46 protein-coding genes and 2 tRNA genes (1 of these 48 running past the window's edge) are annotated in these 57,671 nt (G+C 34.5%); 22 read left to right on the top strand and 26 right to left on the bottom strand.

The genetic code is table 11. The features are described from left to right. From ACZOVS_RS07360 to rlmH, 4 genes are all read right to left on the bottom strand, one after another. A protein-coding gene (locus ACZOVS_RS07360; protein ID WP_483996591.1) for a RecQ family ATP-dependent DNA helicase crosses the window boundary here: on the bottom strand, positions 1-3,281 show its 5' portion. Its footprint begins 1,594 nt before the window's first position; the window shows 3,281 of its 4,875 coding nt (coding positions 1-3,281); its start codon is at positions 3,279-3,281; its stop codon lies beyond the left edge, outside the window. Positions 3,282-4,198: 917 nt separating this feature from the next. Further along, positions 4,199-4,849 carry a nitroreductase family protein gene (locus ACZOVS_RS07355; RefSeq protein ID WP_483996590.1) on the bottom strand — a complete coding sequence of 217 codons (651 nt, stop codon included), beginning with the start codon at positions 4,847-4,849 and terminating at the stop codon, positions 4,199-4,201. A gap of 7 nt (positions 4,850-4,856) precedes the next feature. Continuing rightward, on the bottom strand, positions 4,857-5,081 hold the full coding sequence (locus ACZOVS_RS07350) for a hypothetical protein (protein WP_483996589.1): 225 nt from the start codon (positions 5,079-5,081) through the stop codon (positions 4,857-4,859). 103 nt (positions 5,082-5,184) lie between these two features. Beyond that, on the bottom strand, positions 5,185-5,658 hold the full coding sequence (gene rlmH, locus ACZOVS_RS07345) for a 23S rRNA (pseudouridine(1915)-N(3))-methyltransferase RlmH (protein WP_483996588.1): 474 nt from the start codon (positions 5,656-5,658) through the stop codon (positions 5,185-5,187). A 163-nt stretch (positions 5,659-5,821) separates the two neighbouring features. Between rlmH and ACZOVS_RS07340 the strand changes: the two genes are divergently transcribed. Beyond that, entirely contained in the window at positions 5,822-6,988 is a 1,167-nt protein-coding gene (locus tag ACZOVS_RS07340; protein ID WP_483996587.1) for a formimidoylglutamase, read from the top strand. A 55-nt stretch (positions 6,989-7,043) separates the two neighbouring features. On the opposite strand, the gene ruvC is transcribed toward ACZOVS_RS07340, so the two are convergent. Continuing rightward, positions 7,044-7,625 (bottom strand): crossover junction endodeoxyribonuclease RuvC, encoded by a 582-nt coding sequence (gene ruvC, locus ACZOVS_RS07335; protein ID WP_483996586.1) that lies wholly within the window; start codon positions 7,623-7,625, stop codon positions 7,044-7,046. 93 nt (positions 7,626-7,718) lie between these two features. On the opposite strand from ruvC, the gene ACZOVS_RS07330 reads away from it, so the two are divergent. Then, the gene (locus ACZOVS_RS07330) at positions 7,719-8,666 is read left to right on the top strand and encodes a lysylphosphatidylglycerol synthase domain-containing protein (RefSeq protein WP_483996585.1); all 948 of its coding nucleotides are present in this window, start codon (positions 7,719-7,721) and stop codon (positions 8,664-8,666) included. Then, on the top strand, positions 8,663-9,790 hold the full coding sequence (locus ACZOVS_RS07325) for a glycosyltransferase (protein WP_483996584.1): 1,128 nt from the start codon (positions 8,663-8,665) through the stop codon (positions 9,788-9,790). The genes ACZOVS_RS07330 and ACZOVS_RS07325 overlap by 4 nt, the downstream gene beginning before the upstream one ends. A gap of 133 nt (positions 9,791-9,923) precedes the next feature. Here the strand turns inward: ACZOVS_RS07325 and ACZOVS_RS07320 are convergent, their stop codons facing one another. The 3 genes from ACZOVS_RS07320 to ACZOVS_RS07310 form a co-directional block, all read right to left on the bottom strand. After that, entirely contained in the window at positions 9,924-10,526 is a 603-nt protein-coding gene (locus tag ACZOVS_RS07320; RefSeq protein WP_483996583.1) for a uracil-DNA glycosylase family protein, read from the bottom strand. A 196-nt stretch (positions 10,527-10,722) separates the two neighbouring features. Then, positions 10,723-12,858: an elongation factor G gene (locus ACZOVS_RS07315; RefSeq protein ID WP_483996582.1), complete on the bottom strand. Its 2,136-nt coding sequence runs from the start codon at positions 12,856-12,858 to the stop codon at positions 10,723-10,725. 118 nt (positions 12,859-12,976) lie between these two features. After that, positions 12,977-13,951: an adenosine kinase gene (locus ACZOVS_RS07310; RefSeq protein WP_483996581.1), complete on the bottom strand. Its 975-nt coding sequence runs from the start codon at positions 13,949-13,951 to the stop codon at positions 12,977-12,979. A 336-nt stretch (positions 13,952-14,287) separates the two neighbouring features. Here ACZOVS_RS07310 and ACZOVS_RS07305 point away from each other — a divergent pair. Then, positions 14,288-14,361: transfer RNA gene (locus ACZOVS_RS07305), tRNA-Asn, on the top strand. A gap of 345 nt (positions 14,362-14,706) precedes the next feature. Here ACZOVS_RS07305 and ACZOVS_RS07300 read toward each other — a convergent pair. The 8 genes from ACZOVS_RS07300 to ACZOVS_RS07265 all read right to left on the bottom strand — a co-directional run bounded on the left by ACZOVS_RS07300 (position 14,707) and on the right by ACZOVS_RS07265 (position 23,941). After that, a complete protein-coding gene (locus tag ACZOVS_RS07300) occupies positions 14,707-15,309 on the bottom strand; it encodes a sugar transferase (RefSeq protein ID WP_483996580.1) in 603 nt (200 codons plus the stop codon). A gap of 1 nt (position 15,310) precedes the next feature. Further along, entirely contained in the window at positions 15,311-16,069 is a 759-nt protein-coding gene (locus tag ACZOVS_RS07295; RefSeq protein ID WP_483996579.1) for a DNA alkylation repair protein, read from the bottom strand. Then, positions 16,066-16,914: a hypothetical protein gene (locus tag ACZOVS_RS07290; protein WP_483996578.1), complete on the bottom strand. Its 849-nt coding sequence runs from the start codon at positions 16,912-16,914 to the stop codon at positions 16,066-16,068. The genes ACZOVS_RS07295 and ACZOVS_RS07290 overlap by 4 nt, the downstream gene beginning before the upstream one ends. Before the next feature lie 5 nt (positions 16,915-16,919). After that, a complete protein-coding gene (locus ACZOVS_RS07285) occupies positions 16,920-18,539 on the bottom strand; it encodes a hypothetical protein (protein WP_483996577.1) in 1,620 nt (539 codons plus the stop codon). Positions 18,540-18,558: 19 nt separating this feature from the next. Beyond that, complete coding sequence (locus ACZOVS_RS07280; RefSeq protein WP_483996576.1) at positions 18,559-18,960, bottom strand: WbuC family cupin fold metalloprotein; 402 nt, start codon at positions 18,958-18,960, stop codon at positions 18,559-18,561. Beyond that, positions 18,936-20,402: an O-antigen ligase family protein gene (locus tag ACZOVS_RS07275; protein WP_483996575.1), complete on the bottom strand. Its 1,467-nt coding sequence runs from the start codon at positions 20,400-20,402 to the stop codon at positions 18,936-18,938. Before ACZOVS_RS07275 ends, ACZOVS_RS07280 begins: the two co-directional genes overlap by 25 nt. Positions 20,403-20,679: 277 nt before the next feature. Further along, on the bottom strand, positions 20,680-22,605 hold the full coding sequence (locus tag ACZOVS_RS07270; protein ID WP_483996574.1) for a polysaccharide biosynthesis protein: 1,926 nt from the start codon (positions 22,603-22,605) through the stop codon (positions 20,680-20,682). A 52-nt stretch (positions 22,606-22,657) separates the two neighbouring features. After that, the gene (locus tag ACZOVS_RS07265) at positions 22,658-23,941 is read right to left on the bottom strand and encodes a 1-acyl-sn-glycerol-3-phosphate acyltransferase (protein WP_483996573.1); all 1,284 of its coding nucleotides are present in this window, start codon (positions 23,939-23,941) and stop codon (positions 22,658-22,660) included. 93 nt (positions 23,942-24,034) lie between these two features. Between ACZOVS_RS07265 and ACZOVS_RS07260 the strand changes: the two genes are divergently transcribed. After that, entirely contained in the window at positions 24,035-24,649 is a 615-nt protein-coding gene (locus ACZOVS_RS07260) for an FMN-binding protein (protein ID WP_483996572.1), read from the top strand. Positions 24,650-24,741: 92 nt separating this feature from the next. On the opposite strand, the gene ACZOVS_RS07255 is transcribed toward ACZOVS_RS07260, so the two are convergent. Together ACZOVS_RS07255 and ACZOVS_RS07250 are read right to left on the bottom strand one after the other, a co-directional pair. Continuing rightward, the gene (locus ACZOVS_RS07255; RefSeq protein WP_483996571.1) at positions 24,742-25,434 is read right to left on the bottom strand and encodes a ComF family protein; all 693 of its coding nucleotides are present in this window, start codon (positions 25,432-25,434) and stop codon (positions 24,742-24,744) included. A gap of 259 nt (positions 25,435-25,693) precedes the next feature. Then, positions 25,694-26,263, bottom strand: coding sequence for a DUF3109 family protein (locus ACZOVS_RS07250; protein ID WP_483996570.1), 570 nt, complete (start codon positions 26,261-26,263; stop codon positions 25,694-25,696). Between the two features lie 338 nt (positions 26,264-26,601). Between ACZOVS_RS07250 and ACZOVS_RS07245 the strand changes: the two genes are divergently transcribed. Together ACZOVS_RS07245 and ACZOVS_RS07240 are read left to right on the top strand one after the other, a co-directional pair. Continuing rightward, complete coding sequence (locus tag ACZOVS_RS07245; RefSeq protein WP_483996569.1) at positions 26,602-26,748, top strand: hypothetical protein; 147 nt, start codon at positions 26,602-26,604, stop codon at positions 26,746-26,748. A gap of 80 nt (positions 26,749-26,828) precedes the next feature. Next, positions 26,829-26,901: transfer RNA gene (locus ACZOVS_RS07240), tRNA-Thr, on the top strand. A gap of 152 nt (positions 26,902-27,053) precedes the next feature. On the opposite strand, the gene ACZOVS_RS07235 is transcribed toward ACZOVS_RS07240, so the two are convergent. From ACZOVS_RS07235 to ACZOVS_RS07210, 6 genes are all read right to left on the bottom strand, one after another. Beyond that, positions 27,054-30,635 (bottom strand): ATP-binding protein, encoded by a 3,582-nt coding sequence (locus tag ACZOVS_RS07235; protein WP_483996568.1) that lies wholly within the window; start codon positions 30,633-30,635, stop codon positions 27,054-27,056. Positions 30,636-30,917: 282 nt separating this feature from the next. Further along, complete coding sequence (locus ACZOVS_RS07230; RefSeq protein ID WP_483996567.1) at positions 30,918-31,796, bottom strand: class I SAM-dependent methyltransferase; 879 nt, start codon at positions 31,794-31,796, stop codon at positions 30,918-30,920. Positions 31,797-31,846: 50 nt separating this feature from the next. After that, complete coding sequence (gene mnmG, locus ACZOVS_RS07225; protein WP_483996566.1) at positions 31,847-33,721, bottom strand: tRNA uridine-5-carboxymethylaminomethyl(34) synthesis enzyme MnmG; 1,875 nt, start codon at positions 33,719-33,721, stop codon at positions 31,847-31,849. Between the two features lie 74 nt (positions 33,722-33,795). Beyond that, a complete protein-coding gene (gene ybeY, locus ACZOVS_RS07220; RefSeq protein ID WP_483996565.1) occupies positions 33,796-34,224 on the bottom strand; it encodes an rRNA maturation RNase YbeY in 429 nt (142 codons plus the stop codon). A gap of 1 nt (position 34,225) precedes the next feature. Further along, positions 34,226-37,519, bottom strand: coding sequence for a hypothetical protein (locus ACZOVS_RS07215; RefSeq protein ID WP_483996564.1), 3,294 nt, complete (start codon positions 37,517-37,519; stop codon positions 34,226-34,228). 310 nt (positions 37,520-37,829) lie between these two features. Continuing rightward, the gene (locus tag ACZOVS_RS07210; protein WP_483996563.1) at positions 37,830-39,020 is read right to left on the bottom strand and encodes an MFS transporter; all 1,191 of its coding nucleotides are present in this window, start codon (positions 39,018-39,020) and stop codon (positions 37,830-37,832) included. Between the two features lie 1,011 nt (positions 39,021-40,031). Here ACZOVS_RS07210 and gltX point away from each other — a divergent pair. From gltX to ACZOVS_RS07170, 8 genes are all read left to right on the top strand, one after another. Next, positions 40,032-41,552, top strand: a complete 1,521-nt coding sequence (gene gltX / locus ACZOVS_RS07205) for a glutamate--tRNA ligase (RefSeq protein ID WP_483996562.1) — start codon at positions 40,032-40,034, stop codon at positions 41,550-41,552. 5 nt (positions 41,553-41,557) lie between these two features. Continuing rightward, the gene (folB, locus tag ACZOVS_RS07200; RefSeq protein WP_483996561.1) at positions 41,558-41,911 is read left to right on the top strand and encodes a dihydroneopterin aldolase; all 354 of its coding nucleotides are present in this window, start codon (positions 41,558-41,560) and stop codon (positions 41,909-41,911) included. Between the two features lie 258 nt (positions 41,912-42,169). Continuing rightward, the gene (locus ACZOVS_RS07195) at positions 42,170-42,742 is read left to right on the top strand and encodes a hypothetical protein (protein WP_483996560.1); all 573 of its coding nucleotides are present in this window, start codon (positions 42,170-42,172) and stop codon (positions 42,740-42,742) included. Position 42,743: 1 nt separating this feature from the next. Then, positions 42,744-43,982, top strand: coding sequence for an MFS transporter (locus ACZOVS_RS07190; protein ID WP_483996559.1), 1,239 nt, complete (start codon positions 42,744-42,746; stop codon positions 43,980-43,982). Between the two features lie 139 nt (positions 43,983-44,121). Next, on the top strand, positions 44,122-44,892 hold the full coding sequence (locus ACZOVS_RS07185) for a glycosyltransferase family 2 protein (protein ID WP_483996558.1): 771 nt from the start codon (positions 44,122-44,124) through the stop codon (positions 44,890-44,892). A 45-nt stretch (positions 44,893-44,937) separates the two neighbouring features. After that, positions 44,938-46,188 (top strand): phosphoglycerate kinase, encoded by a 1,251-nt coding sequence (locus ACZOVS_RS07180; RefSeq protein WP_483996557.1) that lies wholly within the window; start codon positions 44,938-44,940, stop codon positions 46,186-46,188. A gap of 73 nt (positions 46,189-46,261) precedes the next feature. Next, on the top strand, positions 46,262-46,771 hold the full coding sequence (locus tag ACZOVS_RS07175; RefSeq protein WP_483996556.1) for an ECF transporter S component: 510 nt from the start codon (positions 46,262-46,264) through the stop codon (positions 46,769-46,771). Positions 46,772-46,843: 72 nt separating this feature from the next. Further along, positions 46,844-47,272, top strand: coding sequence for a DUF1893 domain-containing protein (locus ACZOVS_RS07170; protein WP_483996555.1), 429 nt, complete (start codon positions 46,844-46,846; stop codon positions 47,270-47,272). 3 nt (positions 47,273-47,275) lie between these two features. Here ACZOVS_RS07170 and ACZOVS_RS07165 read toward each other — a convergent pair whose 3' ends face one another. Further along, on the bottom strand, positions 47,276-48,655 hold the full coding sequence (locus ACZOVS_RS07165) for an LUD domain-containing protein (RefSeq protein ID WP_483996554.1): 1,380 nt from the start codon (positions 48,653-48,655) through the stop codon (positions 47,276-47,278). A gap of 2 nt (positions 48,656-48,657) precedes the next feature. Beyond that, positions 48,658-49,095: a ribose 5-phosphate isomerase B gene (gene rpiB / locus ACZOVS_RS07160; protein ID WP_483996553.1), complete on the bottom strand. Its 438-nt coding sequence runs from the start codon at positions 49,093-49,095 to the stop codon at positions 48,658-48,660. 531 nt (positions 49,096-49,626) lie between these two features. Here rpiB and ACZOVS_RS07155 point away from each other — a divergent pair. The 7 genes from ACZOVS_RS07155 to ACZOVS_RS07125 all read left to right on the top strand — a co-directional run bounded on the left by ACZOVS_RS07155 (position 49,627) and on the right by ACZOVS_RS07125 (position 57,434). After that, on the top strand, positions 49,627-50,109 hold the full coding sequence (locus tag ACZOVS_RS07155) for a low molecular weight protein-tyrosine-phosphatase (protein ID WP_483996552.1): 483 nt from the start codon (positions 49,627-49,629) through the stop codon (positions 50,107-50,109). Positions 50,110-50,130: 21 nt separating this feature from the next. Next, a complete protein-coding gene (locus ACZOVS_RS07150; RefSeq protein ID WP_483996551.1) occupies positions 50,131-50,814 on the top strand; it encodes a DUF2461 domain-containing protein in 684 nt (227 codons plus the stop codon). A gap of 320 nt (positions 50,815-51,134) precedes the next feature. Beyond that, on the top strand, positions 51,135-51,686 hold the full coding sequence (locus ACZOVS_RS07145) for an RNA polymerase sigma factor (RefSeq protein ID WP_483996550.1): 552 nt from the start codon (positions 51,135-51,137) through the stop codon (positions 51,684-51,686). Next, on the top strand, positions 51,670-52,185 hold the full coding sequence (locus tag ACZOVS_RS07140) for a hypothetical protein (protein ID WP_483996549.1): 516 nt from the start codon (positions 51,670-51,672) through the stop codon (positions 52,183-52,185). Before ACZOVS_RS07145 ends, ACZOVS_RS07140 begins: the two co-directional genes overlap by 17 nt. Before the next feature lies 1 nt (position 52,186). After that, positions 52,187-53,503, top strand: coding sequence for a hypothetical protein (locus tag ACZOVS_RS07135; RefSeq protein ID WP_483996548.1), 1,317 nt, complete (start codon positions 52,187-52,189; stop codon positions 53,501-53,503). Positions 53,504-53,844: 341 nt separating this feature from the next. Beyond that, complete coding sequence (locus ACZOVS_RS07130) at positions 53,845-56,298, top strand: TonB-dependent receptor (RefSeq protein WP_483996547.1); 2,454 nt, start codon at positions 53,845-53,847, stop codon at positions 56,296-56,298. A 143-nt stretch (positions 56,299-56,441) separates the two neighbouring features. Then, a complete protein-coding gene (locus ACZOVS_RS07125; protein WP_483996546.1) occupies positions 56,442-57,434 on the top strand; it encodes a M28 family peptidase in 993 nt (330 codons plus the stop codon). Positions 57,435-57,671 lie beyond the last annotated feature (237 nt).

The following is a 57,671-nucleotide window of genomic DNA, read 5'->3' as shown; positions in this document are numbered from 1 at the left end:
CCGGCAGCTACAACAATACAACGAGAATCCTTGTCGGAAACAATTTCCTTCTGACGTTCAGACAACTGACCGAACAACTGTTTGTATTTCTCCGGTGTCAGATTGCGTTGTATCTCCTTTATCCTTTCACCTTTGAAATACTTGGCTATAAACTTCTTATAGTCCATCTGAAAATAATCCTGTACGTATTGCAACGCTGCATTATAATTACGCACCATCAGATTGGCATATTCCCCTACAATATGTACTTGTTGGATTTTCTGTTTGTAAAACTCATTCAACATTTTGTAGTCTTCCAACTTATATCTCAACTTACTATCCTTTATTCTTCGTATATCCATGGCATTATAAAGAACCAAGAATCCACCTTCAAGTTTAAGAGCGCCTATCTTAGACAGATACAAAAGAGTTTCTTCCACATCCTCAATCTGAAAGTCATAGGGTTCATTGAAAATAGAATGAGATGCTGCCTTGACATGATTCAGAAGTTCCAATATAGAAAACTGTATCATTCTTTTCTCCTTATCCTCATTAGAAGCTGTATTCTCCATTCCAAAGAGCCATTTTATGGTTAAACGGCTTATTTCTAATCGTCTCTCAAAACGATTTATAGTTGATTTCATATCTGAACGGAGAGTGATTTCCATATTATGGAGCGGATCTTCTTTTTTACGTATATAACCTTTTATAGTAAGAAAATAAAGCAGGGTACGAATATCTTTCTCTTTAGAAGTATTGATACCATCGTTTATTACATTATCATTCAATTGTTTACAAGAGATGCGCAAAGATTCGTCAGGGATATGGCTTAGTATATATTTCTCCAATTTGGCAAAACGCTCAAGCAAAGCCCTTGACTTTCGTTCCGAGTCGCCGACATCCATGATATAGGCGGAAATATCCTTGCTATCTGCCAAAATACCTTCCTGACGCATACGCTCCACAACAGAAATGACCACACTTTTATTAAGTCCGAGAACATCCGCCAAATAGTCTATCCTCGACTCTGCCTCTGAATCCTGTGATTTTGTAATATATTTTTTAGATATTAGTGATTTGATAATCCTTGAAACATTTTCTATCTCCTCTTCAGCAAAAAGCACCGATTCCGAAATGCGTTTCATGGCTTCATTCATATTCTTTACCGTAATACCGGTGGCATATACATGAGGTATATTGTTTCCCCTTTCTATGAAACCGCTTTGTTCCAAAGCAGATAAAGCAGTCCTTACACGAGTCTCAATGTCAGATACGGTATCATCCCAACCTGCCTGACGAGCTATTTCCAAAGCAGAACAACAAACTCTATTACGTTGTTTTGTAAGATCTTTTATAGCTTTCCAAACCTGTTGTATCTCGCTTATGCTGAGTTTTGTCTGGTTTAACAGTATGAAATGTTTGTCCAAATCACTATCACAATAAAGCACATAACAAAGAGCATCGATATGAGGGTCGCGTCCGGCTCTGCCAGCCTCCTGCACATAATTCTCCAATGAATCGGAAATATCATAATGCACCACGAGACCGACATTTTTCTTATCTACTCCCATACCAAAAGCCGAAGTTGCCACTATTATGCGCACATCATCATTCATGAAACTATCCTGATTGACAATTTTTTCATCAGAATCCATCTTGCCATTGTAAGGTAAAGCTTTATAACCGTCACGAGTCAGTTTGGCTGCAAGTTCTATTGTACGTCTGGTACGAGAAACATAAATGATAGTCGGACAATCGGACTCTGCAATCAATCCTCTCAGTATAGAATATTTCTCATCATCAGTATCAGCATGTATGACAGAATAATGCAGATTGGTTCTGGATGCCGTAGAAGCAAACAACTCTAAATCCAATTTCAAAGTATTTTTGAAATAGTCTCTGATATCCTGTATCACTTTCTGTTTGGCCGTAGCTGTGAAACAAGACACGGGTATGGGTTTTCTACAACCCTTTTTTTGCTGATATTCCTTAATAAACTTGCCGATATACAGATAATCCACCCTGAAATCATGTCCCCATGAAGAAAAACAGTGTGCTTCGTCTATCACGAATCTCACAACATGACGTATCATCAGAATCCTTTCTATGGTCTTAGAGCGGAGCATTTCAGGAGCAATATACAACAACGAGACTTCACCTTCGATAACCCTATTAATTGCCAAAGCTCTTGTAATAGGATCCAAAAGGCCGTTAATGGTTACGGCATCAGTAATACCTCTGTCAGCGAGGTTGTCCACCTGGTCTTTCATCAATGATTGCAAAGGAGAAATTACCACAGTAAGTCCATGCACGGAACGACCTTCCATCAGTGCCGGCAACTGAAAGGTAAGCGATTTACCGCCTCCGGTAGGAAATATAGCTATCAACGATTTGCCTTCCACGGCAGCTTTAGCAGCTTTTTCCTGTAACGGCTCTCCTTCATAAGTACGAAACTCCTCGTATCCAAAAAATGACTTCAGGTTAATTAACACATTCATCCGGGTACTGCAATAAGCACAATCTTTATGACAAGGAGTTTGTCGCAGAAGTTTTATCACAAACTCGACTTCAGGATAATTACGCAACACCCATCCTGGAGTTATGGAACGATGATCAGTGGTATCGACAAGAGCCAATGCGTATGCCAATTCGCATGGATATTGTTTTATGATCCAATCCATATCGGCATGTTCACAAATTTTTCCTTTATAAAGTTCAAATATAACTTGAGACAATCCATCATGGATATAATCAGCACCAACCATGCTGAGAAATCCTTCAAATTCCTCCTGTCCTTGTAATAATGAGGCAAACAAATTGCGTTTTCTTTCCGGAAGAGAATTCCAGCGTGCAATCTCATCCAACAACAAATCCTTGGCTTTCACACAATCATTCACAGGATTATTAATATCGTCGCTGATCAACTTATCGTCTTTTACAAGTCTGTGATATGGACGATCAGGAAACATCAAAGGCGACATATAAAGCGTATCGACCAAAAGCCAACGGCATTTTCTGTCAGCGAACAAATACTTGGCATCATGATGAATGATATTATGTCCACAGATAAAGTCAATATCATGAAGAAAATCAAATAATTTCTCTTTTGATGCCTTATGATAGACGGCTCCGTCATAACGGATGGCACCTATATCATGTATTTTTTTATCATTAAATCCTATCTCTAAATCAATAATAGCATAATGCGAAGCATCATACGACACAGATGATACCTTCCTACTGAAATTCTTTTTTATATCTTCAATATTTCTGATGCCGATCAGTCTGTTCCATATTGACATACTCCCTAAATTAACGTTTTAAAATATTTCGTTCATTAAAAATATATTGCACCGTTTATTAAGTCAATAGTCTTTATTATTTCAGCATTTCGAATCACATTGATTATAATTCATTCTAAAAACAAGTAATTATCATCAATATCGACAAAGGCCGAAATCATTTATGTTCAAAAATATTTTTAAATTCAACACCTGAGTCCATATACAATACAACCCTATATTTTCCGCAAAAATACAAATATTAAAACAATATTCGCTACATATATCTAATTATTTCGATTTTAAGTGTGTTTTTGTTCTTCTCATAAAACATACTCATATTAAATCATCAGTATTAAAAGACTTCCAAAAAAAATTTTAACAAATTACTTCCGAATATCATGTTGTTATTTGAATTATTAGTCTTTCATGAAACTTTTTTTTCAGTAAACACACTGCATATTCTCCACAAACAAGGATACATTCAGGATACATATCACTGATTTCAGGATACATTCAGGATACATTTGTCTGTTTTTTCAACATTTCATACATTTCATTCTTAAAATAAAAAAAGTTAAAATACAACAGTAAGTACTGAAATTCCATTATTTTTCAAGATTCAAAAACATAGTTTCAAGAAGAAGTGGGAAGCAATGAAACGATACAAAACCGTCATTTATAATACCATTTACATTATTAAAATAAAGATTGACAAAAACATCTCAGAAAAATTTTTTATCCTTATCCAACATTGAGCTAAATAATTAAAAGAAAAATATTGTAGAAACAAAATCTTCTACAAATCCAAATAAATATAGGCTGCAACATTATCTGAAACAGCCTATACAGAAGATTATATTGTCTAAAAAATTATAACGGTATCATGTTATTATATCGAACAGAATTTCTCAATAACACTTTCTTATTCCGAATTTTCAATCTTCAAAAAGATATTGTATTTTAGAATTATCTCTTGGTTTGGCATCCGGAGACTCATCTGGATAGCCGAATCCAATAGCCATAAGCAATTCATATCCGTCAGAGAATCCAAGTTTATCAACATAAGGTTTAGCCACATCCGTTTTCATGAAACGAATAGGTCCCATCTGTATGCAGCTACCAATGCCGTAGGCCCAGGCGGTGTTAACCATATTGCCGGCAAGAAGACCGCAATCCACCTGCGAACACATACCAGAATCCGTTGCTATGAATACTACTGTAGGGGCATTACGAAAGATATTGCGGAAACCGGGCTCATTGAACGGATTATGAGGACTATTCGGGTCCATATTTTCTTTCTGCAAATCAGAGATACCTTTAAGATATTCTTCATTGCTAACCACTCTTATCTCCCATGGCTGTTTGTTCATTCCATTAGGAGCGTTAATGCCACAATTCAATATCACATCCATAATTTCTTTAGGCACAGGAGTTTCCTTATATGCACGTATGCTTCGGCGACCCAGCATATTATCGACTACAACCTGTTTCTCATCGACTACGGTGGCAGAATCGGTTTTGGTGCAACAACTCGTGACGAGTCCGACAAGACCCATCATAAAAATCAGTATTGATACCTTTCTCATAAAAAACTTATTTCTTAAATTCGTCAAAATATATGTCATGAAGTTCGTGATCACTATATTTGAAAATATCTTTATAACTAAGGTTTTTATTTACAATAAGCCATTCGAAGAACTCATCAATAAACGAATCTATTCCAGATGCATGTGCTTTAACATAAAAAAGACTCAATTTCTTCTGAGCCTTGAGATCATCATAATTCTCTCTCTCTTTTAAAAGTTCTATTAAGTCCATCTTAAAAACGTGTTTTTTTATTTCAATTACGCAAATTTACGACTTTTTGAAAAAATTGTCAAGAGCGCAAAAGAAATATTTTCTACATTTTTACAGTCTATTGTTAATCATGATGATATGATTCACCTTTTATTATAGTAAAAGCCCTATATAATTGTTCCACAAAAACGAGGCGTACCATTTGATGAGAGAAAGTCATCTCCGACAAACTGATTTTATGTTTTGCTTTATCGTAAACATCATCCGAGAAGCCGTAAGGACCTCCAATCACGAATACAACACGTTTATAATTAGCATTTGCAAGACGTTCCACCCATTGTGAAAATGCCCGCGAAGTAAAAGTCTTTCCCTTTTCATCAAGGAGAATGACTTCATCACCGGGTGAAAGTTGTGAAAGGATCATTATTCCTTCCTGCCTCTTCTGTTCCTGTACAGTAAGCGTTTTCCTGTTTCTCAAATCAGGTATGACTTTCATTTCGAATGAAACATAATGTTCCAACCTTCCCACATATTTCATTATGCCGGTTTCCAAATAACCATCATCAGTCTTACCTATCACCAATAACATTATCTTCATGATGCAAAAATAAAAATTTATCATCATAATAATCCTCATCTTACCAAAATGTAAAACTACATTTCTTAAAAGTTATTTAGATTTCTCAAAAAAAACAGAATACACAATTATCATAACAAGATATTTCATATCTTTGAATGATTTTTTAAAACTCTGCATTATAATGGATATCAGCATATTTCTCAATCCGGTAAACAAAGATCTTTTAGACAGCAACACTTTATACTTAGCAAAACAAATCGGCAACAGTATAGATTTCTACAACAACGACGACATAAATATAGAAGATTATGACATTGCCATCATAGGAATCAATGAAGATCGCAACTCGGTTGACAATGCCGGCTGCAAAGATGCCCCGGATGTAATCAGGCAGGCTCTGTATCCATTGTATAATCACTGGAAAAATGTCAAAATCATAGATTTAGGAAATATAAAAACCGGGTTTAACATAGAAGACACTTATTATGCAATAAATCAAGTGTTTTTGACTCTTCTAAAAAATCATGTCATTCCTATAGTATTAGGTGGAAGTCAGGATTTGACATTTCCACTCTATCAGGCATACGAAAATACCGGTAAATTAGTCAATATAACTGCTATCGACTCTTGTTTCGACATCGGGCATGACAAAGAAGAGATCAACTCGAAATCATACCTCAGTTATATAGTACTTCATCAGCCAAATTACCTGTTTAACTTCACCAACATAGGATATCAGACATATTTCAATGACGATGAAGTTATCTCACTGATGAAAAAACTTTTTTTTGACGCCTGTCGCTTAGGCAATGCACACAACAACATCACATTGACAGAGCCATTGTTGAGAAATGCCGATATTGTTAGCATTGACATATCTGCTTTTAAGGCTTCCGATGCACCCGGTATCAAAAGATGCTCTCCTAACGGTTTTCTCGGTGAAGAAGGCTGTCAAATGACACGATATGCAGGTTTAAGCAACAAATTATCATCTATAGGCTTCTTTGAATATAATCCAAACTATGATATCAACAATATGACTGCCAAAATGATATCGCAAATGATATGGTATTTCATAGAAGGTTTTTCTAACCGTATTGACGATATACCGACACCGGAAAGCGAAGATTTTATAAAATATATAGTGCAAATAGAAGAGCAGGAAGAAATGGTGTTTTTATGCCATAAACTTACTGAAAAATGGTGGATAGACTTGTCTTTCAAGAGCAAAGACAATGAGATGTATCAACGTCATCATTACATTCCATGTTCAAAGCAGGATTATGACCAGGCAATGCATAACGAAGTACCGGATCGGTGGTGGCAATACTATCAAAAACTTATGTGAAAACAATAATGTTTTTCAAAAAATTTAAGATTATGGCAATATGTTTAAGACTTTGTCATAATTTTTTATCAGGATTATTCTCGAGAAAAGAAGCCCAACTGTTGTATGACTTCTTACCTCTTGGAATTTTGACCTTGTGAGTATCGACATCGCCAAAATCATGTTGAAAGCTATGACACACAGCTGCTGCGATAGCGTCGGTGGCATCGAGATAATCAGGAATCTCAGCAAATCTTACTATTTTTTGCAACATGAGGTAAACCTGTTCTTTAGATGCAGCACCATTGCCGGTTATAGACTGTTTTATCTTTCTCGGCGAATATTCAAAAATGGGAATGCCTCTGTATAAAGCCGCCGCCATTGCAACGCCCTGAGCTCTTCCAAGTTTCAGCATAGACTGCACATTTTTTCCATAAAACGGCGCTTCAATGGCTAATTCGTCAGGATGATATTCTTCTATTATCTCCAACACCCTTTCAAAAATCCTTTTTAATTTAAGTGCTTGATTATCAAACATATTAAGTTTTAACACACCCATACGTATCATATCGAGGTCCTTATTCTTCTGTAAAATAAGACCATAACCCATAATCATCGTTCCGGGATCGATTCCCAATATTATTTTTTCTGTACTCAATATTTTGTATTTTTGTAGTGAAAAATCAGGAAGTTAAAAGCTATGCAGATTTCAACAATCCATAAAGCAAAATTAATAAAATTTGCAGAAACTTTGATAAAAATTATCATTGTACTGTTGGGTTGTTGGTTTTTATATAAAAAAATCATCTGTAATCCCAATATTGCAGACCTTAAAGATACCATTACCGAATCTTTTACCGGAAGAAGAGAGATTATTATCATGATATTTTCATTGGCAATGATGCCGTTTAATTTACTTTTGGAAGCTTTTAAATGGAAAACTTTGATAAAACCATTAGAGAATCTTTCGATAAAACGTTCATATCAAGCCATTTTCACCGGTATTACGGCAGGAATGTTCTTTCCAAACAGAACAGGTGATTTTCTCGGAAGAATATTCACTCTTGAACAAAGCAACAGAATCAAAGCCGCCATGCTGTCTTTTGTAGGTAACATAGCGCAATCAGTCGCCACAATATCATTCGGCTGTATTGCTTTGATATCTTTTATACCTTCAAATTACAAAATCATTTCAATAATACTGACAGTCGCAATAATTGTCTTACTGTTGCTGATATTTTATAACATTCACATATTAAGATATTTACAATTTTTAGTACCAAAAAAATACAAAGATAAGACAGAAGAATATATGAATGTATTCGTAAACTACAACCGCAAGGAGTTATCAATAATACTTGCGTTGTCAATAATACGGTACATATTGTATTGTTCACAATTTGTATTATTGTCATGGGCTTTTAACATCCCGCTTTCGTATTTCAACATCATGATACCTGTATCATTAACATATCTTGCCATGATGATGGTACCATTCATCTCCATGATGGAAATTGCGGTAAGGGGTTCAGTCTGTATCATGGTTTTCGACAGATGGTTTGAAATTCTCGGCATTAGCACTACATACAGCATGATGGCATTTTCCGCAAGTACCATGCTATGGATTATCAATATAGCAATACCTGCTGTAACAGGTCTGTTTCTAATAAACAAACTTAAATTTTTCAGAAAGTCATGAACATAGAAATGATACATATCATATTGATTGTCATCATGGTTACTGCTGCATTATACATGATATGCATTTTTGCTTTCACTTATGGAATTATCACATTAAAAGAAACATACGAAAGATGCTCCATACATGACATCAAGGTTTCCATACTTGTGGCTGCCAAAAATGAAGAAAACGTCATCATCACATTGCTGAAATCATTTATAAATCAAACATACAGTAAAGACATGTTTGAAATAATCCTTATAGATGACCATTCAACAGACAATACGCACAAGTTGGCAGAAGATTTCATAAAAGAACATAGCGAACTGAATATCAGGCTATTGACAGCAACCGGACAAGGCAAGAAAGCTGCAATCTCACAAGCCTTACACTCTGCCAGCAACGACTTGATAATGGTTACAGATGCCGACTGTGACCTGCCTGAAACATGGATTGAAAGTTTTGTCGCAAGATATAAACATCAGGATGTAAAAATGATTTTGGGACCAGTTTTGCTATCACCGGCAAACAACATATTTGAAAAGTTACAAGTTATTGAACATCTGAGTCTTATAGCGAGCACAGCCGGCTCGGCATCTATCAAGATGCCGGTAATGTGCAATGGTGCCAACATGGCATACGAACGCAAAGCCGCCATAGAAGTTGAGAGATATCGTCATGACATGAACATTGTTTCCGGTGACGACATGTTTCTTTTAGAACAGTTTCTGCGACATTACGGCAATAACTCGGTTTGTTTTTTACTTGACAAAGCTGCTGTGGTAAAGACAAAAACAAGTCCTACTATAAGTCATTTTCTAAAACAACGACGCAGATGGGTTTCCAAGACAAAGGCATACACCAATATAAAAATCATTGTCACTGCATTGACGGTATTACTGTTCAATCTCGGAATAGTATCCCTGTCGATAATGGCAATCATTACTCCCCTTTTATGGCTCAACTTCGTGATGTTTGTCTTACTGAAATTTCTTATCGACTTTCCTATATTAAGGTATATATCAAATTTCATGAATCAACGAAGTCTGATATTTTGGGTGTTGCCGTTGGAATTTATTTATCCTTATTATGTGGTAATCACTGCTATCAGTGGTCTGATATTAAAAACACGATGGAAATAAGGTTCTTCACAGCAAAATATCATGTATTCAAAATCTGAAAAATCATTAAAAGTGTTTATGAAGCAACACTGAAGTCTCAATTGTCAGATTTCAATAATATCATTAACATCTTATTCAACATTATGCAAAAATATTATAATAATCCCTCATATTCAAACATTTTTTCATAAAAACCAGCTTTTTTATCCAATGACAGATAATAAGCCCGCGATGTTGAAGGCATGCGCCAAAAACGCAATTTTCTTTGACAAATCAAAACTTCTGACCAAGAACCTGTTGAAGGTTCATTACATTTATACGAATCCACCACCACATCTGTCGCTTTCTGTCCGGTGGTAACGACAGCAGTACAATACGGCAGTTGTTCTATCATAGCTGCAATATCGGTTTTTTCCACCACCTCAAGAAATTTGTCAGAGGCATTGTCTTTTAACCGTCTTACTTTGCAAGCAGTATCAAAAATGGCAATACCTTTCTCGCGGCAAAAATCCATGATAGAAATTCTATCAAACCTTTTTTCAACAGAACCATCAATATTTTTAACGACAAAATGATTTTTATTATGATAAAACACATATCCCATGATACGCCACATATCGTTAATCCAATTCGGATAAAACCATTCCATACACCATTTCTCATGTTTGGGAGGAAAACTTCCCAACATAAGAATACGGGCATTATGGGGAAGAAAAGGCTGCAAAGGGTGTTGTACTATTGGTATAACATTATTCATAACATAAAATATTGACAATATGTTTGTTATAATTTAAAATCATCTGCACTTACAAAAACATAAACATATTTTAAACAGACATTAAAAATAAATGAAGTTTTGTTGTAAGACATTAAAAAGATTTTTTGATGAATATCATTTCATTACATAAAAAAAGGCACGTTGCAGCGTGCCTTTTAAAAATATGAATAAAATATTAATCTTCATCTTTTTTACTTTCCTCATAAGCTTTCAGCAACTTATTCTGAACATCAGTAGGCACCTGTGCATATTCAGCATATTTCATTGTAAAGGTTCCTCGTCCTGAAGTGAGAGAACTCAATGAAGTCGAATATTTGTCCATCTCTGCCAACGGCACTTTGGCACGAATAATTTGATAATGATGGTCAGAATCCATTCCCATGATGATGGCGCGACGACCCTGAAGGTCTGTCATACAAGCACCCATCATATCTTCAGGCATACGTACGGCGAGGTCATATATAGGCTCCATAATCTTAGGACCGGCATTCTTGAAAGCAGCACTGAAAGCCATACGACCGGCAATCTTGAATGCCATTTCGTTTGAATCGACCGGGTGCATCTTGCCATCATAAACATAGACGACAATATCACGTGCATACGAACCTGTAAGAGGACCTTCTTCGAGACGTTCGTTGATACCTTTAAGAATAGCAGGCATGAAACGTGCATCGATAGAACCACCTACTATACAGTTACAGAAGATAAGTTTACCGCCCCATGGCAAGTCATATTCTTCTTTTCCACGCACCTGAAGTTCAGCAGGATCAGTATATCCCTCATAATAAGGCTGAAGCATAAGATGAACTTCACCAAACTGTCCGGAACCACCCGACTGTTTCTTATGACGATAATCGGCTTTGGCAGTTTTAGTAATAGTCTCACGATATGGAATCTTAGGTGAAGTGAATTCGACAGCAATTTTATGAACGTTGTCTAAATACCACTTTATAATATTAAGGTGATATTCACCTTGGCATTGGAGAATATTTTGACGCAACTCGCGTGACATGCCTGATAATATTGTAGGATCCGTTTTATGGAAGTCTGCCAGAATACCGCCAAGTTTCTCATCTTCCTGTGAATTAACTGCCTTAACAGCAATGGAGAAAACAGGAGTAGGAAATACTATAGCCGGGAATGCTGTATCTGCAATCTTGGGGTCAACAAGACTGTCACAAGTACGGACATCTTTCAACTTAATAGTAGAAATTATATCACCGGCACAAACTTTCTCGATTCTTTCACGGTTTTTACCGTTGAAAACGAGAAGTTGCGAGATACGTTCCTTATTACCTGTACGAGGATTGACAAGGTCCTGTGATTCAGCAATAGTACCGCCATAAACACGAGCCATAGCGACGTCGCCGAGATTCTGTTCGTTAGTAATCTTAAAGAAGAACATCGCTGCCGGTTCATCAACACTGTTATGAAATTCTTTGCCATTAGTAGCGACCACAGCAGGAGTATCTGCCGGAGAAGGACAAGCATTGACAATAAATTCAAGAAGACGTGTCACACCTATTCCATTTTTAGCAGCGCCACAGATAATCGGGAAAATGTCGCGATGAACAATACCGAGACGAATACCTTTTTCCATATCCTCTTCACTGAGAGTTCCTTCCTCAAAATATTTTTCCATAAGAGACTCTTCACCTTCGGCAGCATGTTCTATAAGGTTGTTATGAAGTTCTTCTGCCTTGCTCATTTCAGAAGCAGGAATATCTTGAATTTCGGGTGCTCCGTTACCATTTTTGAAAACCAACATCTTCATCATGATAAGGTCGATAACAGAATTAAATCCCTCACCTGTGTTGACTGGATATTGAATAGGAGTGACTTTATCACCGAAATAATCTCTCAACTGATGAACGGAATCGTCAAAGTTAGCATTGTTATGGTCAAGTTGATTCATGAAGAACACCACAGGTTTGTTTGTAGTAGTTGCATGACGCCATGCATTTTCTGATGTTGCCTCAACACCTGCCTGAGAATTGACCGTAAATACAGCTGTGTCTGCTGCCGACAAACAAGCTACTATATCACCAGAAAAGTCACTGAAACCCGGTGTATCTAAAATATTGATCTTTTTGTTATTGAAAAGCGTGTACATTAAACTTGCATGTACCGAAATACCGCGTTCCATTTCAATAGGGCGGTAGTCAGACACTGTATTTTTGTCCTCGGTAGCACCTTTTCTGTTGATGATTTTGCCTTCGAATACCATGTTCTCGGCAAGAGTAGTTTTTCCGGATTTAGCAGCTCCGATGAGAGCAATGTTCCGAATCTCGTCTGTCTGGAATATCTTCATAGATTTTATATTTGTATTTCTAAATTACCAATTTGGGTGCAAAATTACATATTTCAATGCAATAATCCCAATATTTTCTAAAAATAAACTGAATAATTTCAAACTTTTAAGGTTTTCCTTAAATTTGAGGATATAGTGCCTTGATATTGTTCCAACGAGATTCATCCATTTTAGCACCTATAACCTGTATTATATTCTCAGCCAAGATGCTGCCAAGTTCACCACATTCTTTCAATGACATGCCATTAATAAGGCCTGCAAGGAATCCCGCTGCATACATGTCACCGGCACCAGTAGTATCAACAACACTAACCTTATGACAATCAATATGAACCATCTCATCACCTCTTTTTATCAACGAACCTCTCTTGCCGATTTTAACGACTGCAATATCGACATATTGAGAAAGGAGCTCCAATGATTCTTCCGGAGACTTCATTGTAAGACTTTTTGCCTCTTCCTCATTGGCAAAAACGATGTCAATCTCAGGTAACATCTGCAATAACAACTCACGATTACTCTCAACAACATTATAACTTGCCAAGTCGAGAACGACTTTACAACCAGCTTCTTTGGCAAGTTTGACAGCTTTAACGAACAAGGAAGTATTAGCAATAAGATAACCTTCTATGTAGCAATAATCCCAACCCTTAAACTGTTCCAAATTGAGATGACTGTCTGTCAATTCCACTGCAGCGCCAAGGTATGTGGCAAAAGTACGTTCTGCATCGGCAGATACTATAGCACGTGAAGTGCCTGAAGGAGTATCACTATGAAATACAACAGGTTTGACACCGACCGACATCATGGCGTCTTCAAAAAATGCCCCGACTTTATCATTTCCAGTATAACAAATAAAACCTGTCGGAACGCCCAACTTTGCCAATCCATGAATAGTATTGGCAGAAGAACCACCAGGTGCCATTGAACTCTCAAAACTTTCAAGAGATTCCCCTATTCTATCAGACATCTCTCTATCGACAAGTTGCATAGAACCTTTGGGAAGATTCAATTCTTTCAAAATATTATCATCATTAATTTTGGTTAAAATATCTACCAAAGCATTGCCAATGCCAATAACCGATTTTTTCATCTTTAATTTTTTGTTAGAGATTGCAAAAATAACAATTTTTGGAATTATTTTTTAAAATCTCTGTTTACAAAGTCAAAAAACAGCTTAAATCAGTCATCTAAAAGACTAAAACGACACTAAAAAATATAGAAACACGATTAGAATATCTTGAAAAAGAAAGACAAACTAAAAAAGATGAAAGAAAGAAAAAGGCGGTTATGAGATTTAACACATTATTTTTCAAATATTTATCATTTCAGTAAAAGAAAAAAATTAAAATTTATCAAAAAAACATTGTCGAAAATAAAAAAAGATGTATCTTTGCAACCGCAAACACAAAAGAAAAGTGTTTCAAACGCCTCCTTAGCTCAGTTGGTTAGAGCATCTGACTGTTAATCAGGGGGTCTCAGGTTCAAGTCCTGAAGGGGGCGCGGAGATTACAAGAGTGTAATTTAATTTTTTATGTTTCATGTTATTATTTAAAGAATGGTCGCTGCCAGGTGACCGTTCTTTATTTTTATTCCTTTGTTCATTATCTTGTAAAAAAACGTCAGCAACGCTTTTGAGATTCCCAAATTTTGTTACATAATCAATAATGAAAAACAGACAATTTTTGATTTTGAACCATATTATCGGTTTTAGTTCTTCATCAAAAAACAAAAACTGTACGCCTCAAATATCATTTCTCATTTAGATAAAACATCTAATGATACAAACATTTACCATAATGTTCAAAACATAAATCCTTATTTTACAAAAAACAACAGATTCTGTTTTTAATGAGAAAAGAAAGTCATAAATAATATTTTGAGGTCCAAAAGCAACGACCAATTGCGATAATATTCCATATTGATTTTTACCTTATCGGGATATATCACTTCATCATTATACTTGACAGGGTCTTTCTGTTGAGACAGCAACTCTTCCTCATGACGATACTTAAGACTTGCAGGACCTGTCAACCCCGGTTTCATCAAGAGAATGACACGTTCATCCCCTTGCAGGGTATCGGCATAACCCGGAACATCGGGCCGAGGACCAACAAGACTCATCTGTCCCACAAACACATTGAAAAGTTCAGACAAAGCATCTATTTTCTTATCGCGCAACCATCTTCCAAAAGGAGTAACACGAGGGTCAAAAGAAGTAGTAACATAAACCTCTTCACCAATATTCTTCATTGTCCTTATTTTACATATCTTGAAAGGTTTTCCATATTGTCCTATGCGAACCTGCCAAAAAAAGAAAGACCCATCAGGCATCTTTATTTTATGTATGATGAAAATCACCAACATGAAAGGACTAATAAACAGCATTCCAATCAATGCCACTATCCTGTCAAATACCCATTTTATCGCCAAAGACAATTTTCTCATCATATCAATAAGGATTAACATCTCTTGTACGAAACGATTCTTTCACTTTTCTTACATAAAGTTTTTTAACATCATCAGGCAAAGCACACCTGTTCATATAACATCGGGTTGCATCAGGATTCTTTGCCAATGCTGTGGCAAGACACCATGCCAACCCCATTTTTACATAATAAGGAGCATTTATTCTGTTCTGTACGCCATATTCCGACACAATACTGTTCAAATCTATATTATCGAACCGGGAAAATACCATCTGAATATCATCATTCAAAAGATAACACATAGACATCACTATGGCAAATCTGACTTCAAACTCACGGTGCGACACAAAACAGTCATTCAAAAAACTCATCATCAAAACATAATCAGAGGACTGTTTGTTTTTAAGCACCTTGGAAAACCATTTGGCACTACTGCAGAAAACGTCACATACAGCCCAATTGTCAATAACAGGCACAAAATCTTCAAGCAAAGTCAATCTTTGAACAACCGAACATTTAACATAATTCAACAACAAACCCCACACCACAATTTCCTCATGATAGAGTTTTTCTTTTTTCTCTGCAGATTTGAAAGATTCCAACAAAAACAAAGGATCATCCCGTTTTGCAAGTTGTTTTGCCAACTCTTTCATGTCAGGAATATGGACACCCATTATCCTTCTTCCCGGCAAAGCATTAATGATATTAATTTGACCTTTCCTATATCTTTCATCTTCCTTAAAACGTTCAGGAACAAGCGGAAACAATAAACTCTCAATCATAACGAACCAATTTTACTTTCAAACATACTTTTCTGTTGCCTGTTATACTCTTCCAATCTTAAAACAGCCTTAACATTAACAAAAGGAATAACGTTTCTAAAAGGATACAATATCTTTACTACAATCCCAAACCACCATTTATAGTAAACATCAAGTCTGCAATAAGCCTTTCTAAACTTAAATTTATCAATAAGATAAGATTGTATATTAGAATGTTCGGAAACAGAACGGGAGCCGTCGGAAACACAAGAAAATCCTTTTTGTTGAAGATAATAATCTATCATCACATAAAAAAGACCGTAAAATGCACTGTATTCTGCTGTTTTATAATCATGTAAGATGTATGTGGCATCAAAATCACAAAACATTCCATACTTTCTGTTGACACTTAACCCGACAAGATTATCATCATCATTAAACACTCCCCAAAAATCATAATCCTCGCTGTTACAGTATTTAATCCATGATATAAAATCAGATTTTGACATGCTTCTGTCTTTAATTTTATAGTGTTTATAAGAATCCTCTATAATATCATAACCATATTTCAAGATACATTCCTTATCAACGATTTTAAAACACAATTTTCTTTTAGCACGATTAATACAATTTTTTGTAGATTTCCCAAATTCGCTCCACCCGGAATAAGAATCCTTTATCACATACCAAAACGAAGTAGCCACATTGCAGTCGAAATCATAAGTATTTCGCACCATAAAACCGCCATTAGCGAGCATTATAGAATATTGTTGTTCAGTCAGTTTTGTCTCTTTATCAGGGGAACTGTCAAAGATCCATGCATGACGGTACAAATGATATTTATCGACAACAAAATTATGTGACATGGCAATTAAAAGTCGTAATATTTTCTGTCAAGACTTGTTCTAATACCCACGCTAAATATAAAATCATTTACATTTTCTTTTTCTACAGAATGATAACGATGAGTAATCTCAGCAAACACATTCATGTTATAAGAAGGATTGACAAGCCATGAGAATACAAAATTATTCATAACGAGAATGTTTTTCTCTCCTGTCAGCATATAATGCCCATATCTACCTTGTTCACCATTTATCCAAGCATAATCTCTGTAATCCAAATAAATATTATGTCCGTAATTCAATGTATCCACATCATCGCCCCATTGTCCATAATTCATTTTATACTGTAGGTAAAATCTCTTGTAATTATATTGGGCTCTCAAGACCAATTCACAAAGATTTGCGCCCCAAGGATGTGCAAGCGGCTGATTATGATGAGCATAGTTATCTTCCCCCGTATAATGAGAATACATATAAGGTCTAACAAGATTAAATTCTCCCTGTAAAAACAGATTCTTCACACCGAAACAATTGTAACTCTTCACACCGAACTGATAAGCCTGTTTATTGGCATAATAGCCTGTACCGGCGACAAATTCATGCACTGTCATCTCATCGAGGACAAACTGACCATACAATGTCGTATGTTTTCCAAGAATAAAACTCATATTAAGCCCCATCAGAGCATTATCAGGAGAAGATCCGGCGTAATAATCTGTTGAACGAAGGAAGATAATAGGATTAATATATTGAAAATCAAAACCTCTACGCACACCTTCATCATTTTGTCCTCTACACACCATGGCATCGAAAAAACCTATGTTAAGACGTTTTGTCACAGCATAATCCAAAAAGTGAATGATAGTAAATTTGCGTGCGTATGTATCATCGGATAACAATGTGTACCTGTCTGTCATTTGAGTATAAAGACAAGTATATTGAATATTCCAAATATCAGCCGTAAGTTTAAGATAAGGATACGAAAATGCATTATCCGAAAGTATCAGAGAACGATAACCGTCACCAATAAAATTCTTGCCATAACCGAGTGTGGCATTAAGCCAATACACTGGACGCAAAGAAATATATGCAGAAGCATTGGTGAAATCAAAACCTTTTTCTTTAAAACGTTTAGTATAACCCTGTCCGGGAATCACTTTATTTTCAACACAATAAGCATTTATATAATCCGGAAACACAGCTTGATTTTCTCTTACATTACTATAGAAAGCAAAATTTTTGCCTATAGTGCCTTTTACTTCAGCACCTCTTGTATTTACCCATATAGACTTATCATCGTCTTTGCCAATTTCAAAATCAATAATCGGATTCACCGCAAAATAAAAATCATCTCCTTTTACTCTGATAAAATCTTTATTAATAAAGGAGTCCCATATCATTTTTTTCCATTTCTTATTAAAATCAACATTCCAATACTGTGATTCATTAAGACTGTCAATATCGATAATGCCATTAAACTGATATTCGGACCAAGACTTCATGGCAGTATGGAAACGATATGAAGAATTATAAGCAGCACTTTGCAAAGACATTTCATAATCATCATTAAGAGGCACGAGCAGTTCCTGGGCATTGGCTCTGCAAATGACGACACATAACATTACTACAATAAATACTTTTTTCATATAACTTACAATAATAGGTTTATTTATTCAAATTCAACACATCTTCAGGAGCGAATGGAGTATAAGGTCCATCTTTAACCTCGAAAATTACTGTACCGGATTCAAGAACATCAATAGTATGCCATTGATTTTTAGGGACGTGTATCCCAAAAACTTCTTTTTTATTGTCGATAATACCACTCTCGACAAGATCTCCATTGTCATTATAAAACTTATATACGAAAGAACCTCTCAATAGAATATAAGTCTCGTCAGTATGAGGATGTCTATGTATAGGCAATACAGTACCGGGTTCCAAAGCATTAAAAAGTCTTTGTGCTTTGGCATCCAAAGACTCATGAAGGTTATAATTCATTCTTAATCTCGGAGAGTTTTTAGCCTGCTCCGTAACATTGTCTAACAATTCTTTGGTAATGAGCATAACTGATTATTATTTTGACAAAATGTAACATGGAAAAACAACAAATGAAACAATAAAAAGAAAACTATGCCTAATTGTCTTTCAAAGATAGACTCAAAAACAGCATTAAACAAAATTATGAACATAAAAGATAGATACACTATATCATATTTTTTTCTTTTTATCATCAAAACAAGAGGCAACACGAAAAAAGAAAGCATAAGAAGCAAACCTATAATGCCTACACTGATTAAAGTATCAAAATATTGATTATGTGAATTTGCTTCATTTTTAATTGCAGAAGTAACAATTTTATATCTTATTAAATTACACTCCACTGTTTGAGGCTGACACCCGTAATCTTTCGCTATAATAATAGCTTCTTCACTTAAACTGTCAAAAGATGATGTTGAAAACATCTTAGATATACTATCAAGACACTGTATTTTAAGAGTATCAAAATTTTCAATATCAGGATTAACAGGTTCTATTTTATTCAACAATTCATCTTTGTAATCATAATATCCATTGACAAGAGCATCTAATCTGTCTCCTGTACCTGTCCCAAAAGCATAACATGTTCCAATGACAGCTTTGGCTGTTTGATATAGCACCACTCTGGTATCTGTTTTATTTTCATTTGTCAATTTATGAAATGTATCGACAAACCTGTTAAAACTGTTTTTAAAAACAAAACATGAAGCAACAATAAACACGCTGATTGACAAAAAAACATACAATGCGATTTTCTTCTTTTTCAGCACAAATACGACCCATATTATCAAAGCGATAAACAACAGCGTCATACAAAGAATTCCGGCCCTTGAGTTCTGAAAAAATATACCTATCACAAGAATAACAGAACATATAATATCGACAAGTTTTGTCCTTGCAGACTCTACAGTAAAAATCTCTACAAAAAGAAACACTATGGCAAGACAAATATACATTGATGTATATGTATGATGAGAATCAAATATTTTTGCCTTAGCAACCATATAAGAATACATTGTTTTCTCATTAAATATATGATTAAAAGAAGCTATGGAAAAATCAACAAGAAAAACAGCTACGAGAGAAAATGTCAGCACATAAAGCAAATAACGCAATCTGTTTTGTGTAATAAATGACAAATCCGAAAATAAAAAATAAAGAGGCAAAAGCAGAAAAAACAGTTTCTTGCCAATTTGTTCCCAAGCTGAAGAAACATCTGATGAATAAAATACACCTATAAGATAAATCAACCAAGTAGCTGCAAAAACAATATATGCAAAAGTATATTTAAGTTGTTGTTTGTTAAACTTGAATTTTTGAATAAATACAATTTTAAAAAATCCGAACAACAGTAATATCATTACCATATATGACGCAACTCTCCAATAAAACGGAATCACTATCACCAACAATGTCAAAAGCGATAATTCTATTTTCTGTATTACATCGAGATCTTTAAAATATTTCATCATCAAATAATTGCAAATCATATAAAATGTATTCAATTCAAAACATAAATCAATACATTTATTTTCAAAGATATTTTTACATATACATCATTTTGAAAACAATCGTCATCTAAATTTCGGCAAAGATAAGATTAATTCAGGAAATACCGAATTATTACCAACTTTTAATTCATTTACAAACTCACAATGCAACTAAAACATAGCAATGTTTATCGAAACATCACCTAAAGATTTATACTTACAACAGAACAAGAAAAAACAAAAGATTTCACACCTATCATTTATCCAAAGAAGCGAAAACAGAATTGTTTGATTTAAATTCAGGAACTATATCTTTCATTTTAGCAACGATTTTAAAATCATCGCTTGTAAGTAACATTTCATAAAGTTCTTTCAATTTAGAATCCACATCTTCTTTAGGATACTGCCGTACTTTGGCACGCATAATTTTTGGATGTTGTGTTTTCAAAGTATTTTCTTTAGTAGCGAGCAATTCTTCATAAAGTTTCTCTCCCGGACGAAGTCCTGTTATTTTAATCTCGACATTTTGCAAACCGGAAAGTTTTATCATTTTACTTGCCATATCATAAATCTTAACCGGTTCTCCCATGTCGAACACAAAAATATCATCATCTTCGCCTATTGCACCAGCTTCCAATACAAGGCTACAAGCTTCCGGTATCGTCATAAAATAACGTATAATGTTTTTATCTGTCACAGTTAGAGGACCACCTTTTGCCAACTGTTTCTTAAACAAAGGTATAACAGAGCCATTGGAGCCCAACACATTGCCAAAGCGAGTAGTGACAAATTTAATACCTTCCACCCGTCTGCTTTGAGTATAAATCTCGGCTATACGTTTTGTGGCACCCATGACATTAGTAGGATTAACAGCTTTATCAGTTGAAATCATCACAAATTTTTCAACACCGCATCTAATAGCCAAATCTGCAACTATTTTTGTACCAAAGACATTGACAAAAACCGCTTCATACGGAAAATCCTCCATAAGAGGTACATGTTTATATGCAGCAGCATGATATAATACCTGTGGATGAAACTTCTCGAACACTTCTGTCATTTTAATCTCATCTTTGACATTACCAACAATAAATTCCATAGGAATACCGAGAGATTTATAAGGCTCATTGTTTTTCAGTTCAAACTGCAAATCATATATTGGGGATTCAGCCTGGTCGAGTAGAACAAGACATTTAGGATGATATTGCAACACCTGTCTGCATATCTCGCTTCCAATAGAACCTGCCGCACCGGTCACCATGACTACTTTACCCTGTATTTCGTTGGAAACATTTTCTTTACCAAGAACAATAGGTTCTCTTTCAAGAAGATCTTCTATTTTAATATCCTCAATCTGATTGACTTTCAATTCTCCATTTATCCAATTATTAATATGAGGAACCGATTTCACTTTCAAATTAAGATCGAGTCCTAAATTGATAAGACGCTGTCTATCATTAACATTAAGACTCGGCATTGCCATAATCATGGTGCTGATATTGTTTTTCTGAAGAAACTCCTTATTTAAAACAGCGGACGGTTTTTTTATAGGTATTCCATTAATAGTTTTACCTATTTTAGCCGAAGAATCATCTATAAAAGATTTAATTAAATATTGATGTGATGTATCCTGATATAAAGCATTAAATGTTATCAATCCGGCATCACCTGCACCATAGATGACGGCATTAATTATATTAGGGTGTTGTCTAAAATATTCATTATATATTCTACGTATAATCAAACGAGAGAATGCCATGACTATCAACACCATTAAAGTAATAAAAAACGATTCAAAATATGATGGAAACAAAAAATTATAATTAGGCAGAAACTTATATAATATCATCTTGCAAACAAAAAGCACAATGAAAGCACTAAAACAAGTCCATGCCAGCCTCGTGATGTCATTGAAACCGGTATATCTTATCAACCCTTTAAATGAACCGGTAAGAATAAAACAGACAGCAAATACAATGAGAACACTTACAAGATGTATCAAAACGACCTTATAATCCTTACTTAAATATGGCAACTGATTGTAATATTTAATAAAAACCATCAAAATATAAGAAAATACCACAAGTAATAAATCAAATATTAGAACCCACCACTTAGGAAATGAACCCGACACATGTTTCCCAAACAAAGTTCTCGCAATCTCCATAAATAATCTCTTCATAAGTAATATTTTGTGCAAATATATATATTTTTTTAATTTATCAAATAATTTTTTAAAAATTTATATCTATTTCTTCAAATTGTCTTCTCAATTTATTATTAAAAGTCCATCTTATATCAGAACACCATCTTCTAAGATATTCACAATAATCAAAAAAGAAAGGATAACTAAACTCGAAAAACAATAAAGAAATCATTGCAAGTTCCCAAGGGACAACACAAAAGAGTACCGGAATGGCTACAAGCATCATAACAGTATGTACGACCAATTCCACGCCGAAATTCACTGTATTACGAAAAGCAGCATCGCCTAATCTGTTGAGAATAAAATATGCCACTATCCATATTGGAGAACTCGCAACGGCAGCAGCAACAAATATTGGCAGCCCAAGTAACAAAATAAAAGTTTTCAACAACATACTGAACAAAGGCAATTTCCTTGACACTGAATATACCGATATATTAGAAGCTTTACGTTTTGCCGTAAAATCGAGTATTTTTTCAAATATCTTCTTTGCTTTCTCCGGTTCTTTATCTCTAAACCTAACAACATTTTCAACTACCTTATTATTATTATCACGTCGTTTTGCCAAAGAAGAAGGAAGGCGATGAGCTTTAATCTTTACAATTTCCCAAATAGCATCATAATCCTCATCATCAGGAAGAAATGTTATCAATTTAGACATTCGTTCTGACAAAACATCACGCAGGTTATTCATTATAACAGCCTCATTTTCTGTTTCATTACGTTTTACAAACTCCGTTACATTAATAGGTTCTCCAAAACTCAACAAGACATTGGAACGATACCGAAAATAATCTCCATAATCTATACCTGTTGGAACAATAAAAACCTGTTTTTGGTCGCCAAATCGTTTATTTGCCTCCAAAGCAATATGAAAAATACCCTTGCTCAGCTTACGTAAAGAGTGTTTTGTTCTATGGGTTGCTTCTGGAAAAAGATACAACTGCACCTCATCATGAATAACATCGACGGCTTGATCAATAATATCATTGTTGTTATCCCTCACTGAACTGATACCGTCACGTATTCTATAAATTGGCAAAATCCTCAACCAGCGTAATATTTTAGCTATGGTTGGATTTTTGAATATATCGGCTCTGGCAATAAACACCTTTTTCTTATGATCTTTGGCAAGCAAAACCAAAGCATCGGTAAGAGCGTTACAATGATTCGAACCATATACCTTAGCCCCTTTCCCCAAAAGGTTTTCTTTTCCAACGACCTGATATTTTCTAAAACCTCTTTTTATATGATAATCAACATAATATCGCAAAAAAGAATATAATTTATTATCATCTTGAATCTTTCCCATTTAACATTACTTTGAATTTACAAAGTTATAAATTAATTTTCTACAAAAACAATTATTAGTTATTTTTGCACCTAATTCTTAAAACATGTAAATATGACAAAAGTTAGAAGAATCGTTTTGATGATTGCTGTTATAGTTTTCTTAATATTTTCCACACTATATTTTATAGGTCATCATGGTGGAGAATCATATCAAGATAAAAACGATTATGTTATGCCAACTGATGCCATTGCATCAAATTTTTCTGATTATCATGATATTATAAAAAAAGATGTTGCTCTTTTTTCCATTGTTGATAATAAAGACCAAGAAATCGGCATGATAGTGTTCACCTCTCCTATCTCTGATGACATAATCGGATTTTACAGAAGCATTCCAATGACAATCTTAATGGATAAAGACCAAAAAATCGTTGATGTCATCATCAACAAGAACGATGAAACACCATCATACATGCAAAAATTGGAAAACAAAGAGTTTACTAATACATTTATTGGATTGACATCACACGAAATAATTGACAAACAGATAGATGCAGTCAGTGGAGCCACTCTTTCTTCCAATGCCATCACCAATTCCATAAAGAAAAGAATGACATATCTTGAAGAACAGCTCAATCCAAAACCTGTAATAGATGCCAATTTCATCATAGCAGCCATAGGCTTATTAAGTATTGTAATCATTATATGCACAAAGAAAAAGCAATAAATGTTTATATTTTAATCTCATAAATTGTCAATAAGACGTAACATTGACATGCTGTTTTATCAATTTTGATTATCAATGTCATATCAATAGTGTCAATTACCGGCACAAGCTGTTGTGGCTACACTTATACAAACGTTTGAGATTTCACGTAAAGTCGTTCCCGCTGCAATCAAGGTAGCACCTGTTGTCAATACGTCATCTATCAACAGCAGATGTTTACCATACAACGATTCAGCATTTTTCACCTCAAAAACGTCTTTCACATTTTCCCAGCGTTCCTCTTTATTTTTCTTCGTTTGTGTTTCTGTATATGTCTTGCGGAAAAGCACATTATCAATTATTGGAATACCGGTTATTTTTTCAACCCCCTGAGCAATGACAAAACTTTGATTATAACCTCGTTTAAATTCTTTTTTTTTATGTAAGGGAACAGGAACAAGACAATCGATATCAGTGAAAAATGGAGATTTTGAAATACTTTTTCCAAGTTCTTCACCAAGAAAGAAGCCGGCTGCTTTACATCCATTGTATTTCAAACCGTGAACAAGGTTCTGTATTCTTCCACTTTTAGAAAAGAAAAACTCTGCAGTGACAGCATTGAAATCCACAAGTCCATAAAACATCTGTGCCAATGGATTATTTTCCGACATTTCATAACCGGTTTTTGGAAGAAGATACCGGCATGTCATGCACACAGTATCTTCATTGTGCATCAAACTATTGCCACATGCTTCACAAACACGTGGATAAAACAAATCGATAATACTATTAAAAAAAGATTTCATAATTCATTGATTTTGGCAAGTATAATAAATTCAAAAAACATACCAAAACACAGAACCGAAAACATTTTTAAGATTTATTAAGAAATACAAGAGAAAACAAAATTTATCAATGTTAAAATATGACAAAATAAAATAAACAATATATCTATTGAACAATTTCAAGTAATAAGATGTTAAGTGTACGGTTTTGGTTATACATTTCAATTTTCTCAGATGGAATAAGTGCCATGGTTCCCCGCCAGGCACTTATCATTTTAAATCAAAAATCCTTATCATTTATAGCTTTGACAAGTCTTTCATACCAATAGGCACCAAATCTTCTGATGAGGGGATTTTTCAAAAAAACATACAAAGGAATTCCTTCTTTTTCTCCTTTTTTCTTAGCCGGAACACAAACACTCCACTCATGGTACACTATATGAATAAAACCATCTTTTTCCATCAGTCTTATAGGATATAAATGGCAACTTATTGGCTTTTGAAAATCCGTCTTACCTTCCAAGAAAGCCTTTTCAATGGCACACAATGCCGTTCCATTTTCATGAAAATAGACAAAAGCACATTCTTCATCATTTACAAGAGGTGTCACCATATTCCCAAAATCATCATAATCATAGACATCATTATTTTCAATCGCCTTAATGCCTTCTTTTCTCATATATGGTTTTATTGCCTCAATATTTTCTTCTATCATGCCCACCTCAAGAGGTTCCAAAGGCGCTCCGGCATCACCGGCAACACAGCATTCACCTTTACAACGAAGAAGATTGCAACAAAAACGCGCCTCAAGAAATTTGTCAGTTACCACGACATTATCTAAAATTATCATATTATAATATCTTAAATATAACAATATTTTATCTTAACAAAATAATAAAATAAAACAACAAACATGAACAAAAACTCCAAATAACTATTATTCCCAAACAGGACATCATTATAACCTTATTATGACAATAAAATTTTCGAATAACAAAAGACATAACCGGAATAGAAAACAAAGGCAAAATAAACAAAAACAACCATAGCGGATATTTCTTTCTCATATTTATTATCTTACGTGCTTTTTCAATTTTTTTAACTCTATTTTTTTGTGAGATGTTACTATTCAATTTCATAATGAAATCAAACAGATAAAAGAAAACACAATACCCAATCAATCCGCCGATGGCAACAGCAAGAAACGTCATACCGAAAGACATATCTGCAGCGAAGCCTACAGGAGGAGATACCAATGTCTTTATCATGGCAAGCAGCATTACGCTAACAAATTTTGCCGATTCCATTTCAGATATTTTTAAGATGCAAAGATAGTGAATGACAAAAAAAAGAGAATATTTTTCACTAAAAAGTTTCTTTTTTGAAAAGAATTAGTATCTTTGCATCATGAAAAAGCCACCTTAGCTCAGTTGGTAGAGCAACGCATTCGTAATGCGTAGGTCTGCGGTTCGAGTCCGCAATGTGGCTCAAGATATTATAAATCAGAATATTTTATCCTAATCAACCAATCATTTTGATTGGTATTTTTAGTATTTCACAACACTTTTATATCTTAATTATCACTTTCAAGTTATAGTAAGAATCTTTCTATTTCAAGAAAAAATTCCCAAAAATAAAATTTAAAAATCTTTTCCTTTTGGTATCTCCACTTTAAATGTAGTACCGATGCCGACCTCACTTTTAAATCCTATTTTCCCTCCCATTGATTCTATTATGTCAAAAGCTATGGAAAGACCCAAACCCATTCCGCTCGATTTAGTTGTAAAATTAGGCAAAAATATCTTTTTTTGTTCTTCGGGTTTGATTCCGCAACCATTGTCAATAATCCAGATTCTATATTTGTTTCCGACATCCTCAATCTTTACCACAATACTACCATTTTCCATATTGTCAATTGCCTGAATGGCATTTTTTATTATATTGCCAAAAACCCTGCCCAAATTGTTTCTGTCGGCGTAAATCATATATTTACCCTCATGGTCAAATTGCAAAACAATATTTTTAGCAAGTTGATTATCATAAAGATAAATTAAATTATCCAACATCTCTCTCAGATCAAATTCCTCAGGAGTATTTTGCGGCAGTTTAGCATAGTTGGAAAATGCCGTTGCTATACTTGTTAGAGTATCTATCTGTTCAAGAATAGAACTCATAGTATCATTAAACTTTCGTTCTATATCCTTATCATTACGTTTCCATGCCATCTGCAAATATTGTACACTGAGTTTCATAGGAGTAAGAGGATTTTTAATTTCATGAGCCACCTGTCGTGCCATATCGCGCCATGCGCTTTCCCGTTCGACACGCATCAGTTGTCCCGCACTCTCTTCCAACTCTTTCAATAAATTATTATACTGATTTATCAAATCCCCGATCTCATCGTTACTATGCCATTCAATAGGTTCATTTTCACCACGAAAATGTAATCTTTTCATATTTTCCTGTATGGTAACCAAAGGTTTAAAAGTATTACGAGTAATGACAATTACGACAATTACCGAGACACCAAGCAAAACAAAGATTATATTAATATATGTGACAATAAAATTAGCCATACTCGCGTGACTCTCGTCATTATAATCATAATAAGGAATATTCAAGACAGCAACCAAATTGCCATTGGAATCGAAAATAGGATTATAATCCGATTGATACTCAACATTACCTATATATTCATTATGTGAATAAAAGAAAAACTTTTTGTTGATGATTCTGTGATAGGCATTTTTGTTTATCTTACGAGTAGAAACAGTGTTAAACAGTTCCGGTTGTGTGGTATTAATAAGATAACCATCTGTATTATAAAGGTTTATATCAATGAAATATACTTCTTTAAAACGACGCACAACATCCGGATCGGACAAATCGATACCTTCATCAACATCTTTCTGTAAAGTTTTCAAAATACTCTTAGTTCTTTCATAACGATTTCTGGATGTCTTTCTGGCTAAACCATCTTTTATAAAAATAAAAGAAGTGAAGCCGACAACAAGAAATGATATCGTCAAAGTCATAAGCATCATCAACTGCATTTTGGAATGGAAACTCTTTCTGTAACGCACATATTTTTTTCCATATTCCAAACGTTTCATTAGATAATATGCCAACAATAAAGCAATGAAAATATAAGAAAACGGAGCTATTATCTCTATCCAACGCGCTGTTTCGACAGTTACAATAACAGTCTTATTATCAATATCGGTTAAAAGATGCTTGTAATGATTAGTCTTTACATATTCATGTTCTTTATATCTGAATTCACTGAAATTGCTTGGATAATTGTAATGTCCGTATTTATAATTCAAGATGCCATCGGTATAGGTACAGAAAGAATAATTACTAAGGTCAGGTACCACAATATTTTTATATGAAGTAAGAAACTCAGCTATCTTAATGGAATTCATGATATATTCCTTATAAAACTCTATAAACATAACCATATTGACAGTATCGCCAACGATATATTCAAAAGTAGTCAAATAATAAGTATCAGTAGAAGGGTCATCGATAATGACCGTATTGTCATTAACATAACGAGTATAATTATTATCAATAATATTATCAAAATATTCGAAGCATTTTATTCCGATAGTATCCTCAGCATCGGTAAGCAAATATGTGTTAGGACGACATACAGTAAGCAATTTATAATAATCATCAGTAATATCGTCATTAAAATAATATTCTGCAAGATAATGGGATATACTGTCCTCTGTAGGGAAATTATTATTTCTATTCCATTGAGCAATAGTATCATCTGCATTTATAGCGTCACAAATCTCATTGATTTTTTTCTCAAACTCAGCATCAGATTCATCACCTACTATAAAAGCAAATCTGTTCATCTCACGAATTTCTTTTTCTTCATTGGAATTATAAAGGAAATGAGTCAAAAGTATTGAAACAAAAGTAATTATAATCAAAGTGTTAACAAAAGTCTTTTTGTTTTGCTTGATATTTTTATAAGACAATACTACAAATAGCAATAAACCTATAGAGAAAGTAAGATAACAAAACGGGAAATCCAAAAGATAATAATAAACTATATGAATAATAACTGCAAAGAGGATATAACATAGAACCATCAACCATATCGATGAAGAACGGTTACAGCAACTGCCAATTATAGCTTCCAAAAGGACAACTACAGAACTTGTAAGAACAGTAATAAGGATAAGAAAAATGTAACTGTAAATATTGATATTATATATTCTCAAAAAAGACAAAGGAATAACAGAGTTTTGTATGATTACAAAAAGGACATACATAAACAAGTAATAAACAAGAGCAAAACTGATGGTCCCCAATATCATTGAACGAGGAGAGACAGTGATCTTCCTTTTGACGACAATTTTGACAAAAACCCAAATATTTGCAATAATAAGAAAGACCAACTCGGAAAGCTTCCCAAGACTAATATTATCAAAAAACTCAGATTTAATACAAATATCAGAATAGAGCGGGGAAGTGGAAATAAATAAAAAAGACCTTAAAAAACCGAAAAGTAAAAACGCCAATACACTCAAAAAAAGAAAGACAAGGTATTTACCACTAAACCAACGACAATTTCGCAACAAAAAATAACAATGTCTGTAAAGAAAAAACTGTACAACCAACATCAAAACGAAAAGCACCAATGAAGAAAACAAATCGACAATAGGATCAAGTTTCATTGTTGGAATTATCACACCATCATTATACTCGAAATCTATGGAATAATCGCCATTTATATTAGTAGGTACAAAACAATTTTTAGAATTATGAAGGAAATTATTACGATAGAGCAGGGTAGCGGCGACAAAACGGGAAGAGTCATTTTCCGTTTGAGATACATAAAACAAGTAATTGTTGTTTTGAATAAGAGAATGTTCTTCGAAAGGAAGATTTTCAACGAACTTAGGATCAAGAATATTGCTGTTCCAAAAGGCGAGGGTGTCGTTTTCAAAGATATATACTGCCGGAAGATTCAATTTCTTCTCATCAAACGGAAAACGCAGTCTCAAATTCATTCCGGAAGTATCATTTTGCCACTTAATTATAGTTTGACTCTGAATTCGTTGTACCTCTGCAAGAGACTTAATCACTTTTTTTTCAGCAACACTGTAACTGTTTTCGTAACGTATCAAAGAATCTGTTGCAACAAAAAGCAAAACAGTAAACAAAAGCCAGATAAAATTGCGAAATTTTTTTGTATTTCCCATATCCTTCAAATTAACAAAGTTAAAGGCGCGACGCTATTTAATTACAAATATACTAAAACAAAAACACATCATTGTAATAAAAACGCGCAAAAAAACTTTTATGAATAAAAATCATTCAAAAATCAAGCCAATTTAAGACATTTTCTCAACAATTTTGACATCAACACTCATCATGAAAGAAAAATGTCTTAAAACAGCTGTAAACCGCCTTAAAACAAATATATGCTAAAAGAACCTAAAATCAGAAAAAAACGAAAAAACAGTTAATATATTGGTATTCAATTACTTATCTTTAACAAAACAATAAACCAAACTTGAGTATTGCATTGATTTCGAAGCAATTAGATTAGATTTTAAACCATACCAAATTCCTTTTAGTAAAGGCACAAATGAACCACAATATTTTTCACTAAGAACAGAAACATAATAACTATCCCATTTAAGAGGTTTTATATCAGTAAGACTAAAAACAGTATCATTAAAAATATTAGCAACAGACTCTTTAGAGAAATGATACAAATGGCGCGGCACATCGTAAGCAGCCCATTTATCAAGATAATGCATTGCATCGAATGATTTATAATTAGGCAAAGCAATGATGAGACGTCCCCCATGTCTAACTATTCGCTGCAAATGAAAAATCTCAGATTTCAAATCTCTTACATGTTCCAAAACATGCCACATGGTAACAACATCGAAAGAGTCATCGGGTAGGGTAGGAAGAGCATCGGGAGAATCTATTTTCAGATGCAGTTTATTGCTTGCAACTGACTTTGCATCCAAATCAGGTTCTATGCCAGAAATATTCCAACCCCGATTTGCAGCATAAAAAAGAAAATCGCCAACTCCGCAACCAATATCAAGCAAAGAACCATTAGCCATATCAGCGACAGCAATATCAAATTTATTAACCACATTGCGTTGTTTGACTATATTATAAATCCATGGCAACAGACCTTTTTTATTTTCATTATGGCTCAGATAATTTTCCGATTTGTAATAATTGCCTATAGCCTCAGCGGAAGGAACCGGAGAAGTAAAGAGCAATTTACATTCATCGCAACACAAAATCATAAAATTTTCTTCAGTGAGAAAATAATCTTTCAATTCGAGGAACAATTTCAGATTTTCAGAGCCACACCATGGACATTTTTCGTTCATTTCTATTTATATTTTAATGATTTACAAAATTTATTCACGTGGAACATATTTCATCTTCCAAGGAAAACAGCAAGTACAGAGATATCAGCAGGGGAGACGCCGCTAATACGGCTTGCCTGACCCAAAGTCTGCGGTTTATGTTTTGTCAATTTCTCTCGAGCCTCCATTGTCAAAGACTGTAGAGAATAGTAATCAAAATCAGGACTCAGTTTAACATCCTCGAGTCGGTTAAGTTTATCAGCCACCTCTCTTTCTTTTTCAATATAACCCTCATATTTTACCAAAATCTCAGCTTCTTCAATAATCTCACGTCCAAAAGCCGAACATAAATCACAAATATCATCAAGTTTATCGACACAAGGAATCATTTCGAGAAGATTTATTTGTGGACGAGTAAGTATTTGAGCCAAGCGCATTTTCTTATCTATAGGAGATGTCTCTTTTTCAAGAAGCAAACCATTTATCTGTTCCGGAAATACATTAGTATTTTTCAAGAACGAAACCATCTCATTCACTTTAGAATACTTATCAAGGAATCTTTCATAACGTTGATGTGAAGCCAGACCTATTTTATATCCCTTTTCTGTCAGACGCATATCTGCATTATCCTGTCTCAGCAATATTCGGTATTCAGCTCTGCTTGTGAACATACGATACGGTTCATCCACGCTTTTCGTTATCAAGTCATCGATAAGTACTCCAATATATGCCTCATCTCTACGCAAAACAAAAGGCTCTTCATCGTGTAACAGTTTATGAGCATTAATGCCGGCCATCAAGCCCTGGGCAGCAGCCTCCTCATATCCTGTAGTACCATTAATTTGACCTGCAAAAAACAAGCCGTGAATCTTATGAGTTTCGAGGCTATGATACAATTGGTTTGGAGGGAAGTAGTCATATTCTATTGCATAACCCGGACGAAATATCTTTGCATTTTCGAAGCCCTCGATATTACGCAAAGCCTTATATTGCACCTCTTCAGGTAAAGACGAGCTAAACCCATTAAGATAATACTCTATTGTAGTTCTGCCTTCAGGTTCCACAAACAGTTGATGAAAATCTTTACCGGAGAAACGTTCTATTTTATCCTCTATACTCGGGCAATAACGAGGGCCTTTACCCTTGATACGGCCGGTAAAAAGGGGAGATTTCTCGAATCCTGTTTTAAGTATATCATGAACTTTCTGTGAAGTATATGCGATATAGCAACTTCTTTGTTCCTTAGGAGTATCCAAATCAAGGAAAGAAAAATGTCCTATTATGTCATCGCCTTTCTGTTCCGCAAGTTTGGAAAAGTCAATACTTCTACCATCGATTCTCACCGGGGTACCTGTTTTCATACGTTGAGACTCGAAGCCGAGAGACATCAATTGTTCTGTCAAGCCATAGCTTGCGTTTTCTCCTATTCTTCCACCAGAGAATGTTTTCTCTCCAATGTGTATGGTACCATTAAGGAAAGTGCCATTAGTAAGTACGACACATTTGGCATACACGTCACCGCCCATGGAAGTATGAACGCCTCTGACCACATCACCCGACACCATCAAAGCATCCACATGGTCTTGCCAGAAGTCGAGGTTTGGAGTATTCTCCAGTACATGTCGCCACAAAGCCGAGAACTCTGCCTTATCACTTTGAACTCTGGGGCTCCACACCGCAGGGCCTTTGGATTTATTCAGCATACGGAATTGTATCATAGTCTTATCAGCCACAACACCCATTTGTCCGCCCAAGGCATCGATCTCTCTAACAATTTGTCCCTTTGCGATACCGCCAACAGCAGGGTTACAAGACATGGCAGCCATAAAGTTCATATTCATAGTCACCAACAAAGTCTTATTGCCAAGATTCGCAGCAGCGGCTGCAGCTTCACAACCTGCATGTCCTGCACCTACAACAATTATATCATACTGTTCAAAAAGCATGGTTTCACGTGAAAAATTTTTGTAATTATCTTATTATCAATTATTTACATCATTTATTAAACAATCTTTATACATCAAAATCCATATAAATTTCTCATTTTAAGACAGAAATCTTCCTGTTGTCTCATCATAATTGCATCTTCATCGGTTTTATCTTTAAATCCCATAAGATGCAACACTCCATGTGCCATGACACGATTCAACTCATCTTCATACCTTAAACCCAACGCCAACGCATTTTCCTTAACTCTATCTATGCTGATATATATCTCACCGGAAAGAACAGTATCATTATCATTGAATTGGAAAGTGATAATATCAGTATAAAAATCATGTCGCAAAACTTCAACATTCATCTTATAAAGATACTCGTCACTGCAAAACAAATAATACAACTCACCGACAACCTTACCATAAGAACCGACAAAACCATTTATCCATTTCTTAAGCACCTCCCGATTCATCACCGGCACATCAACATCCACACCTTGAAAACTTATCATATCAATTATTCTGATTACTGTTTTTTCTGAAAAAATATTCGTTAATCTTGTCTTTATAAAATGGTTGAAATTCAATAGGATTCATTTTCAGAAACTCCTGTTGTTTCATCATCTTCTCCTTATAATCCAACTCATCAACAGTACGTCTTTCCAACCTTCCCTTAAATTCGTCAGACTTTCTTTTCTCATCTTTTTCTCTTTCCTGCTGAGCATTCTCTGCCTTCAACATACGCGACATAATATCTCTGTTACGTTCCAAACTCTGATTTGTTATTCTTTTGTTGACAATATCTTCCTCCAATTTTTCCATTTCCTTTATAATCTCATTTATTCCATCGTCACCGAGAACACCATTTTTCTTCATCTCTTCCAACATTTGGCGCATACCTTCACGTATCATTTCCTGTTGGGCAGCCAATCGGGCAAGCTGTTCACTCATAGACGAAGGCATAGGTTGTCCATTCTGTTCACCCTTCATCTGCTCCCTCAGCTGCTCCAAACTTTTACCTATCTGTTCCTGCAAATCTTTCATATTCTTAATATTCTGATCAGAAGAATTAGGTTGACTACCAGACTGTTTAGGTTGACTGCAGGAAGAAGAGGAACCGCCCATGGCACTCTCCATATCTTCCAAAGACTCGGCAAGCATCAAGGCAAGATTATTCATTGACATCATGGCAGTTTGCTGTTTTTGCACAGCAATATTATAATTAAAGCTACGCATATCTTTCATTGAAGCATCCAATTGTTGATTTATAATATCCAACTCATTGAACACAAAATTTTTAACCTCCGGCTGACGCATTGCCAGATTACGCAAAGAATCCTCAACCATAACAAAATTATCAGAAATCTCTTTCTGTCTGCTTATCTTCTCTGTAATAGTAGGATCGTCAGGCTTCATCATACCGATGGAAAGCAAAAGTTCTTCTTCAGAATGAGAAGAACGGACAACATTTTCGAGCAAAATACGAACAAGATGAGCATCTTCTCCCTTACGTTCCATACTCGAACTACCCAAATTCATCTGCATGGAATCAGCCATTTTCTGCATCTTTTGACCGGCGTTTTTCTTCTGTTCAGACGATTTGTTCTGATCACCATTATTTTCAGACTCTTCAGCAGAATCAAGGTCTTCATTTATATCTTCAATCATCTCTTCATCCTTATTAATATCAAAAGGATTAGGTAATTGCTTATTGTTTTTCATGATGGAATCCAACTGTTTTTGCAATTCATCAAACTCTTTCTTTGCATCAGAAGCGGACAGAGAATCTGTGTTTTCATCTCCTTCATTCATCAATTTATCAGCAAGTTCTTTCAGATCCTCAATAAAATCATTCATGTCTTTTTCAACCTTAAGCTGTTCGAGCAAAGAGAGATTACGGTCCATCATATCTTTCAATTCCTTGCTGTTTTTCTTAAGTTCTTTCATCATCTCCTGCATTTTGTCACGAGGCATTTCATTAAGCAATTCCTCTATTTCTTCCATCAATTGTTTCATTTCATCAGGAATGACTTCTTCAAACAGTTTATTAATCTGCTCCTGTTTCTCGAGTAACTCTTGAGATGTAAGTTCATTATCTTTCAAAAAATCAGATAATTTCTTCTGTTCTTCCTTGACATTCTCCCATTCTTCCTGCAACTGTTGTTGTTTTTCAAGAAGTTCCTTCATTTTCTCCTTATCACTCCAATTCAACTCTTTTTTTGAGACAAGGTCTTTAAGCATATCTTCTATTTCTTTTTGCAAAGACTCCAGTTCTTCAGATTTTTGTTTCATCTTATCCATTACCTGCTCTTCAGAGGCATTTGCAACAGAATCGAGCAAAGCAAGAGATGGGAGAGAAAGCATGAAAACCTCAGAGCGACGAGATTTCGGACCATTAATGCCATCATTATCCCAAACCTCGAAATAGGCATCTATCTCATCACCGGGAAATACCGTAACAGTATCCAAATCAACACTATAATAAAACGAAGTACGCAACTCACGTTTATCGACAGGAATAGAAACTTTAAAAGACTGTTCCGGCTTATTCTCTACATCGAAATGAAATTCAAGACGAGAAAAGCCATAATCATCAGCTATAAGACCTGAATAATAATGTTCTTTGGTAAACTCCTCATGAAATTCCTGCACCTGAATTTCAGGAAAAGCATCAGGTATGACATCAACAGCGAAAGGTACAGGAGAAGAATCATTATTCCAATCATTAAAAACAGAGACATAGAATTTGCCGGACTTCACAGCCTTGAAAGAATAGGAAAACATTCCATCGGAAAAAGGTATATCCAAAACGAGAGAATCGCGGATAACAACAAGAGAATCAACATCACGGGTATGAAAAAACATCTCTACATCAGTACCAAGAGGCACCATGAAACGAGTCTTGCCGGCCACAGTGTCATTACGGCGCTTAATATATTTTGGATAATGAAAGGCAGTTTCATAATACAGCAATACCGGGTTTGGACGAACCACTATCTCGATTTCAGGACTAGTAAATTCTCCACCTTCAATATAAAACCGTTCAGAATGATTGACATTTTTAAACACATAACAAAACTCATTGACAGAAAGGCGGTTCATAAGTCTAACACCGGCATCGCTTTTAACATAAAACGACTCAGGTATTTTTTCACCTTCTACTGTAATGCTATATTCAACATCATCACCTTGAAGAGCTTCAATATCGAGAGAAGGCAATGATACACTATAAGGAAGAGGCTTATGATATTCAGTAGAATAATTAAACACTCTTTCAACAGGCTTGCGAGAAAAATCCGGAACAAAAACAACAAGAACGACAAGGACGATGAATGCCAAGGCAAACATTTTCAAATATTTGTAATTATCCTTCAGATTGACGGCATCCGTAAAACGTACCGCACTCATGTTTTTTATACGCTGTTCTATGGTAGCGACAAGCAATTCATTATCTTCATTATCTTTAAGATCATCAGAAAGTTGCAATGTGTTAAGCAATTTATCTCTGATGTCGGGAAAAAACTTGCCGATAAGGACAGCTGCCTGTTTGTCAGTCATCTTCTTTCTGTATCTCACAAGATTCACAAGAGGAACAAAGAAATACAAGATAAGAACAAATAGCGAACTTAAGACAAATAACAGAAAAAGAATAAAACGGCCCTTGCGCGGAAGCCACGATAAAAACTCCACTCCATTGACAAACAGAAATATAGCTATAAGAAGCACAGCCCCAATAATCAAACCCTGAATCAACCTGTTGAGGTAATACTTCTTGACAAAAGCCTCTATCTTGCTGACAATATCCATAAAAAACCTTTAAACCATACAAAATTCAAAAAAGAATAATTTGCAAAGATACGAAAGAAATTACAAAAAGAGAAAAATAAATACATGGTTTAAAAAACGTAGAGTCAACAAATATTATTCTTTTCATACAGAAACCTTATTACTTTTAAAACATCAATTTATAAAACATTCAGATAATAAGAAATAAAAAGTTATAGAAACCAACCACTTGATTTTTCAAATCAATTATCAAACACTACTTAAATATAGATAATATCGCAAAGTATTTTTGCGACAGCTGTAATACCGAACATTGAGATGTATCAGATAATTACGTTTCAGACCTATGTCCATGAGGATTAAGCGATGACTGATGATTGCGACCGAAGATATAATAATAAATTAAAGAAAGCACACCTGTCACAGCAATGAGCAGGAACATATTATCATAACCCAAATGTTTCACCAAGACCCCGGCTACAAAACCTCCCAAGGCAATACCGAAATCGAAAGCGACAAAAAAAGTAGAACTTGCAGCACCACGGCGTTCCGGAGCAACGGCATGCATTGCCATAGTCTGCAACGACGGCTGTATAGCACCGAAACTGTATCCAAGCAACAAAGCAGACAAGACATAACAAGGTATATTATGTGCCAAAACCAAAAGCAATATGCCGCCAACAATAGCGACATTACCGGTATAAACCATAGGAGCCTCACCATATTTATCGACAGCTCGACCCAACAAGATACGGGTAAGCACAGTAGCGACAGCGATACAAATAAAATAAATTCCACCACTCGGCAAATGGTTCGCAGTAGCATAAATTGCCACATAAACCTCCACCACACCATAAGCCATCATGAAGAAAAACTGTGTGACAGACGCCGGAATCGACATTCGTTCAAATAACTCATTAAAATGTAACGGTTCGGTAGAGAGTTTATATTTCTTGTCTTTTATACTGACACCGACAAGCAATGCAATCAAGGCAGACAAGGCAGCGGCGGCAAACAAAGGACGGAAGCCCCAAATATTCATCAATGCCAAACCGAGGGCAGGGGCTGCAGCAGTGGAAAGTGCCATAGACAACCCGTACATTCCCAGTCCTTCACCCATACGACTGTGCGGAATGATGTCGGCGACCCATGTAGATGAGGCATTGCTCGAAGCAGCATGAAACGCACCATGCAAGGTACGCAGCAAAATCGCCATGGAGATACCAGCCGAAACAAAATAACCCATAGGTATCAACGTCATGCCTGTCAAACCCAATATTAAAATGGCACAACGTCCTTTGGTATCAACCAACCAGCCTACGAAAGGACGAGAAACAATGGAAGCAATACTGAACAAGGCAGTGGCTATACCTATGGCAACAGCATCACCTCCTAAATATGTGACAAAAAACGGAAATGTGGGCAATAACGCATGAAAATTAACGAAAATGAAAAAATTTACCAAGCAAATCTTTACAAAAGAGCCGGTCCATAACTTAGGTTGAACAATGTTTGAAATCATAATATCACTGTTTTTAACTTGTTTGTCCAAATAAAAAAAGCCCATCGACGAAAATCAACTAGACTTACGTGATGGACACTACATGTTGGTTATAAACACTGCAAAAATACAAAAAAATCACTTTTTATCGGTCACCAAAAAAAGTAAAAAATTTTTCAACAAACATCACAAATAATGTAATTTTTGATTTTATTATATTGATTTACAATATTTTTATAAAAATATCATCTTAAAATAACTTAAACGAACTGTGTTATTATATATGAAATGTCGGATATTCATCCGTCAAATGAAAACTTTTAAATAAAGCAAATTTGAAAAAGAAAAATCCTGGAAAGCCCCGCTTGGGCGTAGAAAAGTTACAATGATTCTTTGAGAGTATAAAACAGCAATAATACTTTTGTGAAGAGCGGATACAATTCCATAATTTTCATTTCATGAACTTGTAAAACTAAAAATATCACGAAAGCATAAAATCGCAAAGCTCACAATAAAGTAATAAGCAAGAAATCAATTGCCAATTCAAAACAGAATTTAGACATAATGGAACATACAAATGCATCCTGTTTCCATTTACACAATATTTCGGACAATGTAGAATGGTGAAGTTGAAAAAAGTTGAGTTGAAATGACCAAGTCTTGTCCAAATAATCTATCCAAATCAGAATGTTTTTTTGAGTATTTTCTGAATATCAATGTGATATAAATGTCCAAGATTGAACCAGAAATATAGAACTGAACTTTGACCGAATCTAAATTATCAGCAGGAAACAATAAAAACGTAATCGTCACAGATATTTTTACTTACGAACCACTTACAAACTCAACAAAAAACAAAATGTGGAAATGCACATTTTAAACTATTTAAAGATATATACTACAAAATCGTTAATTCTGTCAGTAATCTTACTTGAAAATTCATATAAATCCTTGTTTCTCACTTCACTTCACATAATCAAAAAAAAATTGAACAATAACTGAAATGTACTATCTTTGCAAAAAGTTTATACGATGAAAAAAGTTCGAGTACGTTTTGCACCAAGTCCGACAGGACCATTACATATAGGTGGTGTCAGGACAGCATTATACAATTATCTGTTTGCGAAAAAAAACGGCGGTAAAATGATACTCCGCATAGAAGATACCGACCAAACACGTTTTGTGCCCGGTGCCGAGGAATATATCATAAAATCTTTGGACTGGTGCAGAATAAAATTCGATGAAAGCGATATCGTCGGCGGAGATTACGGTCCTTACAAACAGAGCAACAGAAAAGCCCTTTACAAACAATACAGCGATGAATTGCTCGCAAAAGGTCATGCCTACATAGCTTTCGATACTCCTGAGGAATTAGACCGTTACAGAACAGAGGCTGAAAGCAATAAAAAGACTTTCATTTACAACGCGGAAAGCCGCAAAACTTTGCGTAACAGTCTTAACATGAGTAAAGATGAAGTGGATAATCTCATCAATTCTGGGATTCCTTATACAGTACGTTTCATGATGCCGGAGAATTATGAAGTGGAGATGCACGACATTATCAGAGGAGATATCAAAGTCAACACCAAGACTTTGGATGACAAAGTGTTATTCAAATCCGACGGCATGCCCACATATCATCTTGCCAATATTGTCGATGACCATCTTATGAAGATAAGCCATGTCATCAGAGGAGAAGAGTGGTTGCCTTCCATGCCTTTGCATGTACTGTTATACAAGGCTTTTGGCTGGGAAGCGCCGGAATTTGCACATCTTCCTTTGTTGCTGAAACCTGACGGTAATGGCAAACTCAGCAAACGCGACGGCGACAGATTGGGATTTCCTGTTTTCCCATTGTGTTGGGAAGATCCTAAAACCGGAGAAATATCGTCCGGATACAAACAATCCGGCTATTATCCCGAGGCATTTATCAATATGTTGGCATTGCTCGGCTGGAATCCGGGGACAGAACAGGAAATTTTCAGCATGGACGAACTGATTGAGGCTTTCTCACTCGAACATTGCAATAAATCAGGTGCACGATTCAATGTGGAAAAAACCAAATGGTTCAATCATGAATATCTCATGCGCAAATCGAGCGAAGAGGTGGGAGCAGAGTATGCCGAATGGCTTAAAACCGAAAAAGGCATTGTCGCTGACCAACTCTATGTCAATGAAGTAACTGCCTTGGTAAAAGACAGAGTCAACTTTGTAAAAGAACTCTGGGACCAAAGTTTCTTCTTCTTCGAAGAGCCTGTGACATACGATGAGGTGACAGTGAAAAAACGGTGGAAAGAAAATTCGCCGGAATTGATGAAAATGGCAGCAGAGGTAATAAATAATATCGAAGACTTCAGTTCGAACAATATAGAAGAGACTCTCAACAACTGGATAAATTCCAACGAATTGGGCATGGGACCCGTGATGAACGGATTGCGTCTTATGCTTGTGGGAGCCGGCAAAGGTCCTCATATCCATGAGATAATTCACCTCCTTGGCAAGGAAACGACATTAAAACGTATAGATAAAGGTATCAAAGCTTTGGCAAAATAAATATCATGGCAATCATATCAATAGAAAATATGGAGTTCTATGCCTATCACGGCTGCTTTGAAGAAGAACAAAAGATAGGTACACGTTTTCAGGTGGATCTTAACATGGAAGTTGATACTTCTTTATCTGAAAATTCAGACAATCTTAATGATACTGTTGATTATCTTGCTGTTTATCAATCTGTTAAAGATGAAATGATGAAACCTTCCAAACTACTCGAACATCTGGCAAGAAGAATATTGAACAGAGTTGGCCGGGATTTTGCAAATGTGAAATATGCCCGGGTTAAAGTTAAGAAAATGAATCCTCCTTTGGGTGGAAAAATAGAATATGTAGCAGTAGAATTAGAATCGGAATAAAACAAACTTATCTACTTTCATTTTAGAAAAAGGCAAGCCAAAACATAAATTTTTGGCTTGTTTTCTTATAACAATATAAAACATTTTAAAAATGCTGTTCATCAATTATTATTCTCAAGAAATAAAATCAAAGGATCTTTTGCATAAAACAATAAATCTATCAAAAATAATCACATTTTAAAAATAACATAAAGAAAATTTTAAAGAAAAATAAAACTTTATTTCGGCGACATTGTTTTTCAAACAAAAAACAAAGTCATGAAAAAACTATTCAAATTATTATTAATTACCTGCATATCAGGTATTTATTTAACATCTTGTAACGATGATGATCAACCTTACTACAGTGCTACAATGTCAACATATTTCGTTACAGACCTTAAAGGCATTACAAGTCTCAATTCTCAAATTATGTTGGACACTTTCAACACGGCAGCATTGCTAAATCCAGCCAATAATGCAGACTATTGGTATTACCGTTACGGAGTCAGAGAAGTACAAGTTACCGGAGTCAGTATGAAAATTACAAGTACTAATGACGATTTCGATGTAATTAATGGAACATTGAGTTTCTATGAAATAGGATTGGATACTGTAGTAGTCAACAAAACAAACAATACTCCGATAACTCAATGGACAATGAATAATACTAATTTTAAACTTGGGCAAACAGTAATTTTCAATAATTCAAATAACCAATATGAGGATATCGCTGATTTACTATATAATTTCGATCCTTTTGGAATTACATTCGAAGGTTCAACCAACAACAACAACATACAATTTAACTGTCAACTTTTAATAACAGCAAAAGTTTGGATAAATTATTGATATGCAAAAGATTAAAACCGGACAAGGTAACATTCCATTAATCAGTTTAATAGCGATTTGGTCAATCTCTTTGGTTGTAAATTTGCCGGGATTGGCCATTTCGCCACTATTGGCAAGTCTCGAAAAAATTTTTCCGAAAGCCGGAACATTAGAAGTCCAATTATTGACAATATTGCCAAACTTTTTTATCATACCTTTTATTTTATTATCAGGAAAGTTATCAGTTTACAAAAACAAGGAATTATTAGTATTTACCGGATTATTATTATATTTGATTTGTGGAATAATATATCTTTTTGCACAAAACATCACCACACTGATCATACTCAGTTGTCTTCTCGGCATAGCATGTGGAATAGTAATACCTTTGGCAGCAGGGCTTATAACGGACACATTCACGGGTGTTTACAGAACAAAACAACTCGGAATAAAATCCGGAATAGCCAACTTGTCTTTAGTAGCTGCCACTCTTTTAGTAGGTTGGCTCGGAAAAATAGACTGGCATCTGCCTTTTGCTGTATATATGATCCCTGTCATACCTCTTATTCTAACGCCATTCCTCAAACATAGAACGTCAGAATCTAAAAGAATCATTACAAATGCCATAAAAAACAGCGAAAATATAAACGGAAATTCTGCTAATCCATTAAACAAGAAATTACAGAAAAATCTGCTTTGGGAACAAATAATTGTATATTTCTTATTGACATTCAGTGCAATAACAATAACATACTATCTTCCTTTCCTAATGCAGGACAACAAAATGGGGACAACACAAGTCGGAATTGCTACATCTGTGTTTTTCCTCTTTATCACCATACCCGGATTTAGTCTGACTTTTCTCGTCAAAATTCTTGGAAGAAGTATCAAACCAATAAGTATATCCATGATAATAATCGGATTGTCATTGATTGCAGCCTTCAACAATCTATATATTTTCATTATCGCTTCGGCATTGACAGGAATGGGATATGGTATAATGCAGCCTCTGATTTACGATGCAACCTCTCTGTTGGCAACAAAAAAGAACTTGCAAACATTATATTTGTCATATATCTTTACTGCCAACTATATTGCAGTGGCGACAGCACCATTCATCATAGACTTTTTCAAATCGCTGTTACATACCGACAACAATGTCTTTCCTTTCATTTTCAATGCTATCATCATGTTTATCTTGCTGACTTTTCAAATAATTAAACTTACCAAAAAAGATACAAAACAAATTAAAAATACCTGACTTTTCCATCTTTGACATATTCTATCATCAGGACTTGCATAATGAAAATTAAACAAATCTTTTGATTTCAAAATACTTTTTTGTTTTATCTTTGCAGAAGTATCTATATGAAATTAGAAATAAAGTCAAAGATAATGTCATGCAAAAGATATCGGTAACAATTATCACATTCAATGAAGAAAAAAAAATTCGACAGTGTATCAATTCTGTCAAGACTTTTGCAGATGAGATAATTGTTGTTGATTCAAACTCCACCGATTCCACGGAATCAATTTGTAAAGAATTGGGAGTCAATTTTATAAAACAAAATTGGCTCGGTTATTCCGAACAAAAAAACTTTGCCAACAAATTGGCAAACAATGACTGGATTTTTTCCATTGATGCTGATGAGATGGTTTCTGAAAAACTTTCCAATTCAATATTAAAGTTGAAGAATGAAGATACTGATATCGATACTATATTCACAATGAACAGGTTGACAAATTACTGCGGGAAATGGATGTATCATTGCGGAATGTATCCCGACAGAAAAACGAGGTTATGGAACAGAACAATAGGAAAGTGGGAAGGTTCCATACACGAAACATTGAAATTCAGCTGTAAGACAAAAAATGTTTTGCTAAATGGCGATTTGCTTCATTATTCTTTCGATACTACTGAAGATTTTGAACGTCAAATCTTTAAATTTGCAGAAATGAGAGGACATTATTATCATGAAAAAGGTCATAAAAATGCCTTTTTGTTGTCTGTTTTGTCCCCATTTCATATCTTTTTTCGCAATTATATTCTGAAACTCGGTTTCTTGGATGGCAAAACCGGTTGGTATATTTGCATGACCACTGCAAAAGCCACCAATTTTAAATATAAAGTGCTTAAAAATCTTAACAAATCAAAAGAAAAATTAACATAATAGATTTTAACAAAAGAAAACAAATATTAACTTAAATTATTTATTATGAAGACCATAGATCAAATCAACTACAAAGACAAAAGAGTCGTGATGAGAGTGGATTTCAATGTCCCTTTGGATGAAAATTTCAACATCACCGACGACACTCGCATGAGAGCTGCTATTCCTACAATACGCAAAGTGTTGAATGACGGAGGTATGGTAATCTTAATGTCACATCTCGGACGTCCTAAGAAAAATCCTGACCCGAAATATTCTCAAAAACATATCCTGAAACATTTGGAAGAACTACTCGGAAAACCCGTAGCCTTTGCCGATGATTGTCAAAAAGCAGCAGAACAAGTAAAAAACATGAAACCAGGTGATGTCTTACTACTTGAGAATCTTCGTTTTTATGCAGAAGAGGAAGGCAAACCTCGTGACATTGAAAAAGACGATCCTAATTACGAAACTGCAAAAAAAGCACTGAAAGAAAGCCAGAAAGAGTTTACAAAAACTTTAGCTTCATACGGAGACTATTATATAAATGACGCTTTCGGCACAGCTCACCGCAAACATGCTTCTACAGCACTGATAGCTGATTATTTCGACAGCGACCACAAATCTTTCGGATATCTCATGTCTAATGAAGTAGCCGCCATTGACAAAGTTCTCAAAGATATAAAACGTCCTTTCACAGCCATTATGGGAGGCTCCAAAGTATCAACAAAAATCGATATCATCGAAAATCTGCTTACCAAAGTTGACAACCTCATCCTGTGTGGCGGCATGACTTATACTTTCAAGAAGGCTTTGGGAGGAAACATAGGCAATTCTATATGCGAACTCGACAAATTGGACCTCGCTCTCGATATTTTGGCTAAAGCCAAAGACAAGGGAGTGAAACTTTATCTCGCCATCGATGCTGTAGTAGGAGACTCTTTCTCTAACGACGCTCATACTCAAATCGTTGACCCTATGAATATACCGGAAGGCTGGGAAGGTATGGACATTGGACCCAAGACAAGGGAATTGTTCGCTGAAGTGATAGAAAATTCTAAAACCATATTGTGGAACGGTCCTTGCGGAGTGTTCGAATTCGACAACTTCGCCAATGGTTCGCGCGCTATCGCTGAAGCAATAGTCAAAGCTACAGAAAAAGGCGCTTTCTCTCTCATTGGGGGAGGCGATTCCGTAGCTTGTATCAACAAATTCGGTCTCGCCGACAAGGTATCATACGTGTCAACAGGCGGTGGAGCTCTGTTAGAAGCTATCGAAGGCAAAGAACTTCCCGGCATAGCTGCAATCAACAAATGATGACTTATCAAATGTGTCATGATTTTTTAGTCGTGACACATTTTCTAATTCTAAAATTACAACTTTCAACATTATGCAAAAAAGTATCAAGATTTATAAACTCGGATTGGATGAGTTGAGGACTTATCTCTTTGTTTTACTGTTCGTCACAGGCAATATAATATTGCCGCAACTGTGCCATCTCATTCCTGACGGCGGAAAAATATTCCTTCCAATATATTTTTTCACATTGATAGGTGCATACAAATACGGCATTAAAGTAGGTCTTATTACTGCCGTACTGTCTCCCGTCGTCAACAGTCTTTTGTTCGGCATGCCTGCCGCTGCAGCATTGTCTGGAATAATGATAAAATCCATGTTTCTTGCCATTGCAGCTTCATGGATAGCCGAAAAAAACAATAAATTGTCATTATGGATTGTTCTTTTGGTAGTACTGTCTTACCAGATTTTCGGAACTGTTGCTGAATGGTGTTTCTCTGGCTCCCTGATGTCAGCTTCACAAGATTTCAGATTAGGTATCCCCGGTATGTTGATTCAATGGATAGCCGGTTATGCAATATTGAGATGGTGTTCTGAAAAATAAATCTTTCACACTAACATAATGGAGGCGTGTCTTATTTCTATAATATGATATGCCTCCTTTAAAAAAATAATCATGACAATGTTAATAGATATTAACAAATTGAAGAATATTCTTTCAGAAAACAATTATTCCATTGTCATACAATCAGAAATGGGAGAAATATTGACATTCAACGACAGAGGTGTAAAAACTCTGATAAAAATTATAGACAATAATCCTTCTTTTTTAAAAAATGCCATACTTGCAGACAAAGTGATTGGAAAAGCCGCTGCCCTGTTGATGGTCTTTGGTGGTGTAAAAGAAGTATTTGCATTAGTAATCAGCACTCCTGCACTTATGGTACTCGAAAAAAACAATATCACAGTATCTTTCGATTTATTGACAGAAAGGATAAAAAACAGAAAAGGAGATGGATTATGCCCAATGGAAAGTCTTTGTCTTAATATAGACAATCCTGAAACAGCATACGAAAAATTAAAAGAAAATTTAAATAGTTTATAACCGTTATTTTTCCAACCCGTTAAGTTTTTTCCAATATTGAGAAAAAGAATTTTCAGCAAAAACAGGTATCTCTCTTTTGACTCCCCACGTCTTTCCAAGCAGCATCCTTAATTCCTTATTTTTCATATTATAACCTCCTTTCTCCATGTTCTTCCTGTTTTTCAATCTATTGGATATAAAATAATATAACAGACCGTCTTTAGTAAAAATACTCTCTTTTTTTGCAAATTTCAACCTGTTGCTGAATATCAACTCACGAAATGAAATATTCATAGGACATACATCTTCGCATTGTCCGCAAGAAGTACATAAGTTACAATAATGAGAATAATCTTCAGATTTATTAATTAAAGGTATCAACACAGTGCCGACAGGACCGTAATTGGAATTTTCATAAAGACTTTTGGAAATTATGTTAGTTATTGGACAAACCTTTTGACATGCACCGCAATGTAAACATGTCAACACTGTCTTCTGTTTTTCTTCAGCAAAAACTTCCGACCTTCCGTTATCAAGCAATATCAAATACAATTTATGCTTTTTACCATAGTCTGTATTATTATTTATTATGGAAATCATTGAAGAACAATTATCTATGGCATCATCATAAATCTTGGACAATGGAAGCAGCACATTCAAATCATTGAAGGAAGGTATTACTTTATCAATTCCGGCAATTATTATATGAACATCGGCACGACTTATCGCTTTAATAATATTGCCTTCATTTTCAGTTATTACAACACTTCCATCATCGGAAACAAGAAAATCAGCACCGGTAATTATCGTATCCGCAGCATAAATTTTATCTTTCAAAATGTCTGTAACATATTCCAACAACAAAGGTGCATCATCTGCAAAATCTTTTTTGAATTTTTTAGATAAAATCTGAGATACATCAGCGGAAGTCTTATTATCGTAATTGATTAAATTCAAATCTGTACGGTCAGCCGCCAATTTTAAAAGATATTCATTGATATCAAGATCTTCAACATTAAAACCTCTGTCAATCAAGATATCATATAAATTTATCTCATCAATGACAGAATTGTCGGATTTTACGATATTCTTTAAATTGTTTTCTTTTAATATATTAACAACAGATTCCAAAGCCTCGTCGGCATTACATGCCCAAATAACTTTTCCTCCATTCTTAATAAAATTAGTTTCAAAATCCACCAATAACTTGTCATAATTTTTAAAAGCTTTGTTTCTGATGTTGAAAGCCCGAGATTTCTCCAATTCATAATCGGAATATTTTTCTTTCCCGGCTGTAAGAAACTGCCTGTAATAGACATATTCATCCATCTTTTTTTTATAATGGACATTATCCGATGCCATTTTCTCAGACTCTTTGGCAAATTCAAAGCTTTTATCAGCCATAATCAGAACTTTTCTATTTTTTCAATTCTTCTAATATGTCTTCCGCCTTCAAAATCCGTATTTAAAAAAGCCTGTACAATATCCCAAGCAGTTTCATTGCTGATAAAACGACCTGGCAACGACAGAATATTGGCGTCATTATGCTGACGAGCCAACTTTCCGAGTTCTACATTCCAACACAAAGCTGCACGTACATGAGGATGTTTGTTGGCAGTCATCTGTGCTCCATTGCCACTTCCACATATTATTATTCCTAAAGAATATTTTCCATTTTGTATGTCGGTAGCCAAAGGATGTATCATATCCGGATAATCTACACTGTCATCTGAATAACAACCATAGTCTTTTACTTCATAACCGTTTTCTTTCAGTCTTTCAATTAAATATGATTTCATGGCAAAACCTCCATGATCACTCGCTATAGGAATTATTCTTTTCATACTGCAAATGTTGATAAATTTTTACAAAGGTAAAAATATTTTTTGTTTTATCACTTCCTTTTATTCTAATTTATAATTATTTACAAATTGCAGTTTTTTAACATTAATTTTATCTACTTGCTAATCAAATGGCAAAAAGATATTAACATGTATGCTGTTGATAAAGATTGAAAACTTTTTCGAGTATATTCAAAGTGTATGTTTTGAATGTTGATAACTCTGATTTAAATGATTTTATGAACTATTATCTACAGTGAAATACACAGTAAAATTGAACTTATTTTTTTGATAATTAAATATTTAAGTACTTATCAACAGTAACTTATTCATTTATTTTTTCATTTAATAATTTAAGCAAAAATAAAAGCATACATGTTTAAGTGATTTAAACAGTCAAAAAAATTTCGTCCACAGAAGTCGATATATATGTATAACTTTTAAAGTTATAAGGTAGTTCACATGAAATTCTTTCAAAATATTGTATCTTTGTAATGGTTTTGATACGTAATAGAAGATTGTAATAGTTTGATTATGTTGAAGAAAAAGATATTGTTTGTTTGTCTTGGCAATATTTGCCGTTCTCCTGCTGCCGAAGAAGTCATGCGTTCTTTTGTCGAAAAAGAAGGTTTGTCTTCATTATTCTATATAGACAGTGCAGGATTAACGTCTTTTCATCGAGGTGAAATGCCGGATAGACGTATGAGGGATCATGCGTCAAAACGTGGCTATAGTCTCACTCATTTATCGAGACCTTTAATAATTGAGGATTTTTATAATTTTGACATGATTTTCGGAATGGATAAACAGAATATGAAAAGTCTTTATAAAATGGCTCCGGAAACATCTGTTGAGAATAAGATTTATCGTTTGACAGATTTTTGTGTCAAATATAAAGCAGATGATATTCCGGATCCTTATTATGGAGGTCCGGAAGGCTTCGATTATGTGATGGATTTGTTGGAAGATGCTTGCAATGGTCTTATCAGTTATTTAAAAAATGATTTATTGTCTTAATTATCAAAATATTTTGAATTTATGAAAGAAGTTTTGGATTTTTTGAATGAATTGGCAGAAAATAACAACAGAAATTGGTTTCAAAATAATAAAAACCGGTATCTTAAAGTTCAAAATAAGATTAATGACTTTGCATTGCAACTGATTCAAGGCATCTCTGAATTTGATGACAGTATAAAAAATATAGGAGTTAAAGATGCTACTTACAGAATTTATCGTGATATCAGATTTTCGCACGATAAAAGACCTTATAAAACACATATAGGTATTTTTGTATGTCCTCGCGGTAAAAATTCCGGTTTGTCTGGTTACTATTTTCATGTGGAATCGGATTATTCTGATTTTTTAAGCCGTAGCGGATTATTCGTCGGTTTATATAATCCTGAAAGCTGGATGATGCAAAGTATTCGCGAAGATATTGTTTCTGACGGTGAAACTTTTCATAATTCCGTTCTTGCTGCGGCAAATTTTACTCTTGATACGTCTCAGAAATATGTCAAGATTCCTAAAGGATTTTCAGAAAATGATAAATATGCCGATTATATTAGATTGAAGTCATTGTCTCTTTGGGAACCTGCTGATAAAGATATTTTGTTTTCTGACAGTCTTTTAGATTGGGTGTTGAAAGAATTTAAGACGACTTATTCATTCAATACTTTTATTAATAGAGCCATACTTTTCGCCATGGAAAACGGCGAATATTGATGTGCTATTCATTGTTTTTTTATGAAAAAAGTGAAGTAATGGATAAAATAATAAATTTCTTTCAGAGAATTGAATGTTTTGAATAAATCCATGTAAATTGGAAAAGAGCATTTCGAATTTTTAACATTACTGTCCGACAAAATTCTATGTAGTTACATCATGTTATGGCGTATCTAATACATTATTGTCTTAAATAAAAGCTCAAATTATTCCATGTAACTATTTTAACCGGACAGCAAAGAATATTTTTACATTTTTTTGATAATTTTATGCAGCAGATTTTATGTTTGTCCGTTTATGAAAGTGTAAAAGGTTGAAAGATGAGTTTTGAAGACTTGATAGTGAAGTATAAAAATGGTAACAAAAAGGCAATTATTCAATTGTACAGGTTAGTGAGCAAACCGGTTTTTAATACATGTCTGCGTATGCTGTCCAATGTACAGGATGCCGAAGAAACAATGCAGGATGCAGTGTTGAAGGCTTTTGACAGAATAAATTCTTTTAACGGCAATGCTGATGATTTTATAGCCTTTGTCAAAAAAATAGCCATAAACCGTTGTATAGACAACTATCGTAGAAATAAAAATACTCCGTTCTTTACAGAGTTGAATGATAATGTCGATAATATTCAAGATGATGATTCCGGATTTTACGACGACTGTTCTTTGGAAATGTTAATGTCAAACATAAACAAACTTCCTTCGGGATATAAAATGGTTCTTAATCTCCATCTTATTGAAGATATTGATTTTGAAGATATTGCAATAATGATGAATTTGAAATCTTCCACAGTGCGCTCTCAGTATGTAAGAGCAAAATGTAAATTGTGTGAAATGCTTAAAAAAGAAATGAATTATGAAAATAGAGGATAAAATAAGAAATAACAGAGATTCTTTAGATTTTTTCGACTTGCCGGAAGGTCATGAAAAAAGATTTACTGAAAAGTTGAAATTTAATGATGAGAAACATAATGTAAATATATTTAAGATATTTTTAATAACTGTGTCGTCCGCTGCCGCAATATTGATAATGTTCTTTCTTGTAAACAATTTGATATTGAACAAAGAAAAAATGGAGGAAACTGTCGATGAAGATTATCTTGCGTTGCAGACAATGCGCTCCGTTTATGACGAAAAGTTGGAATCAGCTATTTTCCGCCTCGAAGAGATACTTGAAAATGTTGATGACAGTACCCGTAATGAGATAAGTCTTGTCATTGATGAATTACTCAGTACTTCCGATGAACTCGCGGCAATAGCTCCAATGCCTTTTGAAAAACAAATGGCTATCACTTCACATGTTTATGACTCAAAATTGAGAGTCGTTAATTTGATATCAGATAAATTGGAAAATGTCGATAAAAATGAATAATATGAAAAAAATTGCTTTATTTTTTATGCTGCTGTTATTGTCAGTGAATGATAACATGCTCTTTTCAAAAACCTTTGACAACAGTTTGAATAACGATACTGTCGTTGTCAATATGGGTGGATTTAATTATAAATGTGATAGTTTTGATTTGGATTCGTTGATGCAATCTATTAATGATTATAATGAACATTTAAGTTATTATATGGATTCTCTTTCTGAAAAACTTGAAAATATGACGTTCGAAAAAAATAGAATCCATTATTATAATGATTCATTGAAAATGAATTTAGAGTCTTGTTTTAAAGGATTTGAAAAGACATTCGAAAATTTGGATGTGGTATTTGAAATGTATAGTCCCATATTGAAAAAGATGGATACGGCTTGTTTTGCTGAATTGGGCAATTTGTCGGAAGAATTTGATTATAGCATGGAAGAATTTGATAATTATGGGAAAAAATGGATATGGAAGAAAGATACTGTATATTCCAATAAAATTGAAAAGTCTTTTGATGTTTCTAAAACTTCACGTTTTATTTTTGATGGTAAATTTTCAAATTTGAATATCAAGACATGGAATGAAGACAAAATAGAAATTGATGTCAGAATGATAGTTTTATCTGATTCTAAGATTGATAAATCTAAATTTGACGATGTTTTTGATGTAAATATATATAAAAAGAATAAGGATGTATATCTTTATGCAAGTATGAAAAACAACAGAAACAATCGTAATTATAACAATGAGACGTTGATTTTCGTTTGTGACGTAAAAATGCCTGAATATATGAGTATGGATGTTACTTCTTATTATGCTGATGTTAAACTGCAGAATGTTCATAAACCTTCCTCTTTTAATATTAATTATGGTTCTTTGAGTGGCTTGGATTCTTATGATAAAATAGATTTGAAATTGAAATACGGTAATTGCAAGTTCGACAATATAAGCGATTTGGATGCAGCGATCTATTATTCAGATTGTAACTTTATGAATTGTAGTAGTTACAATGGTACGGTTTATTATTCGGATATTAAATTCCAGGATGTGAATAATATGGATATGTCATTGTATTATAGTGATTTAGTAACCGGAAATATTGGTTCATTAATCATTTCTGCCAATTATTCAGATGTTGTAATGAATGATATTCTGAACTCGTGTAATGCTAATTTGTCGTACAGTGATATGATTGTAAAAAAAATAACAACAAATTGTACCGAATGCAAAATAAAAGGTGTTTTTTCAGAAATAAAAGTTTTTAATGAAAAAGATGGGAAGACTATTAAATATGATGAAATGTTTATTAATACATCCTTATAATATTAGCAGAATATCACTTTCTTTTCATACCTTTTATGATGTAAGCCTGTTTATTCAGGCTTTTTTTGTAAAAAAAATTTCACATTTCTCTTGACATGTAAAAAATTTTTGTAATTTTGCAGTGTAATAGAGTACTAATACAGTATGATTTTAAAAGTACAGTCGATAGAAAAAGGATAAGTATATTGATAATCATTAAATGACTTTTTTTTTAAAAATTTTAAAAAATTGTTGGATTATACAGTTAAATGGAATAAATTTGGACTCTTGAAAAAATGTTTGCAGATAAACAATTATTTTATAAATAAACGTTAAAAAATTTAGTTTTAGACAATATAATTATGAAACGAGCAGCATTCTTATTTGTCGTTATATTATTGAATATTAATATGATGGCGCAAAATTACGTATCCGGGACATTAATTGACAGCATCAATAATGAAAAATTGATGTTTGTAAATGTTGGTTTGTTGAGAGTCAGTGATTCAGTATTCGTCAGTGGTACATCGTCTAATGAGAACGGTTATTTTGAGATGACCAATGTAAAAAATGGCGAATATGATTTTTTTGTTTCTTCCATTGGATATGAGACATTGAAACGCCGATTGAAAGTAGAAGGCAATGTAGATTTGGGAATAATAAAAATAAAACCCGGTGTGACAATGTTGGAAGAAGTCGTGATAACCGAGAAAAAGCCTCTTTTTGCCAATGAAGGGGAAAAGGTATTGTATAATGTGAAAGAAGACCCGACAGTACAGATTGGTACATTGTCCGATGCTTTGCAAAATACTCCCGGTGTTGAAGTCGATGTAGAAGGTAACGTTTCTCTGCGTGGTGTTTCGTCTGTAGAGATTTGGATAAACGACCAGCCTGCTCGTCTCGATTCTGAGAGTTTGAAGACGTATTTACAGCAAATGCCGGCATCTGCTGTGGAGAAGATAGAGGTGATATCCAATCCTTCTGCCCGTTATGCTTCGAAGAGCGACGGCGGTATAATAAATATCGTCACAAATTCCAAGATACAAAACAATCAGTTTCTCAGCTTCGGTACCAATTTCTCTACTCGTCCTCATATTATCCCATGGGTGTCATACGTATGGTCCAACGATAAGATATCGTACAATATTTATGCTAATTTCAATTATGGCAATTATGAGAACATTATTAATGACGAAGGTTTTTATTTTGCCGATTCTCCTACAGGTTCGGGTCTAGATACCGTTACTATTCAAAAAACCAATAATAAAAGCTCGAATTTGAATTTGGGCGGTGGTCTTTATTTTAATATGGATTATAATATAGACTCGATGAATAATGTGTCGTTTTGGACAAGTTTCTGGCCTACCAAAGGTTCCGGTTCGACAGATGGAGACTATTATCGTAAACAGTTCTTCCCTGATCCTTTTGAAGCGTCATATTCTACTAACAGTTCTTATGATGCTTCTTACAAATTCTTATATTTGGGTGCTTATTATCTTCATAAATTCAATAATGAAGGTCATAATATTTCATTTACTGTTAGTGGAGGAACAGGCAATTACGGTACTTTTACAGAAAATGAACGTAATTATGTTTTGCCTTATAATTATCTGTCCAAGATAAACACCGACTCCAAATACAATAATTTTAATTATTCTTTTGATGTGGATTATAATATACCGTATTCAAAAAATGGAGAGATATCTGTTGGTGCTGCCTATTCAAGAGATAATGAAAATGATGTTATGAAATATGATACTTTGTCGGGAGATTCATTCATAAATGATATTTGGCGTTCTTATGATGGCAATTACATATCCGATGAGATGGATGTTTATGTCACAGTTCAACATAAGTTCGGCAATTTTGTAATAAAGCCGGGTTTAAGAATGGAATATGCAAATTTGACAAATAAAATTGAGAGTTATAGCGATTTCAAAAATAACAAGGAATATTTGAATTGGAGACCTACATTACATCTTTCTTATAGGACAAAATCAATGCATAATTTCAGCTTGAGTTATTCTCGGCGTATTAGTAATCCTAATATTCAGAATCTTACGGATTATATTGGTTATGATGAGACAAGCATGAATATTGGAAATATGGATTTGATTCCGACTACAACGAACAGTATAGAAGGAAGTTGGAACAAATATTGGGATAAGTTCGGTTCGGTAGGATTGTCGGGTTATTACAGATTCTCCAACAATTCTATAGATAATGTGTCGGATGTAATGTATGATGGAAATGTATTTGGATATTATGTTAATTATTCTCAGCCTGTTAATGTTGGAGAATCGAGGATGTATGGATTAGAAGCCAATGTGACATACCGACCCAATGCCATGTTCAATATGCGATTGTATGCCAATTTGTATGACTCATATTATAAGACAGTATATAAAGATGATGTTGTTTCCGACGAGATGTTATCCTACAGTTTGAGATTGAACTTATGGACAAAATTGTGGAACAAACTCGAAGTCCATGCGTCAGGTTTTTATCGTTCACCTACACAAGGGCTTTATTCAGAAAGGAAATCGACGTATATGATAAATTGCGGATTGAGAGCCGATTTTTTCAAACGCAAACTGTCGGCTTTTCTCAACGTCTCCGATATTTTCAATTGGAACAAATATGATACTGATGTCACGAATCCTTATTATCACTACACATCATCTTACAAGTGGAATTCACGTTCTGTTTCAGTAGGTGTGGTATTGCGTTTCGGTAAGATGGAACTTGAAAACAGAGCTCTTCAGGGTGAGTCGCAAGGTGGTGGCAGTACCGGTGGTGCCGGTGGAATGAGATAATAATGTTATGTTTATCATGTATAATCCACCGTGTTTTCAACTTTCACGGTGGATTTCTTGTTTTTTACGTACATTATTGTTTGTCTTTTGTTTTACTTCTTGATTCTTTGTTGTATCTTTGCACCAGTCCAAATTGACATGTTATGAAAAAATTTGTTATATTGTTTATGGTTTTGGGCTTGTTTGCATGTAACAATGATAACAAGACTACTAAGACAGCGGAATCGAAGAAAGAGAAAAAAACAGTAATAGTTCCTGTTTTCAATGCGGATTCTGCATATCGATATGTAAAAAAGCAGATAGATTTCGGTCCTCGTGTGCCGGAAAGCAAGGCTCATGAACAGTGTGCCGAATGGCTCGTCTCCATGTTGGACGGTTTTTCCGATACTGTTTATGTTCAGAATTTCAGGACACGTCTTTTTGATGGACGCGGAATAGACGGAAAGAACATCATCGGCGTTTTCAATCCCGATGCCAAAAAGAGAATAGTTCTTGCTGCACATTGGGATACAAGACCTTATGCTGATGCCGACCCTGACAGAGCCAATTGGAACACTCCTATTGACGGTGCCAACGACGGCGCCAGCGGTGTAGGTGTCCTGCTTGAAATAGCACGTCAGTTACATAATCGTAAAATTGACGATAAAATAGGGGTTGATATTGTGCTTTTTGATTTGGAAGACTATGGCGCACCGAGTTTTTCTCAATATAATACGGAAGACAGTTGGTGTTTAGGTTCGCAGTACTGGTCCAAATATCCTCATAAAAATAATTATTCTGCCTATTACGGCATATTGCTCGATATGGTTGGTGTTTCTGATCCGTCTTTCCCTAAGGAATATTATTCTCAGCAGTTCGCTCCCGATATAAGCAATAAGGTATGGCGTGTGGCTCGCGGAATGGGTTATGATATGCACTTTTTGAATGAATTGGGTCATCCTATTACGGACGACCATTATTATATGAACAAAATAGCCGGAATACCTACAATCAATATTATTCATCTTGAATTTGATTCTCCCAATGGCTCCTTTTATGAACATTGGCATACTTTGAAAGATGATATAGAAAGTATAGACCCAAAATCATTGGATATGGTAGGTAATGTTGTGCTTAATGTCATTTATAATGAATGATATGGAGTTTATTTTTCAGGTTTGAACGGAATGTTTTTTCGAAATTCGATAATTCATTTATTGCTATCCGAGAAAATATCATGAAGTAATAACCGATGTTTTAGCCATATTGTTTGGCACAGCCCAATAGGTTCGAAGGTAGTGTTTCAAAAAGTGTGTAATTGAGATTCATATTTCGACTGCAAATATATACATTTTTTTAATTTGTCAAATAATTGTCAAAGCAGATCGCAAAGG

This window comes from Candidatus Limimorpha avicola (assembly GCF_056978975.1).
This window is presented reverse-complemented; position numbering and strand designations above follow the sequence as displayed.

Coding starts and splice junctions, on each gene's coding strand:
- ACZOVS_RS07145 (WP_483996550.1), top strand. CDS start 51,135: ATGAGTTTTGAAGACTTGATAGTGAAGTATAAAAATGGTAACAAAAAG.
- ACZOVS_RS07155 (WP_483996552.1), top strand. CDS start 49,627: ATGTTGAAGAAAAAGATATTGTTTGTTTGTCTTGGCAATATTTGCCGT.
- ACZOVS_RS07275 (WP_483996575.1), bottom strand. CDS start 20,402: ATGAAATATTTTAAAGATCTCGATGTAATACAGAAAATAGAATTATCG.
- ACZOVS_RS07295 (WP_483996579.1), bottom strand. CDS start 16,069: ATGATTGAGAGTTTATTGTTTCCGCTTGTTCCTGAACGTTTTAAGGAA.
- ybeY (WP_483996565.1), bottom strand. CDS start 34,224: ATGATAAGTTTTCAAGGTGTGGATGTTGATGTGCCGGTGATGAATCGG.
- ACZOVS_RS07350 (WP_483996589.1), bottom strand. CDS start 5,081: ATGGACTTAATAGAACTTTTAAAAGAGAGAGAGAATTATGATGATCTC.
- ACZOVS_RS07195 (WP_483996560.1), top strand. CDS start 42,170: ATGAAAAAACTATTCAAATTATTATTAATTACCTGCATATCAGGTATT.
- ACZOVS_RS07280 (WP_483996576.1), bottom strand. CDS start 18,960: ATGCTCATTACCAAAGAATTGTTAGACAATGTTACGGAGCAGGCTAAA.
- ACZOVS_RS07150 (WP_483996551.1), top strand. CDS start 50,131: ATGAAAGAAGTTTTGGATTTTTTGAATGAATTGGCAGAAAATAACAAC.
- ACZOVS_RS07355 (WP_483996590.1), bottom strand. CDS start 4,849: ATGAGAAAGGTATCAATACTGATTTTTATGATGGGTCTTGTCGGACTC.
- rpiB (WP_483996553.1), bottom strand. CDS start 49,095: ATGAAAAGAATAATTCCTATAGCGAGTGATCATGGAGGTTTTGCCATG.
- rlmH (WP_483996588.1), bottom strand. CDS start 5,658: ATGAAGATAATGTTATTGGTGATAGGTAAGACTGATGATGGTTATTTG.
- ACZOVS_RS07135 (WP_483996548.1), top strand. CDS start 52,187: ATGAAAAAAATTGCTTTATTTTTTATGCTGCTGTTATTGTCAGTGAAT.
- ACZOVS_RS07310 (WP_483996581.1), bottom strand. CDS start 13,951: ATGAAAAAATCGGTTATTGGCATTGGCAATGCTTTGGTAGATATTTTA.
- mnmG (WP_483996566.1), bottom strand. CDS start 33,721: ATGCTTTTTGAACAGTATGATATAATTGTTGTAGGTGCAGGACATGCA.
- ACZOVS_RS07265 (WP_483996573.1), bottom strand. CDS start 23,941: ATGGGAAAGATTCAAGATGATAATAAATTATATTCTTTTTTGCGATAT.
- ACZOVS_RS07175 (WP_483996556.1), top strand. CDS start 46,262: ATGCAAAAAAGTATCAAGATTTATAAACTCGGATTGGATGAGTTGAGG.
- ACZOVS_RS07255 (WP_483996571.1), bottom strand. CDS start 25,434: ATGAAATCTTTTTTTAATAGTATTATCGATTTGTTTTATCCACGTGTT.
- ACZOVS_RS07325 (WP_483996584.1), top strand. CDS start 8,663: ATGAACATAGAAATGATACATATCATATTGATTGTCATCATGGTTACT.
- ACZOVS_RS07125 (WP_483996546.1), top strand. CDS start 56,442: ATGAAAAAATTTGTTATATTGTTTATGGTTTTGGGCTTGTTTGCATGT.
- ACZOVS_RS07210 (WP_483996563.1), bottom strand. CDS start 39,020: ATGATTTCAAACATTGTTCAACCTAAGTTATGGACCGGCTCTTTTGTA.
- ACZOVS_RS07230 (WP_483996567.1), bottom strand. CDS start 31,796: ATGAACGAAAAATGTCCATGGTGTGGCTCTGAAAATCTGAAATTGTTC.
- ACZOVS_RS07130 (WP_483996547.1), top strand. CDS start 53,845: ATGAAACGAGCAGCATTCTTATTTGTCGTTATATTATTGAATATTAAT.
- ACZOVS_RS07170 (WP_483996555.1), top strand. CDS start 46,844: ATGACAATGTTAATAGATATTAACAAATTGAAGAATATTCTTTCAGAA.
- ACZOVS_RS07190 (WP_483996559.1), top strand. CDS start 42,744: ATGCAAAAGATTAAAACCGGACAAGGTAACATTCCATTAATCAGTTTA.
- ACZOVS_RS07185 (WP_483996558.1), top strand. CDS start 44,122: ATGCAAAAGATATCGGTAACAATTATCACATTCAATGAAGAAAAAAAA.
- ACZOVS_RS07285 (WP_483996577.1), bottom strand. CDS start 18,539: ATGAAAAAAGTATTTATTGTAGTAATGTTATGTGTCGTCATTTGCAGA.
- ACZOVS_RS07140 (WP_483996549.1), top strand. CDS start 51,670: ATGAAAATAGAGGATAAAATAAGAAATAACAGAGATTCTTTAGATTTT.
- ACZOVS_RS07180 (WP_483996557.1), top strand. CDS start 44,938: ATGAAGACCATAGATCAAATCAACTACAAAGACAAAAGAGTCGTGATG.
- ACZOVS_RS07235 (WP_483996568.1), bottom strand. CDS start 30,635: ATGGGAAATACAAAAAAATTTCGCAATTTTATCTGGCTTTTGTTTACT.
- ACZOVS_RS07300 (WP_483996580.1), bottom strand. CDS start 15,309: ATGATGAGAAAATTGTCTTTGGCGATAAAATGGGTATTTGACAGGATA.
- ACZOVS_RS07165 (WP_483996554.1), bottom strand. CDS start 48,655: ATGGCTGATAAAAGCTTTGAATTTGCCAAAGAGTCTGAGAAAATGGCA.
- ACZOVS_RS07215 (WP_483996564.1), bottom strand. CDS start 37,519: ATGGATATTGTCAGCAAGATAGAGGCTTTTGTCAAGAAGTATTACCTC.
- ACZOVS_RS07250 (WP_483996570.1), bottom strand. CDS start 26,263: ATGATAATTTTAGATAATGTCGTGGTAACTGACAAATTTCTTGAGGCG.
- ACZOVS_RS07245 (WP_483996569.1), top strand. CDS start 26,602: ATGGCAACAGCAAGAAACGTCATACCGAAAGACATATCTGCAGCGAAG.
- ACZOVS_RS07340 (WP_483996587.1), top strand. CDS start 5,822: ATGGATATCAGCATATTTCTCAATCCGGTAAACAAAGATCTTTTAGAC.
- ACZOVS_RS07290 (WP_483996578.1), bottom strand. CDS start 16,914: ATGTCACATAATTTTGTTGTCGATAAATATCATTTGTACCGTCATGCA.
- ACZOVS_RS07320 (WP_483996583.1), bottom strand. CDS start 10,526: ATGAATAATGTTATACCAATAGTACAACACCCTTTGCAGCCTTTTCTT.
- ACZOVS_RS07260 (WP_483996572.1), top strand. CDS start 24,035: ATGACAAAAGTTAGAAGAATCGTTTTGATGATTGCTGTTATAGTTTTC.
- ACZOVS_RS07270 (WP_483996574.1), bottom strand. CDS start 22,605: ATGAAGAGATTATTTATGGAGATTGCGAGAACTTTGTTTGGGAAACAT.
- ACZOVS_RS07315 (WP_483996582.1), bottom strand. CDS start 12,858: ATGAAGATATTCCAGACAGACGAGATTCGGAACATTGCTCTCATCGGA.
- gltX (WP_483996562.1), top strand. CDS start 40,032: ATGAAAAAAGTTCGAGTACGTTTTGCACCAAGTCCGACAGGACCATTA.
- folB (WP_483996561.1), top strand. CDS start 41,558: ATGGCAATCATATCAATAGAAAATATGGAGTTCTATGCCTATCACGGC.